The following is a 56,016-nucleotide window of genomic DNA, read 5'->3' as shown; positions in this document are numbered from 1 at the left end:
GTGGCAGCGGCCCGGAGACGAACTCGTAGACGTAGTACCGGCCGGCATCGTCGTGCTCGACGATCCGCTCGGTGGCGTCCCCGCCACCACCGGCGAAGGTCGCGTGGCGCAGGTCGCCCTCCATCCGGCAGCTCTCCAGCGCCGGCGCCCAGTCGGCGATCGACCCGGGATCGCCCACCACCTTCCACACGGCGTCGGGGGCGGCGGCGATGACGACGGTCTCGGTGACGTTCACGGCGACTCCTCACTGGGGCGGGACGGACGGTGCACGAGGACCGCGGCGATCACTGGGCCGAGAGGATGGTGACGACGCAGGCGTTGCCGTCCATGCCGGCCGCACCGCCGCCCATGGTCTCCACCAGGCCGACCCGGTGCCGCCCGACCTGCCGCGCGCCGGCCCGCCCCCGCAGCTGCCAGGCGATCTCGGCGAGCTGGGCGGTGCCGGTGCCGCCGAGGGGGTGGCCGCGCGAGAGCAGGCCGCCGCTGGGGTTGACCGGCTGGGCGCCGTCGCGGGTCGTGTGCCCGGACGGCGCCAGCTCGGCGCCCTTGCCACGCGGCGCGAAGCCGAGCGCCTCCAGCGTGAGGATCTCGCCGATGGTGAAGGCGTCGTGGACCTCGAGGACGTCGACCTCCTGCGGCGTGCGGCCGGCCTGGGCGAACGCCTTCTCCGCGGCCCGCGCGACCGAGGCGTAGCCCCAGACGTCGTCGCTGCGGTGGTCCCACAGCGCGCCGGAGACCAGGACCGAGGCCTCGATGCGCAGGTCGTCGGCGTTGCCGCGGTCGGGTCCGACGATCGCGGCGCCGGCGCCGTCGCTGGTCGGGCAGCACTGCAGGAAGGTCAGCGGATCGGCGATCATCCGCGAGGCCAGGACCTCCTCGACGCCGGGTGCGTTGTTGCGCAGCTGGGCGCGCGGGTTGTCCAGGCCGTTGCGCTTGTTCTTCACCGCGATCGCGGCGAGCTGCTCGGGCGTCACCCCGAACTCGTCCATGTAGCGGCGGGCCTGCAGCGCGTAGAGCCCGGGCAGCGGCAGCGAGGACGCGCCCTCCGGGTCGGTGGCCTCGGGCACGATCGCCCCGGAGAACAGCGTCGACATCTGGTCGACGCCGAGCACGAGCACGCAGCGGAACCGGCCGAGCCGGACCGCCTCGACCGCCTCGTGGTAGGCGCTGGTGCCGCTGGCGCAGGCGTTCTCGACTGTCCACATCGGCACGCCGGGGATGCCGATCCCCCGCTGCACGCGGGTCGCGACGCCGGGCGGCCCGAACACCGAGCCGACGACGATCGCGTCGATCTCGGCCGGCGTGATCCCGGCGTCCCGGATGGCCTCGGCGACGGCGTCCCAGGCGAGGGACTCGACGCGACGCTCGGGGAAGAGCCCGTAGCTCGACGTCCCGACGCCCCACAGCATGGGCTGGGTCATGGTTGCTCCTCCTGGGTGTCCGACCGCGCGGCGACGAGGTCACCGCGGTCGGTCCCGGTGATGCGCAGGCGGGTGCCGGCCCGCAGCACCTCGGGCTCGGCGAGGTGGACGAGCAGGCGCGGCCCGTCGTCGAGGTCGAGGTAGGCCAGCCCGAACGGTGGCCTGCGCTCCCCCACCGGGATCGCCACCACGGTCGACGACCACACCGTCCCCGTCGCGGCGAAGCGGTCCGGCTCCACCGGCGCATAGCAGACCGGGCACCACGGGATGCCCTGCTGCGCGGCCGGGTAGCGGCAGGCGGTGCAGCGGACGCCGAGGACGGCGTCGACGTCGAGCACCGGCCGCGAGTCCGCGACGGCGAGCCCCCCGACCGCCGCCCCCGGACGGCGCTTCGTGGGCCGCCCGACACCGAGGCCGCCGGCGCTGGAGGTCGCCGGATGGGTCTGCGTCATCAGTGGTCGCCCTCCAGCGTCAGGGAGAAGTCGGGACCGTCGATGTGCAGGTAGGCCCCGACCGACGTCTCGACCATCTCGCGGATGAACCGCATCTGCTTGGTCGTCGGCGCGAAGTCGCGGTTGCGCTGCGGGGTGGCACGCATGACGTCGATGTCGCTCTCCGGCACGAGCAGCCGGAGGATCAGCTCGTCGTCGGAGATCGAGGCCCCGAACCGCTGCCGCAGCTCGTCCAGGCTCGGCTGCGGCGGCTGCCAGTCGCTGTAGCTCTTCGCCTTGGGCGAGCTCATGATCGTGTCGAGCACGTTCTGGTCGAGCGGGGCGACCGGGCGGCCGTAGAAGCCGTGCGCGTAGATCAGCACCTCGTCGGGGACGACGGAGTAGCGCTGCCCGCTGACGACGTTGAGCACCGCCTGGGTCCCGACCAGCTGCGAGAACGGCGTGGCCATGACCGGGTAGCCGAGCTCCTCGCGGACGCGGGACATCTCGTCGAGGACCTCCTCGAACCGGTCCTCCATGCCGCGCGCCCTGAGCTGGTCCTTGAAGGTGCCCGCCATCCCGCCCGGGAGCTGGTGGCGGTACTGGAAGAGCGAGTACTCGGCGGGCTGGCCGACCGGTAGCGCCTCGTACTCGGCGACCCGCAGCAGGTGCTCGGCGACGGGGGCGAAGCGGGTCTCGTCGAGGTCGACGTCGAAGCCGGCGTAGCGCAGGTTGGCCACGGTGTTCTCGGTCGACGGCAGGGAGACACCGGCCGCGAGCGGGCGGCTGGCGGTGTGCACCACGTCGGCCCCGGCGAGCACGCCCTCGAGGTAGTTGACCGGCGCGAGGGCGTTGTTGCTGTGGAAGTGGATCTCGACCGGCAGGTCGCCGGCCGCCCCCTTGATGGCGGCGACCAGGCTGCGGGTCCGCTCGGGGGTCAGCAGCCCGGCGGCGTCCTCCAGCTCGATGCCGTCGGCGCCGAGCGCGACGAGCTCACGCGTGCGCTCCGCGTAGTACTCGTCGGTGTGGTACGGGCTGTCGGCGAACAGGATGCACGGCACGGCCGCGGCGCCCTCGGCCTGCACGGTCTTCACCAGCCGGCCGATCTTGTCGGTGTTGAACAGGCCGTCGTAGATCCAGAAGCTGCCGATGCCGTGCGCGCACAGCCGCTGCACCCACAGGTCCATGACGCTGTCGGCGGTGAGCCCGAACGTCACGATGCCGTTGCTGCGGGTGCCGGCCCGCACCGTGGTCCGCGGCATCGCCTTGGACAGCGAGATGAGCTGTTCCCACGGGTCCTCCTTGCAGTGCCGCACGAGGACCTCGAAGATCGAGCTGCCGACGAGGTCGATGGTGTGGAAGCCGGTCCGGTCCAGCTCGCCCGCGATGGGCAGGCCCATGTCCTTGCGGAGCTTCATGCCCCACCAGCTCTGCGGGCCGTCGCGCAGGGTCTGGTCGATGATCTCGATCTTCCTGCGCCGTCCGTCGGCGGTCTTCGGGGCCCGGTCGAGGTAGCTCATGGGTTCTTCTCCAGGTAGTCGGGCAGGCCGCGGGTGGCGATCCAGTCCGTGGTGACGCGTCCGGCCCGGAAGTCCGGGTGGTCGAGTGCTGCGCGGGCGAAGTCGCGGGTGGTGGGCACGCCCTCCACCTGCAGCCGGCCGAGGGCGGCGACCAGGCGGTCGGCGGCGGTGTCACGGTCGGGGCCGTACGCGACGACCTTGGCCAGCAGCGAGTCGTAGTAGGGGGTCACGACGTAGCCGGGCTCGCAGTGGCTGTCGACGCGGATCCCCTCCCCCTCGGGCGGCACCCAGGTCGCGACGGTGCCGGGATGCGGGGTGAAGCCGCGGGCCGGGTCCTCGGTGGTGATCCGCACCTCGATCGCGTGCCCGGCGAACCGGACGTCGTCCTGGGTGAGCCGGAGCGGTTCCCCGGCCGCCGAGCGGATCTGCTCGGCGACCAGGTCGACGCCGGTGACCAGCTCGCTCACCGGGTGCTCGACCTGGATCCGGGCGTTGAACTCGAGGAACGCGTACCGGCAGGTGTCGGCGTCGTAGATGAACTCGACCGTGCCGGCGCTGTCCAGCCGCAGCGCCTCGGCGAACGCGACGCCGCTGCGGCGGATGTCCTGCCGGACCTCCTCGGGGATGTTCGGGGCCGGGGACTCCTCGACGACCTTCTGGTGCCGGCGCTGCAGGGTGCAGTCCCGCTCGCCGAGGTGGATCACCGAGCCGTGCTTGTCGCCGAGGACCTGCACCTCGATGTGCCGGGCGTGCCGGATGAACCGCTCCACGTAGAGCCGGCCGTCGCCGAACGCCGCCTGCGCCTCGCCGGCCGCGGCGGGCCAGCGCGACCGCAGCTGCGCCTGGTCCTCGACCACGGACATGCCCCGGCCGCCACCGCCCGCCGCGGCCTTGACCAGGACGGGGTAGCCGAGCGCGGCCGCGGTCGCCACCGCCTCCTCGGCGGAGTCCAGGACGGGCGATCCGTCGAGGACGGGGATGCCGGCGCTCCTGGCCAGCTCCCGGGCGCGGGCCTTGTCGCCCGCCTGGGCCACCGCGTCGGGCCGGGGCCCGATGAAGGTCAGCCCCTCCGCGACGCAGGCCGCGGCGAAGTCGGGGTTCTCGGAGAGGAAGCCGTACCCCGGGTGGACGGCGTCGCAGCCGGTGCCGAGCGCGGCGGACAGCACCGAGGGGATCGCGAGGTAGCTCTGGGTCGCCGGCGCCGGCCCGATGCAGACGGCGCGGTCCGCGAGCCGCGCGGCGAGCCCGTCGCGGTCGGCGGTGGAGACGACGACGACGGTCTCGATGCCCAGCGCCCGGCAGGCCCGGACGACGCGCACCGCGATCTCGCCCCGGTTGGCGACGAGCACCTTGCGGATGGCCCTGGTGCAGGGGCTCGCCGTGGCCCCGTCCAGAGGCTCGCCCCGAGCCTGCGAGGGGTGAGTAGGGCGGGGTCCTTCTCCGGTGGGGGGCACCAGGGTCCTGTGACTAGTCACTGGGCCGGATCCAGAACAGCACCTGGTCGTACTCGACCATCTCGGCGTTCCGGGCACACACCTGGACGACCTCGCCCGACACCGCCGCGACGACCGGGTTCATCAGCTTCATGACCTCGACGATCGCCAGCTGCTCGTCCCGCGCCACGCTCTGGCCGACCTCCACGAACGGCGGCTGGCCAGGAGCCGGGGCCACCCAGAACGCGCCGACCGCCGGCGAGCGGACGGCGACGCAGCCGGTCGTGTCGACGTCGGCCACCGCCGCCGGAGGCGCCGCCGCCGGGCGCGCTGCGGGTGCCGCGGGCGCGACGGGTGGAGGCGTCGACGGCCGTGCCTGCGGTGCCGGCACCGCGGGCGCCGCCGGTGCGGTCGCGACCGCCTGCTGCGCGGCACCGGCGGGCGGCCCGTCCTTGCCCACCGTGATCCGCAGGCCGCGCAGCTCCAGGGTCATGCCGGTCCAGCCGGACCGCTGGAAGGTGCGGATGATCTCCTGCGCCTCGCGGAAGGTCACGCTCTCCGGGACGTCGGTCCCGGAGACCTCGGTGTCTGCCGTGCTCATCTCGTTCCTCCCTGGTGCGCGACCGCCGTCAGCAGCACCGGCAGCCGGTGCGGCGCGACGATGACCTCGACGCCGGCGTCCAGTGCCGCCCGGACCCCGTCCGGGGTGGCGAACAGCGCGCCGCGAACCGTCCTCGTGCCGGCCGGGATGGCCGGCAGGTGCTCCCCCAGGTCCGCGGGCGGGATCGCGTCCGCGTCGAGCACCGGCTCGGCGACGTCGGCGTCGGAGTCGGTGACCCGCACCGACACCGCCTGCTCGGCCCACCCGGTCAGCCGGCGCAGGTCCTCGTCGGAGCTCTCGTCGACGACGGAGGTCTCGATCACCCCGGCGTACACCCGCCCGGTGGTCGCGTCCACGGTCACGGTGCAGCCGAGGAGCGCCTCGACCGTCCCCGCGCCGCAGCCCACCACGCAGGGCGTGTCGAGGGCGCGGCTGACCACCGCGGCGTGCGAGGTGGCGCCGCCCTGCTCGGTCACCACCGCGGCCGCGGCGATCATGCCGTGCACGTCGTCGGGGCTCGTCGCGCGGCGGACGAGGATCGAGCCGGGGTTCCGCTGGGCCTCCTCCGGCGTGCCGACGGCGAGACCGGTCGCCACCCCGGGGCTGGCCCCCGCGCCCGCGGCCAGGAGCTCGGCCGAGGAGGTGGCACCCGGCGCGATCTCCGGCCGGAGCAGCGTCCGGATCTGCTCGGCGGTGACCCGCCGGACCGCCTCGGCCGGCTCGATCACCCCCTCGTCGACCAACGCGACCGCGATCCGGACCGCGGCCCGCGCCGTCCGCTTGGCCGGACGCGCCTGCAGCAGGAACAGCTGCCCCTGCTGGACGGTGAACTCGATGTCCTGCGCGTCCCGGCCCTCGCGGTCGAGCCGGTCGGCCGCCGTCAGCAGCTCGGCGTGCACCGCCGGCGCCGAGTCGGCCAGCGAGCTCAGCGGCTCCGGGGTGACCCGGCCGGAGACGACGTCCTCCCCCTGCCCGCGGGGCAGGTACTCGCCGTAGGGCTCGCGGGTCCCGTCGACCGGGTTGCGGGTGAACAGCACGCCGGTGCCCGAGTCGTCGTCGAGGTTGCCGAAGACCATCGCCTGCACGGTGACCGCGGTGCCGAGGTCGTCGGGGATGCCGTAGTGCCGGCGGTAGGCGACGGCGCGCCGGGAGCGGCTGGAGGCGAAGACCGCTCCGACGGCCTCCCGCAGCTGCTCCCACGGGTCGGCCGGGACGCCGCCCGCGCCATCGGCGGCGAGGGCCTGTCGGACCGCCGCGGTGTCCGGCAGGTCGTCGAGCTCCTCGGTGCAGCCGAGGACGAGCCGGCCGTAGAAGGCGGTGAACCGCCGGTGCACCTCCGCGGCGAACGACGGGTCCCCGGTCTCCGCGGCGAGCGCGGCCTCGACCGCGTCGTTGCAGCCCAGGTCGAGGATCGTGTCCATCATCCCCGGCATGCTCACGGCGGCGCCGGAGCGGACCGAGACCAGCAGCGGCCGCTCACCGCCCCCGAACGTCCGGCCGAGGTCCTCCTCCAGCAGGCGGATCCCGGCCTCGAGCTCCTCGGCCAGCCCGTCCGGCAGGTCCCGGCCGCCGCCGGCGAAGAAGGCCGTGCACGCCTCGGTCGTGACGACGAAGGCCGGCGGCACGCGCAGGCCGAGCGACCGCATCCGCCACAGGCTCCAGGCCTTGCCGCCCACCAGGTCCCGGCTCGGCTCGTCCGCCGGGTCGTCGGGGACGACGAGCCAGCGGCGGCCGACGGCCGGCGGGCGGGTCGTCCTGGGCGCGCTCATTCCGGACGCTCCCGGTCGGTCAGCCGGAGCAGGTGCTCGTGCATCTGGAACCAGACCGTGTGCACCGAGTCCACCCGCACGCCGCTGACGTAGTCCGTCTCGCCGCCTTCCGCCCGGGTCAGCGCGGCGCCGATGCGGTCGAGGAAGCGGTCGACCAGCGGGTCGGCGTCGGCGAGGGGGCGCAGGACCTTGTACGTCTTCTCGTGGACCCGGCCGAGCTTGTCGATGACGGCGGCGTCGTAGTCGGCGTCGCCGTGGTCGTTCGGCACGCGGTCCCCGCCGACCTCCTTGGTCTGCCAGTCGGTCGTCAGTGTCAGGACCTGCTTGTTCACGCCGGTCTCGAACGCGTCCATCGCGTCGGAGATCGCCGTGGACGACCGGATCTCCGCGAACGCGTCGGGGTAGCCGCGGCTCAGCTGCTCGCGACCGGCCGGGGTGATCATGTGGTTGCCGCGGGCGGCCATGGCGGCGCCCTCGGCGACGGCCTTCTCCAGCGCCGCCTCGACCTCCGCGACCGACTGACCGTTGATCTCGGCGAGCTGCTCGGCGGAGGCCAGCTGGCGCAGGGTCAGGGTGTGCACGGTGAGCTGGTAGGGGTCGAGCATCAGAGGTCCTCTCGGGCGGTGGAGCCGGCGGCGACCATGCGGTCGCGCACTTCGCGGCGCAGCGACTTGCCGACCGGGCTGGTGGGCAGGTCGGGCCAGATCTCGACGGCGCGGGGCCGCTTGAAGCCGGCCAGCCGGCCGGCGCAGAACGCGCGGATCTCGTCCGGGTCGGCCTCGGCCCGGGTGACGACGGCGGCGGCGACCTTCTCGCCCCACTTCTCGTCGGGGAGCCCGACCACGGCGGCCTGGACGACGGCGGGGTGGCTGAGCAGCGCGTCCTCGACCTCACGCGGGTAGACGTTGAACCCGCCGCTGATGATCACGTCGTGCCGGCGGTCGAGCAGGGAGAGGTAGCCCTCGTCGTCCCAGCGGCCGATGTCGCCGGTGTGCAGCCAGCCGTCCGGCTCGATTGTCTCGGCGGTGGCCTCCGGGCGGCGCCAGTACCGGCTCATGGTGTGCGGACCGCGGGTGAGCACCTCGCCGACCTCGCCGGGGGCGAGCGAGCGGCCCTCCTTGTCGCGGACGTCGACCTCGACGAAGGTGTACGGCTTGCCGGCCGAGGCCAGCCGCTCGGGCGTGTGCTCCCAGGGCTGCAGGCAGGTGATCGCCAGCGGCGCCTCGGCCTGGCCGTAGAGCTGGGTGAACACCGGGCCGAGGACGTCGATGCCGCGCTGGAGGACGGTCGTGGCGATCGGGGCGCCGCCGTAGCAGAGCCGTTCGAGCGCGAGGTCGGCGTCGGCGGTGGCCGGCTCCTCGAGCAGCATCGCGATCATGGTCGGGACCATGAACGTGGTGGTGGCGCGGTGCTTCTGCGCGGCCTCGAGGAACGCCTCCGGGGAGAACTTCGGCACGATCACGTTGGCCGCGCCCTTGACCAGGTGCGGCAGGAAGAAGGCGCCGCTGCCGTGGGTGATCGGCGCGGCGTGCAGCATCACCGAGTCCGGGCGCAGATTGGGCAGCAGGTCGACGAGGAAGTTGGCGACCTCGGCCAGCTCGCTGCGGGTGGTGAGGACGACGGCCTTGGGCTTGCCCGTGGTGCCGCCGGTGTAGGCCAGCCGCAGCGGCGCCTCGGGATCGCGGCGGACGTCGCAGGCGCCCGGCCGCACCCCGGCGATCAGCGCCGGCAGCTCGTCGGCGGCGATGGCGAACTCGGTGTCCGCCGGGGGCTCGCCGGCCGACACCAGCGCCCGGGCCTGCGAGTCCTCGATCTTGTAGGCCAGCTCGTGCGGCGTCTCCCGCGCGTTGAGCGGCACCCGGACGAGCCCGGCCTTGGCCAGCGCGTAGTACACGACGACGCCCTCGATGCCGCCCGGCATCAGCACCGCGACGCGGTCCCCGGGCTCGAGGCCCCGGTCCAGCAGCGCATTGCCGAGGCGGTCGGTCAGCTCGTCGAACTCCGCGAAGCTCACGACCCGGTCGCCGTCGACCAGCGCGGGGGCGGCGCCGTACTGACGTCCGGCGCGCCGGATCAGGTCTCCTATCTGCACCCTGCTTCTCCTCTGCGGGGCTGGCTGCCGGTCGCGGGGGTGAGCCCGCGACCGGCAGCGGGGACGGCGGACGGTCAACCGGCGGAGCGGGGCAGGTCGGCCCGTCGCAGGCCCGCACCGCGGCCCTCGAGGGTGCGCGACCCGCGCTGCGTCAGGCGGTAGAGCTCGTCCGCCCGCTGCGTCGTCCAGTGCCGCTTGACCCACTCCTCGTCGAGGTAGCGGTACTCCTCGGCGAGCACGGCCGGCCGGAAGTCCCGGGCCCGGCGGTTGTAGTCGTCGATGTCCAGCCGGCCGGCGGACGTCGTCCACAGGCCGGTCTTGGCGTCGAGGCTGCTGGAGCCGGACAGCCGGTTCCCCACGGTCGGCGCGTAGTCGTCGTCGGTCAGGACCGCGTACGGGATGCCGGTGAGCATGTTCTGGTTCAGCCCCGAGTACCGGGCCATCGAGTACTCGTTGGTCTTCTGGTGGGGGAAGCCCAGCAGGCCCACCATCTCGGCGAGGTCGTCCCGGCCGTACTCGTCGTTCATCAGCGGCTTGAACCGCTGCACGCGCTCGTCGAGGTTGAGCCAGTCGTCCTGCCGGTAGGTGCCGGCGAGGTGCGCGAAGTCCTTCGCGACCGAGGAGTAGACCAGCGCGCCGGCGTCGATCATCTGCTCGCGGGTCCAGGTGGCGATGCGCTTCCAGAGGTCCGCGGTGGCCTCGTTGAGGATCTCGCGGTACTGCTCCATCGTCTCGGCGAGCGTCTCGGCGTTCTCCATGCCGACCGGCACGTAGCCGTCGGTGAGCGCGTCGGAGGTGTACATGCCGACCGCGGCGATGTTCGCGGCGTCGTAGGCCGGCTCGGCCTCGAAGGAGGCCCAGTCGTCCATGAGGTGGAAATTGGTGTCCTTGAAGACGATCGGGATCGTCAGGTTCGCGACCGGCAGCCGGGTGGCGATCCCGTCCAGCCAGGGGTAGTCGCCCTCGGTCAGCTCGAAGAAGTCGCGGACGACGAGCTGCCGGTTGTCGCCGAAGTTGTACGGACCGCTGTTGTGCAGCCCGATCCGGCACTCGCAGTGGGCCAGGAAGGCGTACTGCGACAGCTGCGCGACCAGCTTGGTCGCCGCCGTGTGCAGCCGGTCCCCGGGGGTCACCCCGTGCAGGTCGGACTCGAACACCTGCAGCGTGCGCTCGGGCAGGTACTGGCTGCGGTCGCCGAACTCCTTGTTGGTGATGTGCCCGTCGTTGCGGTGGTAGGCGAGGTTGAACCGCCGGGAGAAGTCGAGGACGTCGACGACGTCGTCCACGGCGTCGCTGGGGCCGAGCAGACCCCAGTTCATGAGCATCTCGCGGCCGATCAGGTAGAACGCCGGCAGGCCCCAGGCGGCGTTGACCGTGTTGACCTTGAGGCTGACCTCGCGGGCGCGGTCGCCGAGCTCCTCGGCGGGGGTGGCTGCGTCGATCTCCCGCAGCAGCGTCGGCCACCGGTAGAACGCGTTCAGGTAGCTGAGCAGCATGTACGGGTTCATCGGGAAGAGCTTCGACTCCTGCACCGTGCGGGTGATGCACAGCCAGTACGTCGTGTCGCTCAGCCCACGGAGGTAGTTGTTGGTCTCCAGCAGGGCGGGGTAGGTCAGCTTCGGGTTCCGGGCGGTCATGGCTCAGGCCTCGCTCTCGACGATCCAGATCCGGGCGTGACCGGTGTCGCCGGTCTCGTACGCGTCGGCCGCCGGCGGGGCCGCGGTCACCTCGATCTCGACGACGTCGCCGGTCTTCACGGTGTCGAGCTTGCAGTTCATGAGCGTGGGGACGTCGTACTCGCGGGCGAGGATGCCGAGGTGCGAGCGGACGGTGCCGCCGAGGCAGATCACGCCGGCGAAGTGCTCGATGATCGGCGCGGTCAGGGTGCCGCCCGAATCGTCGATCACCGCGATCGTCCCCGCCGGCACGCCGTCGCCCAGGTACTCCATGACCTGCTCGATGGTCGAGACCAGGGCGACCGGGCCGGTGACGTTCGCGGCCTTGCGGATGACGTTGTCGCCCACCCCGACCTGCCGCCGGCCGTCGACCGCGGCGCTCTCGTGGAAGCCGGCGGCCGCGCGCTCCGGGCGCTTGTACTTCTCCGGCTCGGACTCCAGCGACACCGTCGCGGAGAAGTCGAAGCGGTAGCCCGAGTCCAGCGCCTCCTGCTCGATGGCCTGGGCGTCGGTGAGCGAGAACAGGTCGTACTGGCGGTCGAAGACCACGTCCTTCCACGCCGCGCCGGTCGCGGCGAAGCGCTTCGCGACCAGCTCGCGGACGGCAGAGTTGAAGCGGGCGGGGAGGGGCAGCATCTCGGTCGTTCCCCACTTGGGGGGCGACACCGCGGGTTCGGACATCGTCACCTCTCTGTGCTCTTCGATGAGCGGGTGTTCACCGGAACGAAAGCTAGGTAGCGTCGGGAATGTGACCCAGTCCACGTTGGGGGACATTGCTGCGCCTGGGCCCCGCCGGTCCCCCACGCGGGCAGTCCTGCGTCAGGTCGACTACGAGCGGGCCTTCGACGTCCTGGAGCGCTGCGCGACCGCGCCGTCGCTGCCGGACTTCCGCGAGGAGCTGCTGGAGTCGCTCGGCAGCACCTTTGGGCTGCGGCACGTGTCGTTCTTCGCCGGTGCGACGTTCCACAGCACCTTCGGCGACCTGGCCCCGCTCACCGAGGGCCTGACCCTGAAGATGCTGCCGGAGTACCACGACCGGTGGTCCCGCTACGACCTGTTCGGCTCGCCCGCGGCCATGCGGCAGCTGGTCACCACGGGCGTCTCCTCGCTGGCGGAGCTGCGGGCGCTGGGCACCCTCCCGGCGTCGGCCGACGCCTACGTCCGCCACTTCCTGCACGCGACCTGGCGCATGGACACCGCGGCGGCGATGCGCCTGGACCTGCCCGGCGGGCACACGGCGCTCGTGGGCATGTTCGACTCCGCGCCCGACCGGCTCGGCCACCACGAGCTCGCCACGCTGCGGCTGCTGGCCCGCCAGCTGTCCGCGATCACCAGGCGGCTGCCGGTGTCCCGCCGGCACGCCGCGCTCGCCGGCCTGTCGGAGCGGCAGCACCAGGTCGTGCAGCTGGTCGCCGACGGGCTGTCGAACGCCGAGATCGCCGAGACGCTCACCCTGGCCGAGGACAGCGTGAAGAAGTACGTCAGCCGGATCCTCGCCGCCACCGGCTGCCAGTCGCGCATGGAGCTGGCGCTGCTGGCCCGCGCCCACGGCTGAGCGGCCGCCCTCGAGGCGTCCTGGCCGGAGCCGCGAACAGTGTGCGGATCCGGTGCCTTCGCCCGCCGAGGATGCGCCGCGGACGCACATCGCCGGGCTGCCTGGGCGCTCGGAGCCCCTCCGGGGGGTAGAGCCGGTCGGCCGTCCCTGGAGCCGCGCCACGACGCGGCTCCAGGGACGGTGGATCGTCCCGCCGCCACCGATCAGGGTGCGGTCTACAGGAAGGAACTCTCCCTGGTCAGGCCGTAGCGGGGGTGCTCGCCGATGACCATGGACTCGAAGATCCCGTAGCCCTCCGCGTCGCCCTCGCGGACCCGGATGACGCAGTCGCGCAGCTGGTGGACGGTGCGTGCGGTCTCGGGGTCGGACACGTCGGCGAACCGCTCCCCGTCGACGTGGTTGGCCCCCAGCCACTGGCCGTGGCGGTGGCCCTTGAACCCGAAGTACAGCCCGGTCCCGAGGTGGAAACCGGTGTGGCCGGCCGCCTCCACCTCGACCGTGCGGGTCTGTCCCCAGCCGGCGTCGAACACCATCTTGCCGCCGAGCAGGCGCCGGTTCACCGGGTCGAACTTGAGCTCGTCCTGGAGGGCGTGCAGCGGTCGCTGGGTCCCGTCGGGCAGGTTCTCGAACCCGGAGAAGTACGTCGTCCGCCCGTTGACCCACTGGTGGTAGTGGTGGATCTCGTAGCTGCTGCCGTCGGGGCGCTGCAGCCACATCGGGCTCCAGGTCAGGATGAAGTCCCCCGCGAGCCGGTCGGGCCGGTACACGTCCACCGGGGGTTCACCGACGTCCATCCGGACACCCCAGGAGTGGTCGCGGAAGCCGAACCACTCCTCGTCCCGGACGTCGATCTGCTCCCCGTCGACCCAGATCCGGCCGCTGACCGTCGAGGGCTGGTGGTAGCGGAGCAGGTCGGAGCAGATCCGGAAGCCTGAGGGCTCGCGCTGCGAGTCCTTGGCCTCCAGGAAGGGCGGCAGCACCCCGGTGACGGTGAGGTCGAATCGGATCGGCAGCACGTGGTTCTCGCGCAGCACCCACCGCACCTTCTTCAGCGGTTCGAGCACCTCGTAGTCCAGCGGGCCGACCCCGACCCGGTCCGCATCGCTGTCCAGCTGCCGGCTGGCCCGGACGGTGAGCTGCTCCTTCCCGCGGGAGATGCCCGCGAACATGTCGATGACGTTCCGGTTGTGGTACTTGCCCAGGCCGACGTCGACCTGCAGCGACCCGTCCCGGGCGAACAGCGACGCCCACAGCTTCTCGGTCCACGAGACGTCGGCCTGGCTGATGGTCGCGAAGGTCTCGGGTGTCTGGTGGCAGAGCAGCTCGTCCGCGGGGACGAGTCGCTGCATCGACTGGCGCATCCATGTCCTCCTGTGGTGGGTCCGGGGGCCTCACCGCGTGGGTGAGAAGGCCCCGGGCATGTCGTTGGCCACGAGCGCGGTCCCGAAGATGGCGGCGGCCTGGTCGTCGTCGTCGAAGGGGTCGGGGTAGAGGGCCAGCGTGTCCGGCGAGAAGGACCAGTCGACGCGGTCGGTCACCCCGGCGACGTCGGCGAACGGCCGCAGCCCGGACGTGTACATCCGCGTCGCCGAGAAGATCCGCTGCTCGCGGTCCATGTCGGCGAACTGCTGGTAGACCGCCAGGTGCGACCGGCTCAGGTCGGTGGTGACCTGCGTCCACTCCCCCGGGTCGAGCGGCCGGCGCTGCCCGTCGGCGGTGTGCCCGAACACGGCCGCGTCGGTCACCGCGGCGAGCAGCTGGTCGGGCTCGGTGAACGTCGTCCCCCAGTCGTTGATCTCGAAGCTGGCGAACCCCGCGGGGTCGTAGGTCAGCACGAGCGTCAGCCCGGCGAAGGGCGGCTGCAGCTGCTCCGCCCAGGGATAGGCGAACGCGCTCGGCCCCAGCGACAGGTAGTCGCGCACGATCGTGTGCCGGCCGTCGGGCTGCACGTACGGGCCCGAGTCGTAGATGCCGACGCGGGAGTCGGTGAAGTACAGGAACGAGTACCCGGCGACCGTCGCGTTGAGCCGCTTGAGCGCGCGGGCGGCGTCGGCGTCCAGCCGCTGGGTCCCGGCGGTGAGCTCGGTGACGACGTCGGCCGGCAGGTACCGGTTGGTGAAGCCGGCGTCCTTGTTGTCCAGCGTGCCGTCGCCGCGGTGGGCGAGGGTCAGCCGGCGCCAGAAGTCGACGACCGTGCGGATCTCCTCGGTCCGCTCGTCCGGGCGCAGCCGGCCCATCTTGATCAGGCACTCCCGGCCGCACAGGTAGTGGTAGCCGGCCATCCAGATCCACAGCGGGCTCGCCTGGCCGGGCGCCGTCCGCAGCCGCCGGCCGATCTCCTCCGCCGGCATCGCCGCGTCGATGACGGCGACCCGCTCCGTGTAGGTGTGGAAGTCGTCGATCACCGACAGCGACATGTACGGCAGCATCGGGAACAGCTCGGAGGTGAACGACGAGCGCCGCGTCATCTCCGGCTTGAACGCCCGGCCCATGTGCTGGACCAGCTCGTCGAGGCGCTCGTCGGTCAGCGGCTCCGCGATCAGGGCGTCGAGGTCGGCGGGGCTGACCGTCACGTCGAAGTCCTTGACCGCGATGTCGTCGCCGACCCGGCGGACGTAGTCCCACCACCGGCGGGAGACGTCGCCGCCCGCCGCAGGGGCGGGGGCCGGGACCGTTTCCTGCGCGTCCGACGGGCGGGACACCAGGCCTTCGTCGCCGTCGGCCACCTCGAGGGTCAGCTCGGCGCCGTCGTCCGGGACCTCGACCAGTTCGGTGCCGACCAGGCACGGGACCTCGAACTCCCGGGACACGATCGCCAGGTGCGAGCGCAGCGTGCCGTCCCGGCAGATGATCCCGCCGAGCCGCCCGAGGATCGGCGAGAGGAACGTGGTGCCGCCGGACTCGACCAGCGCGATGGTCGACTCCAGGTCGGAGTCGATCGCCTCGATGACGTCGGACGGCGAGCGGAACCAGCGCGCCCGGCCCGTGACCGGGGCGAACCGGTACGAGGGGACGCCCTTGCCGATCGGGGACATGGTCAGCCCTCCTGGCCGAGCGGACGGAAGCAGCCGTCGCGGTCCTGGGGGACGAAGACGCCGCCGATCAGCTGCAGGGCCAGGTCCGGGTCGCTGAACTTGGCGTAGGACTCCGCGATGCGCGGCGTCACCGTCCAGTCGATCTCGTCGAAGCAGCCGGCCAGGCGGGCCCAGGGCTTGAGCTTCCAGGCGTACATCTGGGTGGCGTAGAGGTTGCGCTCCTCCGGGTCGGTCTCCGCGAGCCGCTGGTAGAGGGCCCGATGGGCGCCGCGGATCGCCTTGGTCGCGGTCTCGATCTCCGCGGTCCCGAGCGGGCGCAGGGTGCCGTCGTCGGTGCAGAAGACCCGGGTCTCGAGGATGTCGGCCTGGTAGTCGCTCGGCGTGAACCAGGCGGTGCCCCAGACGTTGTTGTCCATCCGCACCGAGCCGGGCAGCCGGTGGGCGATGACGAAGTGGTGGTACGGCAGGGTCTCCCGGATCCCGTCGAGCCACGGGAAGTCGCCGTCCTTGTCGGTGCACGTCTCGCGCAGCGCCAGGAACGTGCCGTCCTCGAGCACGTACGGGCCGGTGTCGCAGACCGCGGTGCGGGCGTCGCAGTTCTCCAGGAAGGCGTAGGCGGTCAGCCGGGCGCCGAACTTGCGGATGGCGGACTTGTGCTCCTCGTCGGCGGGGAGCAGGGAGCCGCGGATCTCGGCGAGCAGCTGCTCGTCGACGACGTGCGAGCTGTTCGGCGGCTCGGCGTCCATGTTGAACAGCACGCCGTCGGTCCGCGCGGCGATCGTCGCCTCGCGCCAGAACCGCAGGACGGTGAGCTGGTCCTCCAGCCCGTCCTGCAGGCCGATCTCGCCGAGGTCGACGAACAGCTCCCGGCCGGTCAGGTAGTGCAGCGGCATCGCGGCGAGGTTGATGAAGCTGCGCTTGTTGCCGATGGGGAGGTCCCGGCGGACCAGCTCCGCCGGCGTCGCGTGCCGCAGGATCGCGCGGAGGCGATCGGGCACCTGGAGGTAGTCCTCCATCATCGACATGAGGATGTAGGTGTTCATGCCGAACAGCTCGGACTCGAACACGGTCCGGGCGGCGAGCTCGGACTTGTAGGCCGCGCCGGCCTTGTGGACCAGCCAGTTCCACTCCTCGAGCGTGGGCTCGTAGGAGATGTCGGTGTAGAGCGCCGTCAGGTCGGCCGGGGTCTCGAGGGAGAGCGTCACGCGGTCACCGCCGGGGCGGCGACCGAGATGCGGGCGGTCTCGGGATCGGACAGGTCGAGCACGACCTGGTCGCCGTCGGACACCGTGCCGGTCAGCGCGGCGGCGAGGACGCACGGGACGTCGGACTCCCGCGACAGGATCGCCAGGTGCGACTCGCGGCTGCCGGCCGTGCAGACGATGCCCTTCAGGTCGGGGAGGATCGGCGACAGGAACGTCATGCCGCCCTTGTTGACGAAGGCGATCGTGTCCTCGAGGTCGTCGTCGTCGATCGACAGGACGTCCGACGTGTCGTTGAACCAGCGGGCCGTCCCGGTCACCTCCCCGGCGACGAACAGGTTGACGCCGGTTGCCACTTCGTTGAGGTCGCCGCTCATCACTGCTCCGTCCCGCCCCGACGCCGGGGCGCTCGGTGATTGGGTTCGTTGGCAGGCCGGACCGTATGAGCCACGTCACAAACGGGCCCAGTCCACTTAGGGGGACAGTGCGCAGCGGCCGCCTCCCACCCGGGAAGCCGGCGTGGCCGCTGGGCTCGTTCTCCCGCTCGGTCAGGCGGCCGCGAGGTCCCGGGAGATCGCCTCCGCCGCGGCCTGCAGGGCGGCGGTCCAGGTCGGCAGCTGCTCGCGGGAGTACCGGACGCTGGGCATGGCGATCGAGATCGCGGCCGGCGGCGTGCCGGCGCCGGCGTGCAGGGCGACGCCGACCGCGGTCAGGCCGCTCTCGGTCTCCTCGTCGTTGACGGCGACACCCCGCCGGCGGACGCTGCGGAGCTCGCGCTCGAGGCGGCTCGCCGTCCCGTCGTCCAGCCCGTCGAGCACCGCCGCCAGCTCGTGGCGCGGCAGCCCGGCCAGCACCGCCTTGCCGCCGGAGCTCAGGTGCGCGGGCAGCGCCCGGCCGGTGCGGTCACCGACACGCAGCACGCGATCGCACTCGACCGTGGCGACGAAGCGGACCTCGGAGCCGGCCAGCACCGTGAGGTTGACCGTCTCCCCCAGCTCGTCGACCAGCCGCCGCATGTACGGCAGCGCCACGTCGCGCAGCCGCGGGACGGCGGCCTGCGGCGGCGCGCCACCCTGCAGCAGCCGGCCGGGCCCGTAGCGCCGGTCCGGCAGCTGCTCGGCGAAGTCGCGGTAGACCAGCATCCCGAGCAGTCTGTGGGCGGTGGACACCGAGACACCCAGCCGCTCGGCGGCATCGGTCACCCGCATCGGACCCTCCTGGTGCAGGAAGGTCGCGAGCAGCAGGGCGGAGTCCACCGACGAGATCGCGTATGCCGGACGATTCCTCACAGCAGAAAATCGTATCCCTCGACCTGGAAATGTCGGAGAGTCGACGGTGCCGACACCTGTGTCGAGGAGGACTACGCACCCATGACCCAGCAACTGGCCTCGCCGGTCTCCCTGACCGCCGTCGACGCCCCCGACCAGCCCACCCCGACCCCCGAGCTCGAGCAGCTGTACCGCGGCTTCGAGCAGGAGCTGCTCGTTCCGCTGTGGACCGAGATCGGCGACCTGATGCCGGTGCACCCCCGCTCGCGCGCGGTGCCGCACGTCTGGCGGTGGCAGAACCTGCTGGAGCTGGCCGACCAGGCCGGCCACCTGGTTCCGGTCGGCCGCGGGGGCGAGCGCCGGGCGATCGCGCTGGCCAACCCGGCCCTGGGCGGCAAGCCCTACGCCACCCCGACCCTGTGGGCGGCGATCCAGTACCTCATGCCCGGCGAGAACGCGCCGGAGCACCGGCACACGCAGCATGCGTTCCGCTTCGTCGTCGAGGGCGAGGGCGTGTGGACCGTCGTCGGCCGCGACCCGGTGCCGATGAACCGTGGCGACTTCCTGCCGCAGGCCGGCTGGAACTGGCACGCCCACCACAACGCCGCCGACCGGCCGATGGCCTGGATCGACGGGCTGGACATCCCCTTCCAGTACAACTCCGAGTCGCAGTTCTTCGAGTTCGGCCGCGACACGATCAGCGACGAGGAGCGGACGACGCCGGAGCGCTCCCGCTCGCAGCGGCTGTGGGGCCACCCCGGGCTGCGCCCGGTGTCGGCGCCCGGCGCCACCGCCGGCACCCCGCTGCTCAACTACCGCTGGGCCGACACCGACGCCGCGCTCACCGACCAGCTGGAGCTGGAGGCCGAGGGGTTCGCCGGCACGGTCGAGCCCGGGCACGCCGCCGTCCGGTACACCAACCCGACCAGCGGCGGTGACGTGCTGCCGACGATCCGGGCCGAGATGCACCGGGTGCGCCGCGGCGCCGAGACCGCCCCGCGCCGCGAGGCCGGCTCGTCGGTGTACCAGGTCTTCGACGGCAGCGGCACGGTGACCGTGGGCGAGCACTCCTGGGGCGTGAGCCGCGGCGACCTGTTCGTCGTCCCCTCGTGGCAGCCGCTGTCCATCCGGTCCGAGGCGGGGACCTCCGACTCCGACTCCGGCGCGCTGGACCTCTTCCGGTTCAGCGACACCCCGATCTTCGAGGCCCTGCACCTCGACCGCGTCTCCGTGGAAGGCACCACCCGATGAAGCTGGCCACCATCCGCACCCTCGACGGCGCCACCCGCGCCGTCCGCGTGGAGGACGAGGAGCTCGTCGACCTCGGCGCCGCCGACGTCGGCGAGCTGCTCGCCGACCCGGGCTGGGCCGAGCGGGCCGCCGCCGCGACCGAGCCCGCGTCCCATCTGCGCGGCGCGGCCTTCGCGCCGGTCGTCCCGCGCCCCGGCAAGATCGTCTGCGTCGGGCTGAACTACCGGAACCACATCCTCGAGATGGGCCGGGACCTCCCGGAGTACCCGACGCTGTTCAGCAAGTACGCCGACACCCTCGTCGGCGCCACCGACGACATCGTCAAGCCGCCGGAGACCACCGAGTTCGACTGGGAGTGCGAGCTCGCGCTGATCATCGGCACGCCGGTCCGCCGCGCGACCGGGGCGCAGGCCGAGGCGGCAATCGCGGGCTTCGCCGTCCTCAACGACGTCACCTGCCGGGACTGGCAGTTCCGCACCCGCGAGTGGCTGCAGGGCAAGAACTGGGAGTCCAGCACTCCTCTCGGGCCCTACCTGGTCACCCCCGACGAGCTGCCCGGCGGGGTCCGGCCCGCGCTGGAGATCAGCACGAAGATCGACGGCGAGACGGTGCAGAAGGACACCACCGGCGACCTGCTCTTCGACCCGGTCGCCCTGGTCGAGTACGTCTCCACGATGATCACGCTGCGCCCCGGCGACGTCATCGCTACGGGCACGCCGGGCGGCGTCGGTCACGCCCGCAAGCCGGCCCGCTACCTCGAGGTCGGCCAGCGCCTGACCACCGAGATCGCCGGCCTCGGGCGCTGCGAGAACACCGTGGTCGCCGACCCGAGCGCGACGGAGTAGCCGACGCCCGGCTGGTGACGGAGCGCCGGACCGGGTAGGGATGGCGCTCGTGGAGATCCTGATCGTCGGGACGATCACCGTCGAGCCGGCGCGACGGGAGGCACTGCTCGCCGCGATCCGGCCGCTGGTGCAGAAGACCCGGCAGGAAGAGCCGGGCTGCCTCGCGTACGCGTTCACCGCCGACACGGTCGAGGACGACGTCGTGCAGGTGCTCGAGCACTGGCAGGACGAGGCGTCCCTCGCCGCGCACTTCACCCATCCCAACTTCTTCGCCACCAAGACGGCGCTGCACGAGAACGGGTCGGGCGCGTCCTCGATCCGCAAGTTCCGTGCCGACCTGAGCGAACCGGTCCGGGACGGCGAGCGGCGGTACCGCGCCGACTTCTTCACGGCTGCTGACTGAGCCTCTCGTTCAACCGCCGGCGGGCCTGCTTCAGCTCGCGGTCGACCGCCCAGGCGTCGGCGACCGGCCCGAGGTGGCGGAGCTTGTCGGGATTGACCACGCCGCGGATGGTCTGGATCCGCCCGTCGAGCACCTCCAGGACGAGGGCGTAGAGGATCCGGCCGTCGCGGTCGCGGAAGAGCGCGCCGGGCTGGCCGTTGACCTGCTGCTGCTCGAAGGTCACGTCGATCCGGAGCAGCCAGGGGAAGACCGAGCCCAGCACCCGCGCCACGTTCTCCGCGCCGACCAGGGCCCGGGCCAGCTGCGGGGCCTTGCCGCCACCGTCCCCGATCATCTGCACGTCGGCGGCCAGGAGGTCCTGCAGCCCGCCCACGTCGCCGTCCCTCAGCGCGTCGAAGAACCGCGCCGCCAGCTCCCGCCGCTCCTCGCGGTCGGCCGCGAACCGGGGCCGCCCGTCCCCCATGTGCTGCCGCGCCCGCACCAGCAGCTGCCGGCAGGCGGCCTCGGACCGCCCCACCGCCGCGGCGATCTCGTCGAACCCGAAGGCGAACACGTCCCGCAGCAGGAAGACCGCCCGCTCCAGCGGGCTGAGCCGCTCGAGCAGCAGCAGCGCGGCCATCGAGACGGAGTCGGCGAGCTCCGCCGACCGCTCGGGGTCCTGGTACGGATCACTCAGCAGCGGTTCCGGGAACCACGGCCCGACGTACGCCTCCCGCCGCACCCGCGCCGAGCGCAGCACGTCGATCGAGATCCGGGTGACCGTGGCGGACAGGAAGGCCCTGGTCGACCTGGGCTCGGTCGCCGAGGCGTCGAACCGCAGCCAGGTCTCCTGCACCGCGTCCTCGGCCTCGCTGACGCTGCCCAGGATCCGGTAGGCGATCGAGAACAGGAGCGGCCGCAGCTCCTCGAACTCCGCCACCCTGCTCACGCCGACTCCCCTCCCCCGGCCACGCTCAGTTGAACTGACCGGGGCGGTAGTCACCGGCCGGCTGCTGCGTGATGATGTTCAGCCGGTTCACCGCGTTCATGAAGGACACCAGGATCACCAGCGCGGTGACCTGCTCCTCGTCGTAGTGCTTGGCGGCGTGCGCCCACACGTCGTCGCTGACCCCGGCGGCCGCGTCCGCGACGCGGGTCCCCTGCTCGGCGAGCTCCAGCGCGGCCCGCTCGGCCTCGGTGAAGACCGTGGCCTCCCGCCACGCGGCCACGAGGTTCAGCCGCACCGCGGTCTCGCCGGCCGCGGCGGCGTCCTTGGTGTGCATGTCGATGCAGACGGCGCAGCCGTTGATCTGGCTCACGCGCAGCGCCACCAGCTCCCGCGTCGCGGCCGGCAGGGGCGACTCCCTGAGCACCCTGCCCAGGGGCATGAAGTGCGTGAGGGCCTTGCCCGCGATCGGGCTGGCAAAGTAGTCCAGTCGCGCGTCCATGGTGTGCTCCTCCGTGGTGTCCGTGGCTACACCCCTGAGACGAGACAGCCCGACGCCCCGTGACATGGACCGTCGTGACCGGTGTCCTCCGCGCACCGCCACGCGGGGCCGCCCGCGGAAGGGCATTCCGATCGCCCGCTGCGCCTGCCACAGTGCAGTGATGGACGAGAAGCGTCCTGAGCACACCGAGCGGCGCGGGCACCCCTCCGGGCAGGCGACCGGCGATGCCGTCCGGGAGGACCTGTCGCAGCGGCTGGCCGACCTGGCGCGGGAGATGCAGCGCCAGGAAGGCGCCCCAGCGGTTATGGACCTCATCGTCGCCTCGGTGGTGGGCACAATCCCGGGTGCCGAGGAGGCCACGATCAGCCTGGTGCACGGCCGGCGCCGGGTGGAGTCGGCCGCGGCCACGGGCGAGCTGGCGCGGCGGTTCGACGACCTGCAACAGCAGACGCAGCAGGGGCCGTGCCTGGATGCCATGTACGAGCAGCAGACCGTCCGCGTCGATGACGTGACCGCCGACCCACGCTGGCCGGAGCTGGCCCGGCGGGCCGCGGCGCTGGGCGTGGCCAGCGCGCTGTGCTTCCAGCTGTTCGTCCACGACGACGACCTGGGGGCGCTGAACCTGCTCGCTCGCCGGCCGGCGGCCTTCACCGACGAGTCCGAGCGGATCGGGCTGCTCTTCGCCGCCCACGCGGCGGTCGCGCTCGCCGATGCCCGCGACCTCAACCACGTCACCATCGCCCTGGGCAGCCGGGACATCATCGGTCAGGCCAAGGGCATCCTGATGGAGCGCTACAAGATCACCCAGGAGATGGCGTTCGCCCTGCTCGCGAAGGCCAGCCAGGACACCAACCGCAAGGTCCAGGAGGTCGCCGAGCACCTCGCCGAGACCGGCACCCTGGGCGGCTGAGCAGCGATCCCGGCTGCCGCGGGTGGGTCAGCGCTGGAGCACGACGGTGAAGGACCTGCCACCGTCGCGCGACTCCTGCACCGCGTCGGCGGTGGCGACGACGATCCGCACGCGGCCACCGTCGGCGCCCGTGGCGAGCGCCGTGGGCAGGGTGGGTAGGTCGGCCTCCCGCCGCCAGGTCACACCGGCGTCGGTGCTGGTCCAGACGATCCCGGCGGAGTCGGCGCCGACCGCGGTCGTGTTGTCCGCCCACGCCGCCGTCAGCAGAGACGGGGCGCCGGCCACGGACACCCAGGAGGAGCCGAGGTCGGCGGACCGCAGCAGGCCCTGTCCGGTGGGGGCCAGCACCGTGCGGCCGTCAGGGGCGGCGGCCAGCACGCCGGGTGCGGCGGGAATGCTCAGCTGCGTCCACGTCCGGCCGCCGTCGGAGCTGCGCTGCAACGTCCCGTCGTAGGCGAGGACGCCGCCGGCCCAGACCGTGAGCGTGCTGAAGTTCGCCTGCCCGCCGCGGGACAGGGCCGTCCACGTCTCCCCGCCGTCGGTGGACTCGATCAGCCCGAGCGGGTCGGGTAGGTCCGCGTGGGGGCCGGGGGTGCCGGAGGCCAGGAAGTGCTCGCCGCCGGCCACGGCGAATCCGGTGATGGAGATGGCTGGCCCGCGGGAGAACCACAGCCCGCCCGGGCCGATCTCGAACAGGCCGTTCTCCGAGGCCAGCAGCAGCTTGTGATCGTGGGGGTCGATCCCCAAGCCGGTCACGTGCGCCGCCGGCAGTGTGCCCGGCCCGGACGGCGGTGCGCTGCGGGTAGGGAGCTGGGTGCAGCCGCCGGCGACCAGGGCGGCGAGCACGGCCGAGAACAGCGACGCCGTCCGTCCGGGCCGGGGGGACGGTCGTGACCGGACACGCGGGCGGGCACCGGCGCGGCCGCGTGCGGTGGGCGTCAGCGTCCGGACCATCCGCCCCCCATGCGGTCGTCGATGCCTCTCGGATGCTCGCATCCGCGCCGGTCCGCCGGGGCGCTTTCCGCCCCGGCGACCGCTCGGTCTCCGGGACGCCGGCGAGCATCCGGGCGCGGATGATGGCCCGATGCTGAGCACCGAGGATCAGGACGACGTCGCCGTCCTGCGCATCGAGCACGGCCGGGTGGGGGCCCTCGACGTCGAGCTGCTGGACGCCCTCACCGAGGCCGTCACCGCGTCCGACCGGGCGCTGGTCATCACCGGCAGCGGCTCGTCCTTCTCCGCGGGGGTGGACCTGCGCCGCATCCTGGACGGCGGCCGGCCGTACACCGAGGAGCTCCTGGCCGCCCTGTCCCGCATGTTCCGCGCCGTGTTCGACCATCCGCGGCCGACGGTCGCGGCGGTCAACGGGCACGCGATCGCCGGCGGCTGCGTGCTCGCCCTGGCCTGCGACCTGCGGCTGATGTCGGGCGGACGGATCGGGCTGGCCGAGCTGGCCGTCGGCGTCCCCTTCCCGACGTCCGCCCTGGAGATCGTCCGGCACGCGCTCGGCCCCCGCGCCGGGCAGGTGCTGCTCGGCGCGGGGACCGTCGACCGCGAGCGGGCGCTGGCCCTGGGGATGGTCGACGAGCTCACCGAGCCCGGCGACCTGCTCCCCCGGGCGGTCGCGCTGGCCGCCGAGCTGGCCGCCCGGTCGCCGGAGTCCTACCGGCTGGCCAAGGTCGCGCTCCACCGCCCCGCGAACGCGGCGATCGCGGCGACCGCCGGCGACGACGCGGCCGTCCTCGCCGGCTGGACCTCCGACGACACCCGGCAGCGGATCGGGGCCGCGCTCGCGGCGCTGACCCGGCGCTAGCCGACCGACGCCCGCGCGGGGTCGCCCGCCCGGGCGGCGTTCCCGTGCACCTGCTCGACGATCGCGTCCCACAGCGGAACGGGCAGCTCGTGTCCCATGCCCGGGTGGACGGTGAGCGTCGAGCCCGCGATGAGCTCGTGCAGCCGGACCGACGCCGCCGGGTCGATCAGCCGGTCCGCCGACCCGTGGATGATCGTCGTCGGTGCGGTGATCCGGCCCAGCAGCGCGGAGCGGTCGGGCGCGCACAGCACCGCCTCGGTCTGGCGCGCTTCGCCGTCGCGGTCCCAGCCGCGGTCGTACATGAGCCCGCCCAGCTCGCGCAGCCAGTCGACGTCCTGCGGGTAGGCCGCCGAGGCGCAGGACGCCTCGTGCCGGAGGTAGGTCTCGACCGCCTCGTCGCGGGTCCGCGGCACCCCGGCGCCGAGGCGATCGGCGGCCTCCTCGATCCGCAGGTAGCTGTTGTCCGGCGCGGTGTACAACAGCGCCAGCGACAGGACCCGGGGAGCGTGGTCGACCGCGAGGTGCTGGGCGATCATCCCGCCCATCGACTGCCCGACGACGTGGGCGGCCTCGATGCCCAGGGCGTCGAGGAGCCCCGCGGCGTCGTCTGCCATGTCGGCGAGGGTGTACCCGCCCGCGGGGAACCGCTGGGAGAGGCCCACGTCGCGGTTGTCGTAGCGGAGGACGTGGAAGCCGCGGTCGGCCACCCGGCGGCACAGCTCCTCCCGCCAGCCGAGCAGGTGGGCGCTGAGCCCCTGGACGAGCAGCATGGCCGGGTCGCGGGGGTTCCCGAAGGACTCGTGGTGGAGCGACACCCCGGCAGGGGTCCGGATCGTGGGCACGGGGATCTCCTGGACGTCGTCGCCCGCGCCGGTCAGCGGACCGACCGGATGCGGAGCATGAGCAGGCCGGAGACGACGGCGCAGACCGCGCCGAAGGCGAACAGCGCGGGGTAGCCGCCCAGCCAGGTGATGAGCGCGCCGGCGACGACGGGCGCCAGCAGCTGGGGCAGGCCGGTGGCCACCTGCAGGATCCCGAAGTCGCGCCCCTCCGACTGCTTGTCCGGCAGCACGAGCGACATGACCGCGAGGTCGACGGCGAAGTAGGTGCCGATCGAGGCGCCGAGGCAGGCGGAGTAGACCAGCATGCCGGTCCAGGTCGGGGAGACGATCGGGATCACCATCGAGGCGGCGACGCCGAGGGCGCTGATGCCGACGAAGACCTTGCGGCGGTCCAGCCGGTCGGCGAGCCAGCCGGCGACGAACGCGACGAGCACCCAGGCGACGATCGTGACGGTGAGCGAGGTGCTCACCGCGACGGCGGCGTCGCCGCCGGGCAGCCGGTCGGTGCCGATGTAGTCCTGGAAGGTGTAGAAGGCGTAGCCGCTGACGGTGAAGTAGGAGGCGAACAGCCCGAACCGGCTGAGGAAGGCGAGCCGGAAGTCGCGGCTGGCGAACGCCTGGAAGAAGGCGCGGGAGGCCGCGGCCAGCCCGGCGCGCTCCCGTCGGGCGCGCGGCAGGTCCCGGGCGGACCGTTCCCGGGCGCCGAGGATGAGCAGCGCGGTGGTCACGACGAGCGCCAGCCCGAAGACCGTGTAGCTCGCGACCTGGCCGGCGCGGCTGGCGTAGTTGACGGCGAGGACGACGCCGACCGGTGTGGCCCCGCCGATGACCGCCGACGCGAGGCCACGGCGCCCGACCGGCACCCGGTCGGGCAGGATCGCCGTCAGCGCCCCCTGGAAGAAGTTGGCCGCGAACCACAGCGCCGTCGCGACGACCGCGAGCGTGGCCAGGCTGGCGGCGAGCCCCATGAGGACGGCGAGCACGGCCGAGACGACCGCGGAGACGGCGAGCCAGGGGGCGCGCCGGCCGAAGCGGGTGCGGGTCCGGTCGGAGAGCGCGCCACCGGTGGGGATGGCGATCATCGAGGCGACCGCCATGAGCACCGTGAGCAGCGCGAGGTTGCCGACCTTCGCGGCCGGGTCGATGCGCTCGACCTGGGCCGGCAGCACGATCGACCCGATGCCGTTGAACAGCGCGTACATGGCCGTCGTCGCCGGGAAGAGCATCGTCAGCAGGCGCCCCACGCCGACGCCGTCGGACCGGGACTCGGCCGGGGGCGCCGGCGGGGCCACGAGCGGCTCGGATGCGGACGGCACGGTCGGGGGTTCGGCAGGCGTGCGGACGTCGGTCATGGCATCTCCGGTGAGGACAGCAGGGCGTCGGGTGCGGCTCTCGCGACTAATACGTATTAGGTGAGAGCGGCGTCACAGTAAGGGCCGGGCCACGGCCACCGCAATAGACTGCGGGAAATTCCGTCGTCGGGGGGACCATGCCGCGGGTCACGAGCAGGGACGTCGCCCGGGAGGCCGGCGTCTCGCAGACCACGGTGAGCTTCGTGCTCAACGGGCGGGACGAGTTCGGCATCTCCGAGGAGACGCGGCAACTGGTGCTGGAGACCGCCGGGCGCCTCGGCTACGTCCCCTCGGCGGCGGCCCGGTCGCTGCGGGTCGGGCGGAGCAACGTCGTCGTCTGCCTGTGGCCGGAGCTCCCCATCTCCGAGGCGACGGAGGTGTTCAAGCGGCAGTTCAGCGCCGCTCTCGGGCAGGCGGGCTACACCTGCGTGTTCCTGGAGCTGGCGGGGTTGAGCGGTGCCCTGGCCGACGTCTGGCGGCACATCACCCCGGCCGCGGTGATCGCCCTGGGCAACCTCGCGGACGACGACGCCGCGGCGCTCCGGAGCGCGTCGGTGCCCGTCGTCGACGACGTCCTGCGCCCTGACGCGGTGCGGCTGGAGGGCCTGGACCAGGAGGAGATCGGCCGCATCCAGGTGCGGCACCTGGCCGAGCGCGGCCACCGGGCCATCGGCTTCGCCGCGATCGACGACCCGCGGGAGACCCCGTTCTGCCGCCCCCGGCTGGAGGGAGCGCGGCAGGCGTGCGCCGAGCTCGGCCTGCCCGAACCGGTCGTGGCCACCGTCGCCTACTCCACCGACAGCGCGCGGGCGGCACTGACCGTCTGGACGGAGCGCCGGGAGGAACGGCCGGTCACCGGCGTCGCGGCCTACAACGACCTGGTGGCGCTGGCCCTTCTCGGCGCGTGCCGGGCGACGGGGGTCCGGGTGCCCGAGGACCTCGCGCTCGTCGGCGTCGACGACCTCCCGTCCGCGTCGCTCGCCACGCCGGCGCTCTCCACCGTCGCGATGGACCTCTCGATCCCGTCGCGCAAGCTCGCCGCCCACGTCGTCGGGCTGATCGAGGGTCAGCAGCCCGCGAAGCCGGACGCCGACGGCGAGGTCTTCCGCCTGGTCCGGCGCCAGTCCTCGTAGTAGTGCAGCAGCCGGCTCATTGCCCGTGACCGGTAGCAGTGTGCATTTCCGGCGCGTTCTCGTCGCAGAAATGCGCCGTGCCCGCACATCGCCGCCCACGTGCGGCCGCAGCCGCAGCGTCGGGGCGGTCAGCCGCGAGGAGCGGCCGGCAGCTCCAGCAGCTGCTCGCCGAGCCCGGCGACGGCCTCCACCGCCCCGACGGCCGTCCGGATGTGCCTGGTCCGCGCGGCATCGTTGACCAGCGCGAGCGCCGCCTGGACCTGGATGCGTGCGGCCGTCGCGTCGATCCCGGCATGGATCTGGGTGAGCAGGTGCACCCACTCGTCGATGTAGTCGCGCTGCTGGAGCACTGCCGCGCGCCGCTCGTCGTCCGGGAGGTTGCGCACCTCGCTGATGAGCAGGTCCACCACGTCGTGGTGGTGGAACGCGAACTGCACGTAGGACCGGACCAGGCCGCGCAGTGCCGTGGCCGGATCGCCGGACTCCGCCAGGACCTCCGCGACCTGGACGTTGAGGTAGGCGGTGCCCCGCTGGAACGGGGTCAGCAGCAGGTCGATCTTGCTCGGGACGTGGTTGTAGACGCTGGGGCCCGCGATGCCGAGGGCGGCGGCGATGTCCTCCAGACTCACGCTGGCGTAGCTGCGCTCGGCGAACAGCCGGACCGCCGCGGCCAGCACCGCCTCGCGTCGCGATCGGGGCAGCAACCCTGGGGGCGGCGCCGCACCGGGAGCGAGCGACGACGTCAGCCGCGCGTCGAGGACCCGACCGGCCAGCCCGGCGAGCAGCTGCTCGTACTCCGCGCGGGGCAGCTCGAGCTGGTGGAACGACGGGCTGACCACGACGGCGAGCACCGCCCACGCCAGCAGGTCCCGCTCCTCCGCCGAGAGCTCCGGCCGGGCCGCGCCGATCCGCTCGGCGAGGCGCCGGCCGATGCCGCGCACCTGGACCTCGAGGGCTTCGCGCTCCGGCCCCTCGAGGTGCCTGACCTCGCGCTGGAACAGCACGCCGAGGTCGCGGTGGTCGAGCGAGATCCTCGCCAGCGCGGGAAGCGCGGTCGCGCGGTCGGTGAGGTCGAGCTCCCGGAGCAGCCCCGCCAGGGGGTCCAGGCCGGCCTGCACCACCTCGGCGAGCAGCTGCTGCTTGCCGGGGAAGTGCCGGTACAGCGCCGATGGCCCCACCGCGACGGCGTCGGCGATGTCGCCCATGGAGACGTGCTCGTACCCGCGGGTGCGGAACAGCTCCCGGGCGGCCTCGACGATGAGGTCCCGGCGGTTTGCCGGGCGGGTCCCGCGGGCGGGCCGGGCGGCCGTCGTCATGAGGCTCCTCGGGAGGTCATCCGAGCTCGAGCGAGCGACCGATGATCTCCTTCATGATCTCGGTCGCGCCGCCGTACACGCGGGAGATCCGGGAGTCCACGTAGGCCCGCGCGATCGGGTACTCGAGCATGTAACCGTAGCCGCCGTGCAGCTGGACGCAGGCGTCCACCACCCGGCCCTGCAGCTCGGTGCACCACCACTTGGCCTTCGCCGCGTCGACCGCAGTGAGCCGGCCGGCGTCGAGCTCCCGCACGCACCGGTCGACGTACTGCTGGGCGATGTCGACCTCGGTGACGAGCTCGGCCAGGCGGAACCGGACGGACTGCAGCGAGCCCAGCGGCGCGCCGAACGCCGTGCGCTCGCGGACGTGCGCGACGGTCCACTCGATCGCCGCGGCCGCCTGGGCGACCGACGCCACCGCGATCGACAACCGTTCCTGCGGCAGGTTGCGGGTCAGGCCGAAGAAGCCCTCGCCCTCGCGCCCCAGCAGGTTGGCGACCGGCACCCGGACCCCGGTGAAGGACAGCTCCGCGGTGTCCTGGACGTGCAGCCCCACCTTGTCGAGGTTGCGGCCGCGCTCGAAGCCCGGCGTGCCGCGCTCGACGACGAGCAGGCTGAGCCCCCGGTGCGGATGCTCGCCGGTGCGCACGACGACGATCACCAGGTCGGCGTTGATCCCGTTGGTGATGAACGTCTTGGCGCCGTCGACGACGTACTCGTCGCCGTCGCGAACGGCGCGGGTGCGGATGCCGGCCAGGTCCGAGCCGGCACCTGGCTCGGTCATGGCGATCGCGGTCACCGTCTCCCCGGCGGCGATGCCCGGCAGCCACCGCGCCTTCTGCTCCGGGGTGCACAGCTCGAGGAAGTACGCCAGGCAGACGTCGGCCTGGAGGCCGATGCCGATCGTGGCCGGGGCGACGCCGGCCCGGGCCGCCTCCTCGGCGAGGACGACGTTGAACCGGAAGTCGCGGATTCCCGCGCCGCCGTACTCCTCGGGCACGGCGGCGAAGGCGCCGAGCTCCGCGGCCTGCGCGAACAGCTCGCGCGGGACGATCCCGGTCCGCTCCCAGTCGGGGTAGTGCGGCACGACCTCCTTGTCGAGGAAGGTCCGCACGCTCTCCCGGTACGCCTCGTGGTCGGCGTCGAACAGGTCCCTTCGCATCTGGGAGCGCATCAGGCGATGAACCCGCCGCCGCACACCAGCGTCTGGGCGCTGACGTAGTCCGACTCGGGCAGGCACAGCAGGTAGACCGCCCCGGCCGCCTCGGCCGGCGTACCGGCGCGGCCGAGCGGGATCATCCGCTCCATCGTCTCGAGCAGCGCGGGGTTGACGCCGACCTTGATCTCCCGGCCGGCCACGTCGATGGTCGCGTCGCCGTCGGCTGGGGCCTCGGTGAGCCGGGTCCGGATCAGCCCGAAGGCGACCGTGTTGACCGTGACGTTGTACCGGCCCCACTCCTTGGCCAGGGTCTTGGTCAGCCCGGTGATCCCGGCCTTGGCGGCGGCGTAGTTCGCCTGGCCGGCGTTGCCGCCGAGCCCGGCGATGCTGGAGATGTTGACCACCTTGCGGCAGTGGACCGGCTCGCCCGTCTCCCGCGCGTCCTTCACGGCGGCGGCGATCACCGGCTGGGCGGCCCGCAGGATGCGGAACGGCGCCTTGAGGTGGACGTCGAGGATGGCGTCCCACTGCTCGTCGGTCATCTTCTGGACGACGCCGTCCCACGTGTAGCCGGCGTTGTTGACGATGATGTCCAGCCCGCCGAAGGAGTCGACCGCGGTCTGCACGAACCGCTCGGCGAACCCGTCCTCGGTGACACTGCCGGCGCAGGCCACCGCCCGGCCGCCCGCGGTCTCGATGTCGGCCACGGTCTGCTTGGCCGGGACGGGGTCGAGGTCGTTGACGACCACCGCCGCGCCGTCGACCGCGAGTTTCAGCGCGATCTCCCGGCCGATGCCGCGGCCGGAGCCCGTGACGATCGCGACCTTGCCGTCGAGCTTGCCCATGGTTGTCAGTCCTCCAGGGTGATGAGGGCCGTGCCCTCGAGGGTGGTGGTGCCGTCGGCGATGCGGACGGCGAGGTCGACGGTCGCGGTCGTGCCGTCGACCGCGGTGACGACGCCGGTGCACGTCGGCTGCGCGTGCACCGGCGTGATGGCCAGGAAGCGGACGCTGAACGACCGGATCCGCTCCTGCGGCACCCAGTTCGTCAGCAATCGGCCGAGGTAGGCCATCGAGAGCATCCCGTGCGCGAAGACGTCGTCCATCCCGGCCGACCGCGCGACGTCGAGGTCGACGTGGATCGGGTTGTGGTCACCGGACGCGCCGGCGAACAGCGCCAGCGTGGTCCGGCTGATCGGCGCGAGGGTCAGGGGCGGCAGTTCGGTGCCGACGTTCATCGGGCGGCCTCCGGGTTGCGGACGACGATGACGCTGCGCAACTGCGCGATCGGCTCGCCGTCCCGGGTGATGTCGGTCTGCTTGACGACGAACTCGAGCGCGCCGCCCTTCTTGGCGAAGACGTCGACGATCGCCGGCGTCAGCGTCAGCCGGTCCCCGGCGTAGGCGAGGCCGTCGTAGGAGAACGACTGCTCGCCGTGCAGGACGCGGCGCAGGTCGACGCCCAGCGAGTCGAGGTAGCCGAACGGGTCGGGCGCCTCGAGTTCGAGGCCGAAGAAGAAGGTCGGCGGCACCGGGAGGTCGCGGTGCCCGGCCTGCTTCGCCGCGTCGACGTCCCAGTAGACCGGGTCGGTCTGGCCGGTGGCGCGGGCGAAGAACCGCAGCCGGCCCCGCTCCACCTCGACGTGGATCGGCGGGATGCGCAGCGCGAGCGCCTGCGCGCGGTCGATGGCCACTGCGTCAGCCCACCTTCTCGTACAGGGTGACGACGGCCGCGCCGCCGAGCCCGATGTTGTGCTGCAGGGCCACGGTCGCGTCGTCGACCTGGCGCGGCCCCGCCTCGCCACGCAGCTGCCAGGTGAGCTCGGCGCACTGCGCCAGGCCGGTCGCCCCGAGCGGGTGCCCCTTGGCGAGCAGGCCGCCGGACGGGTTGGTGACGACCCGGCCGCCGTAGGTGTTGTCGCCGTCGGCGACGAACTTCTCCGCGGTGCCCTCGGGGGTCAGCCGCAGCGCCTCGTAGCTGAGCAGCTCGTTGGTGGTGAAGCAGTCGTGCAGCTCGACGACCCGGATGTCCTCGGGCGCGACGCCGGCGTCCTCGAAGACGCGGTCGGCCGCCGAGCGGGCCATGTCGTAGCCGACGAGCCGGGTCAGGTCGCCGTCGAAGCTGGTGGGGGTGTCCGTGGTCAGCGCCTGCGCGGTGATCGCCACGTCGGTGCGCAGCCCGTGGGCCCGGGCGAACTCCGGGCTGGTCACGATCGCCGCCGCCGCGCCGCAGGTGGGCGGGCAGCACTGCAGCCGGGTCAGCGGGCCGTGGATGTGCGGGCTGCCGAGCACCTCCTCCACGGTGAGCGGGTCACGGAACACCGCGTAGGGGTTGTTCGCGGCGTGCCGGCGAGCCTTGACGGCGATCGCGGCGAACGTCTCGGGCCGGGTGCCGAATCGCTCCGCGTACGCCTCGCCGGCGCCGCCGAAGTACTTCGCCGCCATCGGGACGCCGGGCAGGTCGCCGAGCGCCGCGTCGGTGACCTCGTCGAAGCGGCCGAACGGGCTGGGCCGGTCGTCGAAGACCGAACCGAGGGCGCCGCGCCGCATCTGCTCGAAGCCGACGGCGAGCACGCAGTCCGCCGCGCCGCTGATCACGGCCTGCCGCGCCAGCCACAGCGCCGAGGAGCCGGTCGAGCAGTTGTTGTTCACGTTCACCACCGGGAGGCCGGTCAGCCCGACGCGGTACAGCGCCCGCTGGCCGCTGGTCGAGTCGCCGTACACATAGCCGGCGTAGGCCTGCTCCAGCAGCGTGTAGTCGAGGCCGGCGTCGGCCAGCGCGGCGCGGATGGCCCCCTCCGCCAGCACGTCGTAGGAATCGCTCCTGCTCGGCGTCGCGAACGGGACCATCCCGACGCCGACGATCTGGGCCCGTCGCCCCATCGTTCCTCCATCACTAGCGCTTGTTCACTTAGCATCGCAGATCTCTTGACCGTGTCAACATTCACCGCGATAGTGGTGCGCCAACACAGGCTCATGGCGAGTCACAAGAGAGGGCGACATGCACATCACCCAGGCGCTGCACCGAGCCGCTCAGCAGGACCCGGACCGGCCGCTGACCGTTTTCCGCGACCGGGTACGCACGGTGGCCGAGTCGGCCGACCGGGTCGCGCGGTTCGCCGGCGCCCTGCGCGCCCTCGGCGTCGACGCCGGTGACCGGGTCGGGATCATGGCGCTGAACTCCGACCGGTACCACGAGTTCCTGCTCGCCGTCCCGTGGGCCGGTGCGGTGGTGAACCCGGTCAACGTCCGGTGGAGCCCCGCCGAGGTCGCCTACTCGCTGGCCGACTGCGACACCCGCGTGCTGCTCGTCGACGACGCCTTCGCGCCCGCGCTCCCGCAGCTGCGCGAGCAGGCGCCGGGGCTCGAGACCGTGATCTTCTGCGGCGACGGCCCGGTGCCGGCGGGGACGCTGGACTACGAGCAGCTCGTCCGCGAGCACGACCCGGTCGACGACAGCCACCGCGGTGGGCAGGAGCTCTACGGCGTCTTCTACACCGGCGGCACGACCGGCCAGCCGAAGGGCGTCATGCTCAGCCACGACGCGCTGCTGGTCTCCGCGATGGGCACCCTGACCACCGGTGACGTGCTGACCCGCGGCGGCCGGCTGCTGCACGCCGCGCCGATGTTCCACCTCGCCGACATCGCCGCCTGGACGATCGGCATGGTCACCGGCGCGACGCACGTGGTCGTGCCGATGTTCACCCCGGCCGGGGTGGCGGCCGCGATCAGCGAGCACAAGGTGACCGACGCGCTGCTCGTGCCGACGATGATCCAGATGCTGGTCGACTCCCCCGACGCGGCCGAGGCCGACCTGACCAGCCTCGAGCGCATCCTCTACGGCGCCTCACCGATCTCGCAGGCCGTGCTCGAGCGGGCGCGCAAGCGGATGGAGTCGGCGCGCTTCACCCAGGCCTACGGCATGACCGAGCTGGCCCCGATCGCCACGCTGCTGCTGCCGTCGGACCACGACGACCCGGGCCTCACCCGCGCCGCGGGGCGGGCCGCGGCCCACGTCGACGTGCGCATCGTCGACCCGGCCGGCGCCGAGCTGCCCCGGGGGCAGGTCGGCGAAGTCGTCGTGCGCGGCGACAACGTCATGATGGGCTACTGGAACAAGCCGGAGGAGACCGCGACCGCGCTGCGGGACGGCTGGATGCACACCGGCGACGGCGGCTACATGGACGAGCGCGGCTACGTCTTCATCGTCGACCGGATCAAGGACATGATCATCACCGGCGGCGAGAACGTCTACTCCGCCGAGGTGGAGAACGCGCTGGCCAAGCACGACGCCGTGGCCGCCTGCGCGGTGATCGGGATCCCGGACGAGAACTGGGGCGAGCGCGTGCACGCCGTCGTCGTCCTGCTGCCCGGCGCGCAGGCCACGGAGGAGGAGCTGCGCGACTTCTGCCGCACCCACATCGCCGGCTACAAGGTCCCGCGCAGCGTCGCCTTCGTCGCCGCGCTGCCGATGTCCGGCGCCGGCAAGATCCTCAAGCGCGAGCTGCGCGCCCAGCACTGGGACGACGCCGACCGCGACGTGAGCTGACCGGGGCTCCGGGCACCCCACGATCAGCCCTCATCGCTGCACGACGTTGCGCAGCCGCCCGTCGGCCAGGAGTGCGGCGACGTTCCCGGCGATCAGCTCGTCGGCACCGACCGGCCGGCCGCCGGCGGCGTGGGGTGTGAGGAGCAGGTTCGGCGCGTCCCACAGCGGGGAGTCCGCCGGCAGCGGCTCCGTGGCGGTCACGTCCAGCGCCGCGCCGGCGAGGCGCCCCTCCTGCAGCGCCTGGGCGAGCGCCGCCTCGTCGACGGTGGAGCCCCGGCCGACGTTGACCACGTACGCGTGCGCCGGCAGGGCGGCCAGGCGGCGGGCGTCCAGGGCCTGGCTCGTCCCGGCGTCCGAGGGCAGGATCATGACCAGCACGTCGGCCTGTCCGAGCTCGCGTTCCAGGTCGGCGTCGGCGGCGACGGGGAACCCGGCCCGCTCCCCCGCCCTGCGCGCCACGCCCCGCACCCGCGCACCCAGCGCGCGCAGCAGGGGGGCCAGGGTCTGGCCGATCGAGCCGAATCCCCAGATCAGCACCCGGGCGTCGATCAGGGTGGTCACGGCGCCCTCGGGGTGCAGCGGCTGGACGCCACCGAGCTCCCGGGCCCAGCGGTGCTCGGCCTGGGCCCGCGCGGCGGCGGGCAGCCGGCGCACCAGGGCGAGCACCAGGGTCAGCGCATGCTCGGTGACCGTCCGGTTGTGCAGCCCCGCCCCGGAGGTGAGGACGACGTCCTCCGGGAAGCCCGCCGCCAGCACCGCGTCCGGCCCGGCGGCCAGGGTCTGCACCCAGCGCAGCCGCGGCATCCGGCCGGCGACCGCGGCGAGGTCCGCTCCGGAGCTGCCCCACACCACCAGCGCGTCGGCGTCCAGGTGCTCCTCCGGCACCGGCGCTCCGGCGTCGTAACCGACCGCCGTGACGCCCGCGGGCAGGTTCGGCGCCAGCGGGACCGAGTCGGGCAGCAGCAGCTTCATCGCGCATCCGTCTCTCTCACGGGCACGCCCCAGTGTGCCGCGCCGGACGCGGACCCCAGGCGGCCTGCGGCTGTTCACCCGGTTCGGGCGATGCTCGCCGTGCTGGTCGGGGCGGGCGCACTCGTGCCGGCTCACCCCTGACGGGTGAGGGAGCGAAGCGAGTCCGCCGGTCAGGGTGGATCGGCTTCTGAACGGAGGCCGCAGGCAGGGCTCCGGCAGGCGGGAGCTGACGTGGCCGACCGCGAGATCACCACCACCGCAGGGGTGACGGGCTCGATCCCCACCCAGCGAGGCGCACCGCCGGAGCTCCCCCCGACCGGCGCCCGCCCCGGGGAGAAGGCGGCGGCGCCCCCGGGCGGCGGCGGGCGGCGGGTCGTCGTCCTCCTGGCCCTGTTCACGGTGCTGCTCGGGCTGCTGGCGCTGTGCCTGGTCAGCGCGGACCAGAAGCTGAAGCCGCACAACCTGCCGTTCGGGGTGACCGGCGACTCGCCGGTCACCTCGGCCGTGACCTCGAAGCTGTCGCTGACGATCACCAGCTATCCCGACCAGGCCGCGGCCGTGCAGGCGATCGACGACGGGGAGATCTACGGCGCCTACGTTCCCGGCGGCGCCTCCGACACGCTGGTCATCGCACCGCAGAAGAGCTTCTTCGGGGCGGTCATCCTCGCCGCCGCGTTCGAGGACGCCGCGCGCCAGGCGGGGCGGGCGGTGACCGTCGACAACGCCGAGCCGCTACCGCTGCGCGACCGGATCGGCGCGGTGACCGGGCTGCTGCTGCTGCCGGTGCTGATCGGCGGCGTCTTCGCGCCCGTGTTCGTCCTCCAGGCGACGAAGCGGGCGGCCGCCCGCTGGCGGGTGGCCATCCTGCTCGGCTACGCCGTGGTCGGCGCGCTGGTGACAGACCTGATCGCCGGGCCGGCCATCGGGGCCTTCGACTCCGACCGGTTCTGGCCGCTGCTGCCCGTCTTCGCGCTCGTCATCGCGGCGCTCGCGGTCTCGACGGCGGTGATCCAGCGGCTGGCCGGCCGGCTGGGCACGCTGATCGTGCTGATCGTGTTCGTCATCCTGGGGCTGTCCTCGGCCGGCGGCCTGGGGCTGTCCCTGCTGCCGGTGTTCTGGCAGACCGTCGGCACGGCGCTGCCCGCGCAGCACGCGGTCACCCTGATCCGCAACACGCTGTACTTCGGCGGCAACGGCCTGACCGTCCCGCTGCTGGTGCTCGGCGGCTACCTGCTCGTCGGCGCGGTCGTGCTGGCCTGGTTCGACTGGGTCCGCGACGCCCGCCCGCAGCCTGCGGCCACCTCGGCCAACGCAACGGACGACGCCGCCCCGTCACCTGCCCCGCGTGCGGGGGTGGCCCTCGTCGTCGGGCTGGCCGTCGCGCTGTTCGTGCAGACCATGTTCTCCACCACCTACATGACCTCCGGCCACTCCCCGGTCGCCGACCGGATCCCCGTCGGGGTGGTCGGCACGTCACCGCTGATCGGTCAGGTGCAGCAGCAGGGCTACTCGATGTCGGTGCACCAGTACTCCAGCGAGTCGGCGGCCCAGCAGGCGATCGACCAGGGCGAGTTGTACGGCGTGCTCGTGCCCGGCACCGCCTCGTCGGCGAACGTCCTGCTCGTGGTGCCCACGCTGAGCGACGTGGCCCCGCTCGACCTCGCCGACCAGTTCCAGCGGGCCGCCGACGCGACCGGCCAACTGCTGCAGGTCAAGCCGTCCGAGCCGACCCCGCTGCCCTCCGGGGACCCCTACGGCATCGTGCTGTCGATCATGCTCGTGCCGCTGCTGCTCGGCGGCTACATCACCGCCACCACGCTGACCCGCGCCACCGCCACCGCCTCCGCCCCGGGACGGGTGGCGATCCTGCTCGCCTTCGCCGTGGTCGCGGGCGCGCTGGTCTGCCTGATCGTGGGCCCCCTGCTGAACGGCTTCCCACCCGGCACGTTCTGGCTGGCCTGGCCGATCGCCTCGCTCACCATCGCTGCCGCCGCACTCGTGTGCGCGATGCTGCAGACGCTGCTCGGCCCGGTCGGCGCCCTGCTCACCGCCACGGTGATCGTGTGGTTCGGCAACCCGTCCTCCGGCGGCGCGAACGGGGTGCCCTACCTGCCCGGCTTCTGGCGCGACCTCGGCCCGTACCTGCCGCCGCGCAACGCCTACCTGCTGCTGCGCGACACGATCTACTTCGACGGGCACGGCATCGCCCGGCACCTCTGGGTGCTGCTCGGTTATGCGGTGATCGCCGGCGTGATCACCAGCCTGCTCGGCTGGTTCCGCACCCCGCGGAACCCGGTCCCCGCCGAGACCGAGACCGACGCCACGGCCATGATGAGCGGCGCCGTCGCCGCACCGCCGTGATCGGCGGGCGCTCCGGCGCCCCAGGTGCGGGCATCAGAGCAGATTCAGTTCCCGGGCCCGGCGAACGGCATCCCTGCGGTGGGGCACCGCCATCTTGTTCAGGATGCTGCGGACGTGGGTGCGGACGGTGTTCTGGGAGATGAACAGCGCGGCGGCGATCTCGGTCGTGGACTGCATGTCGGCGATGTGCTGCAGCACCTCCCGTTCCCGATCGCTCAGCTCCGGGGGAACCAGCGGCTCCGGGGCGATCCGGGCCGGGGATGGCGTCGGGTCGTCGTCGGGCGCGCGCCGCGGGGTGGGGATGGCCGGGTCGGTGTGCGTCAGCCAGGCCGCGGAGGCCGCCAGCCGCGGATGACCGCGCAGCAGCAGGCGCAGCTGCGGCGGTGCCTCCAGGAACGGCCGGCGCAGCCCCTCGGGCTCCGCCTGCCGGAGGGCGCACTCGGCGGCGGCGAAGGCGGCTCGGGCGTTCCCGTCGGCGGCGTGCAGGCAGGCGAGGGCGATGCTGAACGGCACGGCGACGGCGGGTGGCAGGTCGGCGCCGAGCTCCGCGGGTGGGGGCGCTGCGGCGCCGGGGACCCCGACCGCCGCAGCCGTGGCGCGCACCATCTGCGTGTGCACGCTGTCGAGGCCGTCGAGCCGCAGCTCCTCGAACCGGCGCCGGTCGGCGATGTCGATGCGCGCCAGCTCGGTGGTCACCGGAGTGCGCAGCCAGCGGGGTGACGTGGTGCTCTCCCAGACCGGCCGCAGCGTCTGCGCAGCCGCGTCGCGCTCGCCGCGAGCGCGCTGCTGCCGGCTGGTCAGCACCGCCAGCAGCGGGCTGGTGAACGTGACGTCGGCGGAGGCGGTGCGCTGCTGGGCCCGGGCGGTCCAGCGCCGCGCCTCGCCGTGCTCGGCCTGCTCGCCGGCCGCCCAGGCGACCGCGATCGCGGCGGCCGGGGAGCGCTCGCTCTCGGGCAGGCGGTGCGCGTCGGCCAGCGCCTCGGAGTCGGCGGCCAGCCGCGCGGCCGCCCGCAACCGCCCGTGCAGCGCCTCGAGCAGCGCGAGCTGGCCCTGGCTGCGCGCGCGCACGCGGGGCGCGGCGTCCGCCCGGCCGGCCCCCAGCGCGGCCCGAAGTTCCGCGTAGAGCGCGTCGTCGTCGGCGTCGGTGTGCAGGAGGGCGGTGGCCCGGGCGGCCGCGAGGACGGCGGCCAGCTCGGTCCGCCGCGGATGCCCCTCCGGCAGGCCGGCCACCAGCGCCGCCGCCGAGCCCGCCGCGGTGTGCACCGGGTCGCCGGGCGCCCGAGGGACCTGCGCGGCCGCAGCGGTGCAGACCACCGCGGCCGAGGCGCGCAGCTGCGGTCGGCTGCCGGCGTCCGCGGCGGCGGCCGCCGCGGCGGACAGATCCGCGGGCTCGGCCGCGGCCTCACGGGCCAGGGCGGCCGCGGCGCGGAGCACCGCCGCGTCCCTGCCGGTCGTCCGCGCCGGCAGGGCCGGTGGCCGTCCCGGGGTGCTGCCGTGGGCCAGCTCCTGCGCGACGGCCAGGTCGTCGATCAGCAGGCGCGCCGCGAGCTGCCCGTCGCCGGCGGCGACCGCGTGCCGCACCGCCCGCGGCACGTCCCCGGCGGAGGCGTACCAGCTCGCGCAGGTCCGGTGCAGGGCGGTGACCTGGCCGGGGTGCTCGTAGGCGAGCTGTGCCTGCAGGATCTCGCGGACCAGGGGGTGGATCCGGTAGCCGACCGGCGCGCCGGTCACCCGCTCGACGAACGCGTTCGCCTGAGCCAGCGCCGCCAGCACCCGGCGAGCCGCGGGCTCGTGGGTGAGCTGGTCGACCAGCGCGGGATCCAGTCGGTCGGTGACGCTGATCCGCAGCAGGAACCGCCGCACCGCCGGCGACTGGCGCTCCAGCAGCTCGGCGAGCAGGTACTGGGCCACGCCGCCGTCGTCGGCGGCGAGCGCGGCAGGCAGGCGCTGGGGCGCGGTGCCGTGGGCCAGCAGCTCCACGGCCAGCCGCAGGGCGACCGCCCAGCCCTCGGTCGCCGTCCGCAGCGCCTCGACGGCCTCGGCCGGCACGGGCCTCCCGAGCGCGGTCAGCAGCGCGCCGGTCTCCTCGGCGGTGAACGCCAGACGGTCGGCGCCGATCTCGGTCAGGGTGCCGGCCGCCCGGTACAGGTGCAGCGGCAGCAGCGGGGCGGCGCGGGCGCTCAGCACCAGTCGCAACCGGGTCCCGGCGTAGCGGACGAGCAGGTCGAGCACGTCGATGAGGTCGCGGCGCGTCAGGCGGTCGGCGTCGTCGAGGATCAGCACCACCGGCCGGGGCAGCCGCAGCAGATCGGCCGCCAGCCGCACGCCGGGGGCCGCCGGCGTCGGCGGCGCCGAACCGGGCGGCTCGACCCCGGCGCGCCGCAGGGCCGCGAGCGCGTAGCTCCAGAAGGTCGCCGGGTCGTCGTCGGCCTCGTCAAGGGACAGCCACGCCACGGTGCGTTCGTCGCCCTGCGCGGCCATCCACGACGCGGCGAGCACCGTCTTGCCCGCGCCGGCCGGCCCGCTCAGCACCGTCACCGGCGTGTCGTCCACGGCCCGGGACAGCTGGGCCCACAGCCGCGGCCGCGGCAGCGCGGCGAAGCCGAGGGTCGGCGGGTCGAGCTTGCTGAGCAGCAGCGGCCGGGACCCTCGCGCGTCCGGCACGGGCGTCGTCGTCCCCGACGGGACGGCCTGCAGGTCCGGGGCGGCGTTCTCCGCCAGGGCGGGCGTCTGCAGCGGCGCGGGCATCGCGGGCCTCATCCGTCGTCGCGACAGGCAGGGCCGCCCCGGCGGGCCCGGGCGAGGGACTCCGTCCGCGAGGCTCGGTGCTCCGCGATCATCGATCGCGCCGCCCGCCGGCGGGTCAGGGGATCTGCCGTTCACGAGCGCGCCGGGCGCCGAGTGACGCGGCGGTCCGCGATCGCGGCCTCTGCATGGCCGGGTCCTCTCCACGAGCGGTGCCACCGGCAAGGCTGATCGCCCACGGTGTCCTGCGCGACGCGTGGGGTGAGCTTCCTCCCCGCGGGAGGCCGGCCTCATCGCTCGAATGGCGGTAAACGTGGCGCGCGAGCCGGGGCAGGACCGTCGGGGACTAGGCCGGTCGGGGGGATGCCGCCGCCGGGCCGGGACCCGAGCCTGAGCCGTCGGGGTGGGCCGGCGCAGGCGGGAGGTGGACATGACACGGGAGGACGCCCGGCGGCTGGTCGTGGCGTTCTTCGAGCACCCCGCCGCCGCCGACACCGCCGCTCGCCTGCTGCAGCGGCGGCCCCGTGCGATCGGCCCCGGCGGCACCGTCGGCGTGCTGACCTGCGACCCGCGCGGCCACCTCAGCGCCTGCCTCGGGCCGCACGACCGCGCGGACGGCCGCGACGTCGGCTCCGTGCTCGGCCGCATCGTCCGGGCGCTCGCCGACCGCGATCCGCCGGTGCCCGGCGTGCTGTTCGGGGTCGGCTCGGACCTGTCGGCCGACGACCTGGCGCGCTACGCGGCCGAACTGGAAGCCGGCCAGGCGCTGGTCGCCGTGCTCGCCCGCCGGCGCGGCGCCGAACGCGCCGTCCTCACCCTGACCGGCTGCGGCGGCCGGGCCGAACTGCACTGGATCACCGGCCGGCGGGCCCGGCAGGCCGGGACCACCGACCCTGCCCTCGCGTGAGAGCCATTTCTAGCCTCGGACGATGGGACGCGGCTTGTCGGGAAGTCCGGCGCGCGCCCACCGGGCCAGGACGGCCGAGGGCGAGCCGCTGCCGCTCGCGGTTCCGCTGCTGCCGGCCCGGTTCACCCCGCCGGCGGTCCGGCCCGGCACCGCGCCCCGCTCGGCGGTGCTCGACCAGCTCCTCGAGGCGCGGGGCGCGCGGGTCGTGACGGTCCTGGCACCGCCCGGCTACGGCAAGACGACGCTGCTGGCCGAGTGGGCCGCGCGCGACCGGCGGCCGTTCTCCTGGCTCACGGTCGACCGGCGCAGCAACGACCCCGCCGTGCTGCTGTCCTCCCTGGCCGTCGCGCTCGCCCAGGTCCTACCGGTGGATCCGACGGTGTTCGACGCCCTGGCGGCGCCGCACCGGCCGCAGCGCGAGGCCGTGACCGCCGCCCTGGCGGTCGCGGTGGCCCGCGCACCGCACCCCTTCGTGCTGGTCCTCGACGACGTCCACCTGCTCAGCAACGCGGAGGGGCTCGACGCGGTCGCCACCCTGCTGGCGCACCTGCCCGCCGGCGGCCAGATCGGCGTCGTCGGGCGACGGGAACCGCCGCTCGGGCTGCCCCGGCTGCGCGGCGAGGGCCGCGTCGTCGACGTGGGCCCCGACGACCTGCGGCTCGATGCCGCCGGCGCCCGGCAGATGTTCGCCGCGGCCGGGGTGCACCCGACCGACGCCGAGCTGACCGAGCTGCTGGCGCGCACCGAGGGCTGGCCCATCGGCCTGTACTTCGCCCTGCTCGCCCACCGCGCCGCCGCCGGGAACGGGGGCGCCGCCTTCACCGGCGAGGACCGCCTGCTGGCCGACTACATCCGCACCGAGTTCCTCGCCCACCTCCCGGCCGACCGGCTGCGCTTCCTCACCCGTACCTCCGTGCTCGACGAGCTCAGCGGGCCGCTGTGCGACGCCGCCCTGCAGCGGACGGGCTCGACCGCTGCGCTGGAGGAGATCGAGGCCTCGAACCTGCTCCTCGTGCCGCTGGACCGCCAGCGCCGCTGGTACCGCTACCACCACCTGTTCCAGGCATTGCTGCGCCGCGAACTCGAACGGCTCGAACCCGGACAGCTGCCGGGCCTCGCGCTGCGCGCCTCCGACTGGTGCGAGACCCACGGCCTGATCGACGCCGCCGTGCAGTACGCCCAGCTGGCCGGCGACGCCGGCCGTGTCAGCGCCGTCCTGGTCCGCCACGGCTTGCACCAGTTCGCCCTCGGGAGGTCGACCGCGCTGCGGCAGTGGCTGGCCTGGCTGAGCGAGCAGGGGCGTGTCGAGGCCGGGGCCGCCGTCATCGGCGCCGGCTGCGCCGTCCTCGCCGGGTTGCCGGCGGAGGCCGAACGCTGGGCCGCCGTCGCCCGGTCCGGCGACCCCGCCGCGGTGATGCCGGACGGCAGCCCCCTGGAGGGGTGGGTGCGGACGCTGTCGGCGGTCATGGCCGGCGACGTCGAGCAGATGCGCCGCGACGCCGGCCGAGCGCTGCACCTCCTGACGCCGGCCAGCCCCTGGCGCGGACTTGCCGCCACCTGCCTGGGCGCCGCGGCCTTCCTCGCCGGGGACTCCGACACCGCCGACCAGGCCCTGGCCGACGCCGTCGAGGTCGGCACGCACGTCGGCGCGCGGAACGGCGCCGCCGCCGCGCTCGCCTTCCGCGCACTGAACGCCATCAACCTCGACCGTTGGCAGGCCGCCGACGCCCTCCTCGACGACGCCGCCGCGCTGATCGACACCGGGCACCTGCACGGCTACCCCGAGGTCGCGCTCAACCACGCGCTGCGGGCCCGGACCGCCGCGCACGGCGGAGACGTGCGGACCGCCCGCGCCGAGCTGGCCGCCGCCGACGACCTGCTGCCCGCGCTCACCCGCGCGGTGGCCAGCGTCGCCGTCCCGGCCCGCCTGGAGCTCGCCCGGGCCGCGATCGGCCTGGGTGACCTGCCGGCCGCGGAGGCCTACCTGGCCGACGGGCAGCGGCTGCTCCGCAGCGGCCTGCACTTCCCCGTCCTGCAGGACGACGCGGACCAGCTGGCCGCCGCGCTCGGACGGCAGCGGGCCGCCGGCGCCGATCGGCCGCGGCTGACCGCGGCCGAGCTGCGGCTGCTGCCCCTGCTGGCCACCCAGCATCCCCTGCCGGAGATCGCCGAGCAGCTGTTCGTCTCCATCCACACGGTCAAGACGCAGGTCAGGACCGTCTACCGCAAGCTGGGCGTGTCCTCCCGCACCCAGGCCATCGACCGGGGCCGCAGCCTGGGCCTGCTCCCGTCCGCGCCGAGCGCCGGCTGGCCGGCAGCGGTGGTCACCCGGGACGCGTGACGACCGGCTGCACCGCCCCCGCGTCGCCTGCGACACCTCGCCCGGTTCGGGGGAGCCGGACGACGCCCCCCGCTGGCGAGAGTGGCGACGGCCTGACCGGGCTCTCCGCGCGCGTGTCGCCCCAGGGTCCGACGACGGACGGACGACGACGGAAGGACAAGGCCATGCGTGAGACCGCCATCGCCGAGCACGGGCTGATCGGCGACCTGCAGACCGCGGCGCTCGTCACCACGGACGGGTCGATCGACTGGTTCTGCATCCCCCGGTTCGACTCCCCCAGCGTGTTCGCCGCCCTGCTCGACGACGAGCGCGGCGGACACTTCCGGATCCACCCGGCGGAGACCGGCTACACGTCGCAGCAGATGTACATCCCCGACACCGCCGTGCTGGTGACCCGGTTCTTCACCGAGGCCGGCCTCGGCCAGGTCGTGGACTTCATGCCGCCGGCAGGGGGCGCCGTGACCGACCGGCACCGGATCGTGCGGCTCATCCAGTGCGTCCGCGGAACGATGACCTTCGAGATCGAGATCGCCCCGCGCTTCGACTACGGCCGGCAGCCGCACCAGGTGGAGCTGACCGACCAGGGGGCGGTCTTCCGCGCGAACGGGCAGGTCCTCACCATGCACCTCGTCCGCGAGCCGGACGACGAGCACCTGGCCACCGGCCGCCGCGGTGAGCAGGAGGGCGACGCGATCGTCACCCTGCCGCTCGTCGCCGGGCAGAGCCGCGGCGTCGTCGTCGAGTCGGCCGCGGACGGGCCGCCGCGCGAGTTCCGCCCGGCGGAGGTCCAGGCGCTGTTCGACGAGACGGTGGCCTTCTGGCGGTCGTGGCTGGAGGGGTCGACCTACCGGGGCCGCTGGCGCGAGGACGTCCAGCGCTCCGCGATCACCCTCAAGCTGATGACCTACGCACCCACCGGCGGTCTGGTGGCCGCGCCCACCATGGCGCTGCCGGAGCAGGTCGGCGGCGAGCGCAACTGGGACTACCGCTACACCTGGGTGCGCGACGCCTCGTTCTCGGTGCACGCGCTGCTGCATCTCGGATTCGTCGAGGAGGCCGCCGCCCTCGGCCACTGGCTCGGTGACCGGGTCCGCGAGCGGGTCGGCAGCGACAGCGGCCCGCTCAACATCATGTACCGCATCGACGGCTCCTCCGACCTCAAGGAGGACACCCTCGACCACCTGCGCGGCTATCGCGGGTCGACCCCCGTGCGCCTCGGCAACGGCGCCGCCGAGCAGCTGCAGCTCGACATCTACGGCGAGGCGGCCGACAGCATGTACGCGGGGATCCGGGCCGGGCTGGCGCTGCCCTACCAGGGCTGGGACGCGTTCAGCCACGTCCTCGACTGGCTCGTCGACAACTGGGACCAGCCGGACGAGGGCATCTGGGAGACCCGCGGCGGCCGGCAGCCGTTCACCTACGGCCGGGTGATGTGCTGGGTGGCCTTCGACCGCGGGATCCGGCTCGCCGAGGAGCACGGCAGGCCGGCGCCGGTGGCGCGGTGGCGGGCCGCCCGCGACGCGATCTACCAGCAGGTGATGGAGCACGGCTTCCACGCGCAGCGCAAGGCGTTCGTCCAGCACTACGGCACCGACGTCCTGGACTCCGCCCTGCTGCGCATGCCGACCGTCGGCTTCGTCGACGGCCGCGACCCCGCGTGGCTGTCGACGCTGCGGGCGATGGACGAGGAGCTGGTCACCGACAGCCTGGTCTACCGGTACAACCCGGAGGCCTCGCCGGACGGGCTGCAGGGCTCGGAGGGCACCTTCTCGCTGTGCAGCTTCGCCTACGTCGACGCGCTCACCCGCGCCGGGCGGCTCGACGACGCCCGCAACGCCCTCGAGAAGATGTTCACCTACGCCAACCACGTCGGGCTGTACTCCGAGGAGATCGCCCTGACCGGCGAGCAGATCGGCAACTTCCCGCAGGCGTTCACCCACCTGTCCCTCATCGACGCCGCGATCACCCTCGACGCGGCACTCGACGCCCGTCGGGTGGCGGCGGGGTGACCTCCACCGGCAGGTCGGCCTCCCACATCTGCCGGTAGAGACCGGGCCGGTCGAGCAGCTGCGCGTGCGTGCCGCGCTGGACCACGCGGCCGGCGTCCAGGACCACGATCTCGTCCATCTCCGCGAGGGCCTGCAGATCGTGGGTCACCAGGACGGTGGTGCGGCCGCGCGTCACGTCCAGCACCGTCGCGGTCACCGCCGCCCGGGCCGCGGGGTCGAGGTGCGCGGTCGGCTCGTCGAGGACGAGCACCTGCGGATCGGCGAGCAGCGCCCGGGCCAGCGCCAGGCGCTGCCGCTGGCCGCCGGACATCCGCGATCCGCGCTGGCCGACCGGCGTCGACCAGCCCTGCGGCAGCGCACGGATCCAGTCGAGCAGCCCGGCGGCGTGGGCCGCCGCCTCCAGCTCGGCCAGGGCCGCCCCCGGCCGCGCCAGCTCCAGGTTCTGCCGGAGCGTGCCGGCGAACACGTGCGGATCGGCGGGGATCCCCCCGATGCACCGGCGCACGTCGTCGGACCGGAACTCGCGCAGGTCCCTCCCGTCGAGCAGCACTTGCCCGGCGTCGACGTCGCGGAACCGGAAGAGGACGCCGACGAGGGTGCTCTTGCCGGAGCCGCTCGCCCCGACCACCGCCACGCGGCGGCCGGGCGGCAGGGCGAGGGACACGCCGTCGAGCGCCCACGGCGCCCCGGGCGCGTAGCGCACCCGGACGTCGCGCAGTCCCACGGTCACCGGGCCGTCCGGCGGCCGGGCCGGCTCGGCGGGCTCCACGACCGGGTCCCGCGCGTCCAGGACGTCGAACAGCCGGGCGGCCGACCGGCCGGCCGAGCCCAGCGCGACGGCCACGGAGGGCAGGTTCGCCACCACCTCGAAGGAGGCCAGCGTGGCGAGGACGACGACGGCCAGCGTCACGGGGTCCAGGTCGCCGCGGGCGGTCGCGCGGGCGGCGAGCAGCGCCACCGCCCAGGCCGTGCCGCCGGCCACCAGGACGCCGAGGCCGGCACCCGCACCGCCGGCCCGGGCGACCGAGGCGGCCAGGCGGGTCCGGTGCTCGCTCGTCGCGCCGCAGTCGGCCAGTGCCCGGCGGTCCGCGCCCGCGGCCAGCAGGTCGGCGGAGCCGTCGAGGGCGCCCGCGACCTGGGCGCTCAGCCGGGCCTGCGCCTCCACCGCCGCCCGGCCGGTCCGCCTGCTCCACGCCGCGACCAGCGCCGGGACGCCGACCCCGCCCAGCAGCAGCCCGGCGGCGAGCAGCACCGCGGCGGGCGGGAAGAGGACGGCGAGCAGACCGGTCGCGGCGAGGCCGGCGAGCACCGCGGTGACGGCCGGGGTGAGCCCCCGGACGAGCAGGTCCTGCACTGCGTCGACGTCCCCCACCACGCGGGCGAGCAGGTCCCCGCTGTGCAGGGGCAGCCCGGCCGGCGTCAGCGGCACCAGCCGGGCGAAGACGCGGGGCCGGACGTGGGCGAGGCTGCGCAACGCCGCGTCGTGCGTCAGCACCCGCTCGGCGTACCGGGCGAGGCCGCGGCCGATCCCGAACCCGCGGACCGCGACGATCGCCACGGCCAGCGCCGCGATGTCGGGGTGCTGCGCGGCGCGGGCGATGAGCCAGCCGGAGGTGGCGAACAGGCCGACGCCGCAGCAGACGGTGGCGGTCCCGGCGAGCACGGCCAGCGCGGTCGTCGTCCGGACCGGGCGGGTCCAGCGCAGCAGGCGCACCAGCGGGGCGGTCACGCGACCCGCTCCGCGGTGGCCGGCCGGCCGTCGTGCAGGGCCACGACCACGTCGGCGGCGTCGACCCAGCAGCGGTCGTGCGTGACCAGCACGACCGTCCGCCCGGCCATGAGCCGCTCCACGGCCCGGCGGATGCCGGCCGCCGTGAGCGGGTCGAGGTGCGCCGTGGGCTCGTCGAGCAGCAGCAGGGGCGCGTCGCGGAGGAAGGCCCGCGCGAGGGCGATGCGCTGCCGCTGCCCGCTGGACAGCCGCAGTCCGCGCTCCCCCACCGGAGCCGCCGGGCCACCCGGCAGTGCGGCGACGAAGCCGGTCGCCCCCGCCTGCGCGAGCGCCTCACGGACCTGCGCGTCGGAGGCGTCGGGCCGGCCCAGCCGCACGTTGTCCGCGACCGTGCCGTCGAACAGGTAGGGGCTCTGCGGGACCCAGGCGATCCGCTCCCGCCAGGCAGCGGCCGGCAGGTCGTCGATGCGGCGCTCCCCGACCCGGATGCTCCCCGCCGTCGGCGCGACGAAGCGCAGCAGCAGGGCGAGCACCGAGCTCTTGCCCGCTCCGGTGGGACCGGTCAGCGCCAGCAGCGCCCCGGGCGGCACGGTGAACCCGACGTGGTCGAGGGCGGGCCGGCCGCGGTCGGCGTAGCGCAGCGTCACGTCCCGGAACACCACGGCGGCGGTCGCCGGGTCGGGCACCGGCCGGCCGTCGAGGCGGGCCGCCGCGCGCTCCTCCGCCGGCGCGGGAGCGTCGAGGACGGCGTAGGCCTGCGCCGCCGCGGCCACCCCGTCGGCGCTCGCGTGGAACTGGGCGCCGAGGCCGCGCAGCGGCAGGTACACCTCCGGGGCCAGCAGCAGCACGAGCAGCGCCGCCGGGTAGCCGAGCCCGCCGCCGAGCAGCCGCAGCCCGACGGCGACCGCCACCAGCGCCGTGCCGAGCGTGGCCAGCAGCTCGAGGGCCAGGGCGGAGGTGAACGCGATCCGCAGCGTCGCCATCGTCGCCTGCCGGTACCGCTCGGTGACCTGGCGGATCACGCGGATCTGGGCCCCCGCCCGGCCGTGCACCTTCAGTGTCGGCAGGCCCTCGACGACGTCGAGGAAGTGCCCGCCCAGCCCGGCCAGCAGGCCCCACTGCCGCGCGGTGCGACTGCGGGTGAACCGGCCGATCAGCGCCATGAACACCGGGATCAGCGGCGCGGTGACCAGGAGGATGACGGCGGAGGGCCAGTCGGCCAGGGCAATGCTCACGAGCACGACCGGCGGGACGAGCACCGCGAGCGCGACCTGCGGCAGGAACCGCGCGAAGTACACCCCGAGGCCGTCGATGCCGTGGGTGAGCAGGGTGACGACCTCGCCCGATCGGCGCCCCGTGAGCCACGCCGGGCCCCGCCGCACCGCGCTCGCCAGCACCCGGGCGCGCAGGCCCGCCGTGACGGTCTCCGCCGACCGCAGGGCCGTGGCCTCCGCCGCGCCGGCCAGCACGGCGCGCGCGAGGACCACGACCAGGAGGCCGGCGAGCGCGGGAGCGAGCCCTCGCGCGGAGCCGCCCGACGCCCGCACGATGACGGCGGTCAGCAGGGCGGCCTGCGCGACGACGAGTCCCGCGGTCAGCAGCCCGAAGAGGACGACGGCGACCAGTTGGCGCCGGGCCGGGCGCGACTCCGCGAAGAGCCGACGGTCGATCACCGGCGCGGCCGGGTGGGCGCGACGGTCGAGGAGATCACGCAGCCGCATCCTCGGGGCACCCTCCGGCCGCCGCCATCCCCCGAGACGGATGAGTCCGGGCGCCGCCGGATCGGCACACCGGCTCGGTCGACGCGAAAGCCGGTGGCCCCGGGGGCGTCGGGATGCCGGAACGACGTCGGATCACCCGCCGCGGGTGATGGGCCGGGCTGCCGGGGCGCAAGGGTGGTCGGAGGTGCTGCCGGCCGCCGGCACGCCGCCGCGGCGGGGAGCGGCACACCGGCCGAGAAGGGGACGCAGAGCATGGACACCACGCAGTTGAGCGCCTTGGTGATCTTCGGGGCGACGGGGGACCTCGCGAAGCTGGAGACGTTCCCGGCGCTGGTGGGCCTCGTCGACCGGGATGTCCTGAACGTGCCGATCGTGGGGGTGGCCAAGAGCGGCTGGGGGCTGGACCAGTTCCGCGGCTACGCGACCGACTCGCTGCGCCGCAACGACATCGACCCGGACGCCGACCCGGCCAAGCGGATGCTGGACCTGCTGGACTACGTCGACGGCGACCTGACCGACGACGCCACCTACCAGGCGCTGGCCGCGAAGATCCCGGCCGGACCGGCGCTGTTCTACCTGGAGGTGCCGCCGCCGTTGTTCGGCACCATCACCCGGGGCCTCGCCAAGGCCGGGCTGACGACCGACGCCCGGGTCATGGTGGAGAAGCCGTTCGGCACCGACCTGGCCAGCGCCAGGAAGCTCAACGAGACGATGCTCGAGGTCTTGCCCGAGGACGCGATCTTCCGCGTCGACGACTGGCTCGCGTTCGACCCGCTCGACAACATGCTGGCCGCCAGGTTCACCAACGCCATCCTCGAGCCGCTGCTCAACCGCACCCACGTCGACAGCATCCAGATCACGATGGCCGAGGCGTTCGACGTCGCCGACCGCGGCCGGTTCTACGACCGCACCGGCGCCGTCCGCGACGTGATCCAGAACCACATGCTCCAGGTGCTGGCCACCGTCCTGGCCGAACCACCCGGGGGCCACACGGTGGAGGCGTGGCTGGAGTCCAAGACCCGCGTGCTCAACGCGCTGACCCCGCTGACGGCCGAGACCACCGTCTTCGGCCAGTACGAGGGCTACCTCGACGTGGCCGGCGTGGCCCCGAACTCGACGACCGAGACCTTCGCCGCGGTCCGGCTGCAGCTGGACTCCTGGCGGTGGGCGGGCGTGCCGATCCTCATCCGCGCCGGCAAGACCCTGCCGGTCACCGCGACCGAGGTCGAGATCCGCTTCCGGCGCCCGCCGACCGACGTCCTCCACAAGTACTTCGGCATCGCCACCCCGCTGGTGCCCAACTCGCTCCGGTTCCGGATCTGGCCCGGGGCGCAGGTGTCGATCCTGCTGAACGGCAAGAAGCCCGGACCGGGCACCGTGACCCAGTCGGAGGAGCTGGCCTTCTCCGAGTCCCCGGCGGTGAACATGCGTCCCTACGACCGGCTCATCGGCGCCGCCCTGGCCGGCAACCGGCTGCCGTTCGCCACGCAGGACGCCGTGGAGGCGGCCTGGCGCGTCGTCGATCCGATCCTCGACGGCTCGGTGCACGTGCACCCCTACGCCCGCGGCACCTGGGGTCCGGCCGAGGCCGACCGGCTGCTGCCTGAGGGCGAGACCTGGCATGACCCCCGCTGACGACCGGCCCGCGCGCCCGCGGGTGGTGATCGTCGGCGCCGGGTTCGCCGGGGTGGGCTGCGCCCGCGAGCTGGCCGGCACCGACGTCGACGTGACCCTGATCGACCGGAACAACTACCACCAGTTCCTGCCGCTGCTGTACCAGGTGGCCACCGCGCAGATCGCCGCCGACGACGTCGGCACGTCGCTGCGGGACCAGTTCCGCAAGGACGAGAACATCGACGTCACGCAGGCCGAGGTCACCGGCGTCGACGTCGCCACGCGCACCGTCACCACCGCGGACGGGGTCGGCTACACCGGCGACTTCCTGGTGCTCGCCACCGGCGCGCAGGCGAACTTCTACCGCACGCCCGGAGCCGAGGAGCACGCGCTGCCGCTGTACTCGCTCACCGACGCCGAGCGGCTGCGCTCCCGGATCATCGAGGTGTTCGACGCCGCCGACCGGGACCCCCGGCTGATCCAGGAGGGGGCGCTGACCTTCGTGGTCGTGGGGGGCGGCGCGACCGGCGTCGAGACCGCCGGGGGCATCGCCGACTTCGTCAACCGGGTGGCCCCCGAGGAGTACCACGACCTGCCCGTGCACGAGGCGCGCATCCACCTGGTCGACCACGGCAACACCCTGCTGGCCCCGTTCTCCGACAAGGCCCACGCGTACGCGGCCAAGGTGCTGCAGCGCGACGGGGTGCGGCTGCACCTCGGCACCGGGGTCGAGGAGGTGACCGCCTCCTCGGTGCAGCTGGAGGGGGGCACCACGCTGTCCACCCGGTGCGTCGTCTGGGCCGGCGGCATGCAGGCCGGCGACCTGGCCGCCCGCCTCGGTCTGCCCCGGGGCCGAGGGGGGCGCGTGAAGGTCGACCACGACCTGTCCGTGCTGGGGCATCCGCGGGTGTTCGTGCTCGGCGACGTCGCGGCGGCTGAGAGCCCGGACGGAACCCCGTACCCGCAGCTCGGGTCGGTGGCGCTGCAGCAGGGCCAGTGGACGGCCAAGAACATCAGGTCGGACCTCGCCGGCCAGCCACGTCGGGCGTTCCACTACCACGACAAGGGCATCATGGCGATGATCGGCCGCGGCGCCGCGGTCGCCGAGATGGGGCAGAAGCGGCACGAACTGCACGGGGCGATCGCGTTCAGCTCCTGGCTCGGCGTGCACGCCTGGCTCATGAGCGGCGTCCGCAGCCGGGTCGACGCCTTCATCTCGTGGGGCTGGGACTACTTCAGCGGCAACCGCCAACCCGGCCTGATCGACCACTCGACGCCGCCGACGATCGACTGGGGCCCACCGGCCCAGGTCCCCGTCCCCCGCAGCCCGGACCGGGCGACCGTCCCGGCGAGCTGAGGCTGGAGAGGAGGCCGCCGTGTCCACGGTCGACTGGGCCCGCGTGCAGTTCGCGACGACCTCGATCTACCACTTCCTCTTCGTCCCGCTGACCATCGGCCTGGCGTTCCTGACCGCGCTGCTGCAGACCCGCTGGCACCGCACGGACGACGCCGCCTACCTGCGGCTGACCCGGTTCTTCGGCACGCTGCTGGTGATCAACGTCGCCGTCGGCGTGGTGACCGGGCTGGTCCAGGAGTTCCAGTTCGGGACGAACTGGTCGGGCTACTCCCGGTTCGTGGGCGACGTGTTCGGCGCTCCCCTGGCCATGGAGGGACTCGCGGCCTTCTTCCTCGAGTCGGTGTTCCTGGGGCTGTGGCTCTTCGGCTGGAACCGGCTGTCCCGCCGGGTGCACCTGGCCACGATCTGGGCGGTCGCGTTCGGGTCGGCCTTCTCGGCGCTGTTCATCATGGCGGCCAACTCGTGGATGCAGCACCCGGTCGGATACGAGCTGAACTCCGCGGGCCGCGCGCAGCTGACCGACGTCTGGGCGCTGTTCACCAACCCTGTGTTCGTCTGGGGCTACGTGCACGTGCTGCTCGCCGCCCTGGTCGTGGGCGCCGTCGTGATGCTGGGGGTCTCCGCCTGGCACCTGCGTCGGCTCTCCAGCCCGGAGGCGTTCCACCGGTCGGCGAAGGTGGCCCTCATCGCCCTGCTGCCGGCGATAGTGCTGGAGATCGTGGTCGGCAACCATCTGGGTCTCATCGAGACGACCTACCAGCCGATGAAGATCGCCGCGGCCGAGGCGTCGTGGACCACCTGTCAGCCGTGCTCCTTCTCGATGTTCCAGATCGGCGGGTGGAGCAGTGACGACGCACCGACGAAGATCTTCGAGATCCCGCACCTGCTCTCCTACCTGGCAACCGGCACGTGGAACGGCAAGGTGGTGGGGCTGGACGAGCTGAACGCCCAGTACCAGCAGCAGTACGGGCCGGGCGACTACGTGCCCAACGTCTTCATCCAGTACTGGTCGATGCGGGGCATGGCCTATCTCGCCGTGCTCATCGTGCTGCTGGCGCTGTGGGGGACCTGGCTGCTGCTGCGGCGGCGCCTGGAGACGTCCACGTGGTTCCTCCGTGCCGCCGTCTGGGCGGTGCCGCTGCCGTTCCTGATGGCCATCTTCGGCTGGGTGCTCACCGAGAACGGCCGCCAGCCGTGGATCGTGCAGGGCCTGCAGCTGACCCGCGACGCCCACTCACCCAACGTCGGCACCGCCTGGATCGTGACCAGCCTGGTCGTGTTCGTGCTGCTCTACGTGATCATGGGTGCTGTCGACTGGTGGCTGATGGGCCACTACGCGCGCCGGGAACTCGCCCCCGCCGAGCCCGATCAGGTCCCTGAGGACGAGGAGGCCCCCACCGACGTCCCCGAGTTCACCTACTGAGGCTGCGATGACTCTCGCCGAGGTCTGGTTCGTCCTGATCGCCGTGCTCTGGGTGGGGTTCCTCGTGCTGGAGGGCTTCGACTTCGGCGTCGGCGTGCTGCACGGGGCCCTCGGCCGCGACGAGGCCGGACGGCGGACCGTGCTCGGCACCATCGGGCCGGTGTGGGACGGCAACGAGGTGTGGCTGGTCGTGGCCGGCGCGGCCATGTTCGCCGCGTTCCCCGGCTGGTACGCCACCATGTTCTCGGCGATGTACCTGCCGCTGATCCTGCTGCTGGCCGCGCTCATCCTGCGCGGCGTGGCCCTCCCGTTGCGCGGCAAGCGGGAGAGCCGGCGATGGCTGGGCAGGTGGAGCGCCACGCTGGCCGTGGGCAGCCTGCTCGCGCCGCTGCTGGTCGGGATCGCCCTGGCGAACCTGGTGCACGGGCTGCCGATCGACAGCGACCAGGAGTACACCGGCAGCTTCTGGGACCTGCTCCAGCCCTACTCGATCTACGCCGGGATCACCGTCGTCGGCGTCTGCCTCGTCCACGGCGCCACCTTCGTGGCGCTCAAGACGGTGGGGCCGGTCCACGACCGCGCCGACGGGACGGCGCGCGTCCTGGGCCCGGTCGCCGCCGCGCTGGTCGCCGGCTTCGCGATCTGGACCCAGCTGACCGCCGGACGGGGAGCCGGGGCATGGGTGGTGGAGCTGATCGCGGTCGCGGCGGCGACCGCGACCGCCGTCCTCGCCGGCAGGGGCCGCGACGGGGTGGCCTTCGTCGCCACGGCCGTGACCATCGGCGCCGTCGTCGCGACGCTCTTCGTGAACCTCCACCCCCGCGTCATGGTCTCCACGCTGGGCTCGGCGAACGACCTGACCATCGAGAACACCGCATCGGCGTCCTACTCGCTGACCGTGATGACCGTCGCGGTGGCCGTCCTGCTGCCCGTCGTCCTCGTCTACCAGGGGTGGACCTACCACGTCTTCCGGCAACGGATCGGCGCCCCGGTCGCCGTCCCCGTGGCGGAGCCGCCCTCGGTGCAGATCCCCACGCCGCGCGCGGCCGAGCCCGAGACCCGGCCGGCGGGGCGCGTCGCCGGCGACGGGGACGGCGCACGCCGGCCGCCGACCACGTCGAGCGAGTGACCCTGCCGCAACGACCGACGAAGGACCGAGGAGAGAGCGATGGCGCAATACGTGATCCCGACCGACCGGCCGCTGCTCAACCGCAGCCTGATGTGGGTGGGGGCGGCCCTCCTGTGTGCCGCCGCGCTGCTCGGGCTGGCCGGGAGCGGCCTGTTCGGACTGGCGACGGTGCTCGGCCTGCGGCGGCACGTGCGGGAGTCCGGTCTGCCGCCGAGCGAGGTGGCGATGCACCACTGGCGGCGGGCCAAGAGCGCCGCGCAGGCCGGCCGGGAGTCCTGGTTGGGACAGCCCCTGGCGCCGACCGCGACGCCGGTCTCCGTGCCGGCGCAGCGGCAGCGGTCCCCCGAGCGGGTGGGCTGACGCAGGGCTGGCGCCTCTCAGGGCGGCGCAGCAGGGCCAGCGTCGCCGTCCCCGTCACCAGGATCAGGCCCACGTTCGCCGCCAGCACGGCCGCCGCGCCGCGCAGGCCGGCCGCGTCGCCGACCGCCATCGCGGCGCCGCTGAAGGCGCCCGCGGGGATCGTGGTGATCGAGATGGCCACGCCGACGGCCACGCTCGACCGGCTGCGGAAGGCCAGCGCGCCGGCGACGCCGGCGACCGCCGCGACGACGAGCGTGGCCACGTTGACCGTCGGCAGCACCCCGAGGCCGCCGTCGCCCAGCGATCCGTTGGCGGGCGTGGAGCTGCACCGCTGGGCCTTCTTCTGC

The 56,016-nt window shown here is 73.8% G+C and carries 49 protein-coding genes and 1 pseudogene (2 of these 50 cut by a window edge); 18 read left to right on the top strand and 32 right to left on the bottom strand.

All coding sequences use genetic code 11. The features are described 5' to 3' along the window. The 11 genes from AB3388_RS06095 to AB3388_RS06045 all read right to left on the bottom strand — a co-directional run. On the bottom strand, positions 1-235 hold the 5' portion of the coding sequence (locus AB3388_RS06095) for an SRPBCC family protein (RefSeq protein ID WP_495409865.1). The gene continues 173 nt to the left of window position 1, outside the view; 235 of the gene's 408 nt are visible here — the first part of the coding sequence; its start codon is at positions 233-235; its stop codon lies beyond the left edge, outside the window. A gap of 49 nt (positions 236-284) precedes the next feature. Next, a complete protein-coding gene (locus AB3388_RS06090; protein ID WP_495409864.1) occupies positions 285-1,421 on the bottom strand; it encodes a thiolase family protein in 1,137 nt (378 codons plus the stop codon). Further along, entirely contained in the window at positions 1,418-1,873 is a 456-nt protein-coding gene (locus tag AB3388_RS06085; protein ID WP_495409863.1) for a Zn-ribbon domain-containing OB-fold protein, read from the bottom strand. Before AB3388_RS06085 ends, AB3388_RS06090 begins: the two co-directional genes overlap by 4 nt. Next, a complete protein-coding gene (locus AB3388_RS06080) occupies positions 1,873-3,372 on the bottom strand; it encodes a hydroxymethylglutaryl-CoA lyase-like TIM-barrel protein (protein ID WP_495409862.1) in 1,500 nt (499 codons plus the stop codon). Before AB3388_RS06080 ends, AB3388_RS06085 begins: the two co-directional genes overlap by 1 nt. Further along, positions 3,369-4,721 (bottom strand): acetyl-CoA carboxylase biotin carboxylase subunit, encoded by a 1,353-nt coding sequence (locus AB3388_RS06075; protein ID WP_495409861.1) that lies wholly within the window; start codon positions 4,719-4,721, stop codon positions 3,369-3,371. Before AB3388_RS06075 ends, AB3388_RS06080 begins: the two co-directional genes overlap by 4 nt. Before the next feature lie 118 nt (positions 4,722-4,839). Continuing rightward, the gene (locus AB3388_RS06070; protein ID WP_495409860.1) at positions 4,840-5,406 is read right to left on the bottom strand and encodes an acetyl-CoA carboxylase biotin carboxyl carrier protein; all 567 of its coding nucleotides are present in this window, start codon (positions 5,404-5,406) and stop codon (positions 4,840-4,842) included. Beyond that, on the bottom strand, positions 5,403-7,175 hold the full coding sequence (locus AB3388_RS06065; protein WP_495409859.1) for a pyruvate, phosphate dikinase: 1,773 nt from the start codon (positions 7,173-7,175) through the stop codon (positions 5,403-5,405). The genes AB3388_RS06070 and AB3388_RS06065 overlap by 4 nt, the downstream gene beginning before the upstream one ends. Next, on the bottom strand, positions 7,172-7,780 hold the full coding sequence (locus AB3388_RS06060; RefSeq protein WP_495409858.1) for a hypothetical protein: 609 nt from the start codon (positions 7,778-7,780) through the stop codon (positions 7,172-7,174). The genes AB3388_RS06065 and AB3388_RS06060 overlap by 4 nt, the downstream gene beginning before the upstream one ends. Then, a complete protein-coding gene (locus AB3388_RS06055; RefSeq protein ID WP_495409857.1) occupies positions 7,780-9,267 on the bottom strand; it encodes an AMP-binding protein in 1,488 nt (495 codons plus the stop codon). Before AB3388_RS06055 ends, AB3388_RS06060 begins: the two co-directional genes overlap by 1 nt. Positions 9,268-9,341: 74 nt before the next feature. Next, positions 9,342-10,904, bottom strand: a complete 1,563-nt coding sequence (locus AB3388_RS06050; protein WP_495409856.1) for a hypothetical protein — start codon at positions 10,902-10,904, stop codon at positions 9,342-9,344. A gap of 3 nt (positions 10,905-10,907) precedes the next feature. Next, a complete protein-coding gene (locus AB3388_RS06045) occupies positions 10,908-11,579 on the bottom strand; it encodes a PEP-utilizing enzyme (RefSeq protein ID WP_495409855.1) in 672 nt (223 codons plus the stop codon). A gap of 112 nt (positions 11,580-11,691) precedes the next feature. Here AB3388_RS06045 and AB3388_RS06040 point away from each other — a divergent pair, with 112 nt between their 5' ends. Further along, complete coding sequence (locus AB3388_RS06040) at positions 11,692-12,498, top strand: helix-turn-helix transcriptional regulator (RefSeq protein ID WP_495409854.1); 807 nt, start codon at positions 11,692-11,694, stop codon at positions 12,496-12,498. Between the two features lie 215 nt (positions 12,499-12,713). On the opposite strand, the gene AB3388_RS06035 is transcribed toward AB3388_RS06040, so the two are convergent. From AB3388_RS06035 to AB3388_RS06015, 5 genes are all read right to left on the bottom strand, one after another. After that, positions 12,714-13,859 carry an Rv3169 family protein gene (locus AB3388_RS06035; RefSeq protein WP_495409853.1) on the bottom strand — a complete coding sequence of 382 codons (1,146 nt, stop codon included), beginning with the start codon at positions 13,857-13,859 and terminating at the stop codon, positions 12,714-12,716. Between the two features lie 30 nt (positions 13,860-13,889). Beyond that, positions 13,890-15,533: a PEP-utilizing enzyme gene (locus AB3388_RS06030; RefSeq protein WP_495409852.1), complete on the bottom strand. Its 1,644-nt coding sequence runs from the start codon at positions 15,531-15,533 to the stop codon at positions 13,890-13,892. Between the two features lie 2 nt (positions 15,534-15,535). Beyond that, the gene (locus AB3388_RS06025) at positions 15,536-16,738 is read right to left on the bottom strand and encodes a hypothetical protein (RefSeq protein ID WP_495409851.1); all 1,203 of its coding nucleotides are present in this window, start codon (positions 16,736-16,738) and stop codon (positions 15,536-15,538) included. Beyond that, positions 16,735-17,112, bottom strand: coding sequence for a PEP-utilizing enzyme (locus AB3388_RS06020; RefSeq protein ID WP_495409850.1), 378 nt, complete (start codon positions 17,110-17,112; stop codon positions 16,735-16,737). The genes AB3388_RS06025 and AB3388_RS06020 overlap by 4 nt, the downstream gene beginning before the upstream one ends. A gap of 171 nt (positions 17,113-17,283) precedes the next feature. After that, positions 17,284-17,991, bottom strand: coding sequence for an IclR family transcriptional regulator (locus tag AB3388_RS06015; RefSeq protein ID WP_495409849.1), 708 nt, complete (start codon positions 17,989-17,991; stop codon positions 17,284-17,286). 114 nt (positions 17,992-18,105) lie between these two features. On the opposite strand from AB3388_RS06015, the gene AB3388_RS06010 reads away from it, so the two are divergent. From AB3388_RS06010 to AB3388_RS06000, 3 genes are read left to right on the top strand one after another with little or no spacing between them, the layout of a single operon-like run. Further along, positions 18,106-19,254 (top strand): cupin domain-containing protein, encoded by a 1,149-nt coding sequence (locus AB3388_RS06010; protein WP_495409848.1) that lies wholly within the window; start codon positions 18,106-18,108, stop codon positions 19,252-19,254. Beyond that, the gene (locus tag AB3388_RS06005) at positions 19,251-20,099 is read left to right on the top strand and encodes a fumarylacetoacetate hydrolase family protein (protein WP_495409847.1); all 849 of its coding nucleotides are present in this window, start codon (positions 19,251-19,253) and stop codon (positions 20,097-20,099) included. The genes AB3388_RS06010 and AB3388_RS06005 overlap by 4 nt, the downstream gene beginning before the upstream one ends. A gap of 49 nt (positions 20,100-20,148) precedes the next feature. Further along, positions 20,149-20,502 carry a putative quinol monooxygenase gene (locus AB3388_RS06000; RefSeq protein ID WP_495409846.1) on the top strand — a complete coding sequence of 118 codons (354 nt, stop codon included), beginning with the start codon at positions 20,149-20,151 and terminating at the stop codon, positions 20,500-20,502. On the opposite strand, the gene AB3388_RS05995 is transcribed toward AB3388_RS06000, so the two are convergent. Together AB3388_RS05995 and AB3388_RS05990 are read right to left on the bottom strand one after the other, a co-directional pair. After that, a complete protein-coding gene (locus AB3388_RS05995; RefSeq protein ID WP_495409845.1) occupies positions 20,486-21,430 on the bottom strand; it encodes an RNA polymerase sigma-70 factor in 945 nt (314 codons plus the stop codon). The two genes, AB3388_RS06000 and AB3388_RS05995, sit on opposite strands and share 17 nt — an antisense overlap. A gap of 25 nt (positions 21,431-21,455) precedes the next feature. Continuing rightward, positions 21,456-21,929 carry a carboxymuconolactone decarboxylase family protein gene (locus tag AB3388_RS05990; RefSeq protein WP_495409844.1) on the bottom strand — a complete coding sequence of 158 codons (474 nt, stop codon included), beginning with the start codon at positions 21,927-21,929 and terminating at the stop codon, positions 21,456-21,458. Between the two features lie 160 nt (positions 21,930-22,089). Here AB3388_RS05990 and AB3388_RS05985 point away from each other — a divergent pair, with 160 nt between their 5' ends. Then, on the top strand, positions 22,090-22,839 hold the full coding sequence (locus AB3388_RS05985; protein WP_495409843.1) for an ANTAR domain-containing protein: 750 nt from the start codon (positions 22,090-22,092) through the stop codon (positions 22,837-22,839). Positions 22,840-22,866: 27 nt separating this feature from the next. Here the strand turns inward: AB3388_RS05985 and AB3388_RS05980 are convergent, their stop codons facing one another. Beyond that, a complete protein-coding gene (locus AB3388_RS05980) occupies positions 22,867-23,685 on the bottom strand; it encodes a F510_1955 family glycosylhydrolase (RefSeq protein ID WP_495409842.1) in 819 nt (272 codons plus the stop codon). Positions 23,686-23,923: 238 nt separating this feature from the next. Between AB3388_RS05980 and AB3388_RS05975 the strand changes: the two genes are divergently transcribed. Further along, entirely contained in the window at positions 23,924-24,652 is a 729-nt protein-coding gene (locus tag AB3388_RS05975; RefSeq protein ID WP_495409841.1) for an enoyl-CoA hydratase/isomerase family protein, read from the top strand. Here AB3388_RS05975 and AB3388_RS05970 read toward each other — a convergent pair. Together AB3388_RS05970 and AB3388_RS05965 are read right to left on the bottom strand one after the other, a co-directional pair. After that, a complete protein-coding gene (locus AB3388_RS05970) occupies positions 24,649-25,494 on the bottom strand; it encodes an alpha/beta fold hydrolase (protein ID WP_495409840.1) in 846 nt (281 codons plus the stop codon). The genes AB3388_RS05975 and AB3388_RS05970 overlap by 4 nt on opposite strands. Before the next feature lie 32 nt (positions 25,495-25,526). Further along, complete coding sequence (locus tag AB3388_RS05965; protein ID WP_495409839.1) at positions 25,527-26,846, bottom strand: MFS transporter; 1,320 nt, start codon at positions 26,844-26,846, stop codon at positions 25,527-25,529. Between the two features lie 137 nt (positions 26,847-26,983). Between AB3388_RS05965 and AB3388_RS05960 the strand changes: the two genes are divergently transcribed. Continuing rightward, a complete protein-coding gene (locus tag AB3388_RS05960; RefSeq protein WP_495409838.1) occupies positions 26,984-27,979 on the top strand; it encodes a LacI family DNA-binding transcriptional regulator in 996 nt (331 codons plus the stop codon). 128 nt (positions 27,980-28,107) lie between these two features. On the opposite strand, the gene AB3388_RS05955 is transcribed toward AB3388_RS05960, so the two are convergent. Genes AB3388_RS05955 through AB3388_RS05930 form a run of 6 tightly spaced genes read right to left on the bottom strand, consistent with a single transcriptional unit; the run spans position 28,108 to position 33,335 of the window. Then, the gene (locus AB3388_RS05955; protein WP_495409837.1) at positions 28,108-29,295 is read right to left on the bottom strand and encodes a TetR/AcrR family transcriptional regulator; all 1,188 of its coding nucleotides are present in this window, start codon (positions 29,293-29,295) and stop codon (positions 28,108-28,110) included. 16 nt (positions 29,296-29,311) lie between these two features. Next, positions 29,312-30,469: an acyl-CoA dehydrogenase family protein gene (locus AB3388_RS05950; protein ID WP_495409836.1), complete on the bottom strand. Its 1,158-nt coding sequence runs from the start codon at positions 30,467-30,469 to the stop codon at positions 29,312-29,314. After that, positions 30,469-31,299, bottom strand: coding sequence for an SDR family NAD(P)-dependent oxidoreductase (locus tag AB3388_RS05945; RefSeq protein WP_495409835.1), 831 nt, complete (start codon positions 31,297-31,299; stop codon positions 30,469-30,471). The genes AB3388_RS05950 and AB3388_RS05945 overlap by 1 nt, the downstream gene beginning before the upstream one ends. Positions 31,300-31,304: 5 nt before the next feature. Next, on the bottom strand, positions 31,305-31,691 hold the full coding sequence (locus tag AB3388_RS05940) for a MaoC/PaaZ C-terminal domain-containing protein (protein WP_495409834.1): 387 nt from the start codon (positions 31,689-31,691) through the stop codon (positions 31,305-31,307). Further along, positions 31,688-32,146, bottom strand: coding sequence for a MaoC family dehydratase N-terminal domain-containing protein (locus tag AB3388_RS05935; RefSeq protein WP_495409833.1), 459 nt, complete (start codon positions 32,144-32,146; stop codon positions 31,688-31,690). Before AB3388_RS05935 ends, AB3388_RS05940 begins: the two co-directional genes overlap by 4 nt. Before the next feature lie 4 nt (positions 32,147-32,150). Then, complete coding sequence (locus AB3388_RS05930; protein ID WP_495409832.1) at positions 32,151-33,335, bottom strand: lipid-transfer protein; 1,185 nt, start codon at positions 33,333-33,335, stop codon at positions 32,151-32,153. Between the two features lie 118 nt (positions 33,336-33,453). On the opposite strand from AB3388_RS05930, the gene AB3388_RS05925 reads away from it, so the two are divergent. After that, a complete protein-coding gene (locus AB3388_RS05925) occupies positions 33,454-35,001 on the top strand; it encodes a long-chain-fatty-acid--CoA ligase (RefSeq protein ID WP_495409831.1) in 1,548 nt (515 codons plus the stop codon). Between the two features lie 30 nt (positions 35,002-35,031). Here the strand turns inward: AB3388_RS05925 and AB3388_RS05920 are convergent, their stop codons facing one another. Then, positions 35,032-35,973, bottom strand: a complete 942-nt coding sequence (locus AB3388_RS05920; RefSeq protein WP_495409830.1) for a phosphoglycerate dehydrogenase — start codon at positions 35,971-35,973, stop codon at positions 35,032-35,034. A 231-nt stretch (positions 35,974-36,204) separates the two neighbouring features. On the opposite strand from AB3388_RS05920, the gene AB3388_RS05915 reads away from it, so the two are divergent. Further along, entirely contained in the window at positions 36,205-38,334 is a 2,130-nt protein-coding gene (locus AB3388_RS05915; protein WP_495409829.1) for a hypothetical protein, read from the top strand. A 33-nt stretch (positions 38,335-38,367) separates the two neighbouring features. Here AB3388_RS05915 and AB3388_RS05910 read toward each other — a convergent pair whose 3' ends face one another. Further along, positions 38,368-41,082, bottom strand: coding sequence for a winged helix-turn-helix domain-containing protein (locus AB3388_RS05910; RefSeq protein WP_495409828.1), 2,715 nt, complete (start codon positions 41,080-41,082; stop codon positions 38,368-38,370). Positions 41,083-41,509: 427 nt separating this feature from the next. Here AB3388_RS05910 and AB3388_RS05905 point away from each other — a divergent pair, with 427 nt between their 5' ends. From AB3388_RS05905 to AB3388_RS05895, 3 genes are all read left to right on the top strand, one after another. Continuing rightward, complete coding sequence (locus tag AB3388_RS05905) at positions 41,510-41,986, top strand: hypothetical protein (RefSeq protein WP_495409827.1); 477 nt, start codon at positions 41,510-41,512, stop codon at positions 41,984-41,986. A 22-nt stretch (positions 41,987-42,008) separates the two neighbouring features. Continuing rightward, positions 42,009-44,327 (top strand): winged helix-turn-helix domain-containing protein, encoded by a 2,319-nt coding sequence (locus AB3388_RS05900; protein WP_495409826.1) that lies wholly within the window; start codon positions 42,009-42,011, stop codon positions 44,325-44,327. Between the two features lie 164 nt (positions 44,328-44,491). Next, complete coding sequence (locus tag AB3388_RS05895) at positions 44,492-46,336, top strand: glycoside hydrolase family 15 protein (RefSeq protein ID WP_495409825.1); 1,845 nt, start codon at positions 44,492-44,494, stop codon at positions 46,334-46,336. Here the strand turns inward: AB3388_RS05895 and cydC are convergent. Beyond that, positions 46,290-48,065 (bottom strand): thiol reductant ABC exporter subunit CydC, encoded by a 1,776-nt coding sequence (cydC, locus tag AB3388_RS05890; protein WP_495409824.1) that lies wholly within the window; start codon positions 48,063-48,065, stop codon positions 46,290-46,292. The two genes, AB3388_RS05895 and cydC, sit on opposite strands and share 47 nt — an antisense overlap. Next, on the bottom strand, positions 48,062-49,786 hold the full coding sequence (cydD, locus tag AB3388_RS05885; RefSeq protein ID WP_495409823.1) for a thiol reductant ABC exporter subunit CydD: 1,725 nt from the start codon (positions 49,784-49,786) through the stop codon (positions 48,062-48,064). The genes cydC and cydD overlap by 4 nt, the downstream gene beginning before the upstream one ends. Positions 49,787-50,038: 252 nt before the next feature. On the opposite strand from cydD, the gene AB3388_RS05880 reads away from it, so the two are divergent. Genes AB3388_RS05880 through AB3388_RS05860 form a run of 5 tightly spaced genes read left to right on the top strand, consistent with a single transcriptional unit; the run spans position 50,039 to position 55,669 of the window. After that, entirely contained in the window at positions 50,039-51,421 is a 1,383-nt protein-coding gene (locus tag AB3388_RS05880; RefSeq protein ID WP_495409822.1) for a glucose-6-phosphate dehydrogenase, read from the top strand. Next, the gene (locus AB3388_RS05875) at positions 51,408-52,757 is read left to right on the top strand and encodes an NAD(P)/FAD-dependent oxidoreductase (RefSeq protein WP_495409821.1); all 1,350 of its coding nucleotides are present in this window, start codon (positions 51,408-51,410) and stop codon (positions 52,755-52,757) included. Before AB3388_RS05880 ends, AB3388_RS05875 begins: the two co-directional genes overlap by 14 nt. Positions 52,758-52,776: 19 nt before the next feature. Continuing rightward, positions 52,777-54,180 (top strand): cytochrome ubiquinol oxidase subunit I, encoded by a 1,404-nt coding sequence (locus AB3388_RS05870; RefSeq protein WP_495409820.1) that lies wholly within the window; start codon positions 52,777-52,779, stop codon positions 54,178-54,180. 7 nt (positions 54,181-54,187) lie between these two features. Further along, positions 54,188-55,309, top strand: a complete 1,122-nt coding sequence (cydB, locus tag AB3388_RS05865; RefSeq protein WP_495409819.1) for a cytochrome d ubiquinol oxidase subunit II — start codon at positions 54,188-54,190, stop codon at positions 55,307-55,309. 39 nt (positions 55,310-55,348) lie between these two features. Beyond that, entirely contained in the window at positions 55,349-55,669 is a 321-nt protein-coding gene (locus AB3388_RS05860; protein WP_495411493.1) for a hypothetical protein, read from the top strand. A 118-nt stretch (positions 55,670-55,787) separates the two neighbouring features. Here AB3388_RS05860 and AB3388_RS05855 read toward each other — a convergent pair. Next, positions 55,788-55,886 (bottom strand): annotated as a pseudogene (locus AB3388_RS05855) (hypothetical protein); the annotation flags it as partial. Between AB3388_RS05855 and AB3388_RS05850 the strand changes: the two are divergent. Further along, positions 55,843-56,016, top strand: the 5' portion of a protein-coding gene (locus AB3388_RS05850; RefSeq protein WP_495411492.1) for a hypothetical protein. The gene runs 18 nt beyond the window's last position; 174 of the gene's 192 nt are visible here — the first part of the coding sequence; the start codon lies at positions 55,843-55,845; its stop codon lies beyond the right edge, outside the window. The pseudogene AB3388_RS05855 and the gene AB3388_RS05850 sit on opposite strands and share 44 nt — an antisense overlap.

Source organism: Geodermatophilus sp. SMS 5-13, assembly GCF_059428245.1.
Note: the sequence above shows the minus strand (reverse complement) of the source record. Positions and strands in the feature narration are given on the sequence as shown.

Excerpts from the sequence above, each read along its gene's own strand:
- AB3388_RS06090 (WP_495409864.1), bottom strand. The coding sequence starts at position 1,421 with ATGACCCAGCCCATGCTGTGGGGCGTCGGGACGTCGAGCTACGGGCTC.
- AB3388_RS06085 (WP_495409863.1), bottom strand. The coding sequence starts at position 1,873 with ATGACGCAGACCCATCCGGCGACCTCCAGCGCCGGCGGCCTCGGTGTC.
- AB3388_RS06080 (WP_495409862.1), bottom strand. The coding sequence starts at position 3,372 with ATGAGCTACCTCGACCGGGCCCCGAAGACCGCCGACGGACGGCGCAGG.
- AB3388_RS06070 (WP_495409860.1), bottom strand. The coding sequence starts at position 5,406 with ATGAGCACGGCAGACACCGAGGTCTCCGGGACCGACGTCCCGGAGAGC.
- AB3388_RS06065 (WP_495409859.1), bottom strand. The coding sequence starts at position 7,175 with ATGAGCGCGCCCAGGACGACCCGCCCGCCGGCCGTCGGCCGCCGCTGG.
- AB3388_RS06060 (WP_495409858.1), bottom strand. The coding sequence starts at position 7,780 with ATGCTCGACCCCTACCAGCTCACCGTGCACACCCTGACCCTGCGCCAG.
- AB3388_RS06050 (WP_495409856.1), bottom strand. The coding sequence starts at position 10,904 with ATGACCGCCCGGAACCCGAAGCTGACCTACCCCGCCCTGCTGGAGACC.
- AB3388_RS06045 (WP_495409855.1), bottom strand. The coding sequence starts at position 11,579 with ATGCTGCCCCTCCCCGCCCGCTTCAACTCTGCCGTCCGCGAGCTGGTC.
- AB3388_RS06035 (WP_495409853.1), bottom strand. The coding sequence starts at position 13,859 with ATGCGCCAGTCGATGCAGCGACTCGTCCCCGCGGACGAGCTGCTCTGC.
- AB3388_RS06030 (WP_495409852.1), bottom strand. The coding sequence starts at position 15,533 with ATGTCCCCGATCGGCAAGGGCGTCCCCTCGTACCGGTTCGCCCCGGTC.
- AB3388_RS06020 (WP_495409850.1), bottom strand. The coding sequence starts at position 17,112 with ATGAGCGGCGACCTCAACGAAGTGGCAACCGGCGTCAACCTGTTCGTC.
- AB3388_RS06010 (WP_495409848.1), top strand. The coding sequence starts at position 18,106 with ATGACCCAGCAACTGGCCTCGCCGGTCTCCCTGACCGCCGTCGACGCC.
- AB3388_RS06005 (WP_495409847.1), top strand. The coding sequence starts at position 19,251 with ATGAAGCTGGCCACCATCCGCACCCTCGACGGCGCCACCCGCGCCGTC.
- AB3388_RS05990 (WP_495409844.1), bottom strand. The coding sequence starts at position 21,929 with ATGGACGCGCGACTGGACTACTTTGCCAGCCCGATCGCGGGCAAGGCC.
- AB3388_RS05985 (WP_495409843.1), top strand. The coding sequence starts at position 22,090 with ATGGACGAGAAGCGTCCTGAGCACACCGAGCGGCGCGGGCACCCCTCC.
- AB3388_RS05975 (WP_495409841.1), top strand. The coding sequence starts at position 23,924 with ATGCTGAGCACCGAGGATCAGGACGACGTCGCCGTCCTGCGCATCGAG.
- AB3388_RS05965 (WP_495409839.1), bottom strand. The coding sequence starts at position 26,846 with ATGACCGACGTCCGCACGCCTGCCGAACCCCCGACCGTGCCGTCCGCA.
- AB3388_RS05960 (WP_495409838.1), top strand. The coding sequence starts at position 26,984 with ATGCCGCGGGTCACGAGCAGGGACGTCGCCCGGGAGGCCGGCGTCTCG.
- AB3388_RS05955 (WP_495409837.1), bottom strand. The coding sequence starts at position 29,295 with ATGACGACGGCCGCCCGGCCCGCCCGCGGGACCCGCCCGGCAAACCGC.
- AB3388_RS05950 (WP_495409836.1), bottom strand. The coding sequence starts at position 30,469 with ATGCGCTCCCAGATGCGAAGGGACCTGTTCGACGCCGACCACGAGGCG.
- AB3388_RS05945 (WP_495409835.1), bottom strand. The coding sequence starts at position 31,299 with ATGGGCAAGCTCGACGGCAAGGTCGCGATCGTCACGGGCTCCGGCCGC.
- AB3388_RS05940 (WP_495409834.1), bottom strand. The coding sequence starts at position 31,691 with ATGAACGTCGGCACCGAACTGCCGCCCCTGACCCTCGCGCCGATCAGC.
- AB3388_RS05930 (WP_495409832.1), bottom strand. The coding sequence starts at position 33,335 with ATGGGGCGACGGGCCCAGATCGTCGGCGTCGGGATGGTCCCGTTCGCG.
- AB3388_RS05925 (WP_495409831.1), top strand. The coding sequence starts at position 33,454 with ATGCACATCACCCAGGCGCTGCACCGAGCCGCTCAGCAGGACCCGGAC.
- AB3388_RS05920 (WP_495409830.1), bottom strand. The coding sequence starts at position 35,973 with ATGAAGCTGCTGCTGCCCGACTCGGTCCCGCTGGCGCCGAACCTGCCC.
- AB3388_RS05910 (WP_495409828.1), bottom strand. The coding sequence starts at position 41,082 with ATGCCCGCGCCGCTGCAGACGCCCGCCCTGGCGGAGAACGCCGCCCCG.
- AB3388_RS05905 (WP_495409827.1), top strand. The coding sequence starts at position 41,510 with ATGACACGGGAGGACGCCCGGCGGCTGGTCGTGGCGTTCTTCGAGCAC.
- AB3388_RS05900 (WP_495409826.1), top strand. The coding sequence starts at position 42,009 with ATGGGACGCGGCTTGTCGGGAAGTCCGGCGCGCGCCCACCGGGCCAGG.
- AB3388_RS05895 (WP_495409825.1), top strand. The coding sequence starts at position 44,492 with ATGCGTGAGACCGCCATCGCCGAGCACGGGCTGATCGGCGACCTGCAG.
- cydD (WP_495409823.1), bottom strand. The coding sequence starts at position 49,786 with ATGCGGCTGCGTGATCTCCTCGACCGTCGCGCCCACCCGGCCGCGCCG.
- AB3388_RS05880 (WP_495409822.1), top strand. The coding sequence starts at position 50,039 with ATGGACACCACGCAGTTGAGCGCCTTGGTGATCTTCGGGGCGACGGGG.
- AB3388_RS05875 (WP_495409821.1), top strand. The coding sequence starts at position 51,408 with ATGACCCCCGCTGACGACCGGCCCGCGCGCCCGCGGGTGGTGATCGTC.
- cydB (WP_495409819.1), top strand. The coding sequence starts at position 54,188 with ATGACTCTCGCCGAGGTCTGGTTCGTCCTGATCGCCGTGCTCTGGGTG.
- AB3388_RS05860 (WP_495411493.1), top strand. The coding sequence starts at position 55,349 with ATGGCGCAATACGTGATCCCGACCGACCGGCCGCTGCTCAACCGCAGC.